The following is a 57,671-nucleotide window of genomic DNA, read 5'->3' on the forward strand; positions in this document are numbered from 1 at the left end:
GTCCCCGGCAAGAGGGACCGAGACGACGCGCTCGATGGAACCTGCGGCACGATCATCCGGGTGCTCCGTGAGAGCCAGATGACCACCGACTACGCGTTCCTAACAAGCATCTGGGATCGTGTGAAGTTATCCATGGACGGGGTGATCGAGCATTGGGATCCTGATGAGGACGGAATCCTTGAGGGTGCCCAGCACAACACGCTCGACGAACCGTGGCACGGCAAGGTGCATTGGCTGATCAATGTATATCATGCCTCACTCAAAGCCGCCGCCACCATGGCGCGGCAGATGAAGCAAGACTCGGTGGCCGAACGCTACGAGCGCATCGTTGCGAAGGGGGCACCGGTGATGGTGAAGGAATTGTGGAACGAGGACTTCGGTTACTACGTCCACATCCCGCCCGATGACGAGGAGCGCATGCACGGTTCGACCAACGGTTGTCACATCGATCAGGTGCTGGGCGACAGCTGGCTTTATGAAGTCGGCCTCGATCCGATCTTGCCGCGCGACAAGACCCGCAAGGCGCTCCAGGCGCTGTGGAAATATAACTTCACGCCAGACGTCGGAGCGTTTCGGAAGGTGATGACCAATGGTCGCTGGTATGCGGGGCCGGGGGACGCCGGCCTGGTGATGACCAGCTTTCCGCACGGCAAGATCGAGCCCAAGAGCGGCAACAAGAACTACGCCGGCTATCTCAACGAGTGCATGACCGGCTTCGAATGGCAGGTCGCCGCTCATATGATCCGCGAAGGCATGGTCGAGGAGGGACTCGCGATTGGTAGAGCAATCTATGATCGCTACTCGGCGGACCGACGCAATCCCTACAATGAGGTCGAGTGCTCCGACCACTATTCGCGGGCGATGGCGAGCTTCGGCACCTATCTGGCAGCGCTCGGTTATCGCTACGATGGTCCGGAGGGGAAATTGGGCTTTGGTCCGAAGTTGAGCCCGGAGGATTTCCGTGCCGCTTTCACCACGGCTGAAGGATGGGGCTGCTTCACACAGAAAATAGGTAAGGGTCTACAGTCCGCCGGGCTTGAGTTGCACTATGGTCAATTGCAGTTGAAGGAGTTCACACTGGATAGGGTGGCCGGACTTGCTGCGACAGCCGCCATTGTGGAGTTGGACGGAGGATTGGTCGAGACGTCCTTGAGTGTAGAAGCAGAGCGTTATGTTCTGAAGTTCAATAACGGTGTCACCATCAACAAGGGACAACGTTTGGCCGTCTCCTTGGGCTGAGGCAAACCAACATGAGTCAATTACCTCAAATCGCGCACGGGGTGCTGGCATGGATGCTGGCGCTCGTTCTATCTGTTGCGGCGAAGCTCGCGGACAAGCCGAATTTCGTCATCATCTTCACCGATGACCAGGGCTACGCGGATCTCGGATGTTTTGGCGGTGATCACGTGAGGACGCCACGCATCGACAAGATGGCGAAGGAGGGCGCGAAGCTGACCAGCTTCTACGTCGCCGGTAATGTTTGCACCCCGTCGCGTGCGGCGCTGATGACCGGGAGCTATCCGAAACGCGTCGGCCTGGCCGGCGGCGTCTTCCTTTCCGGCGACAAGAACGGCCTGAATCCCGACGAGATCACCATCGCCGAGGTGTTGAAGCCGGCGGGCTACGCGACCGGGATGTTCGGCAAGTGGCACCTCGGCGACCAGCCGGAATTCCTGCCGACGCGTCAGGGCTTTGATGAGTTTTTCGGGCTGCCCTACAGCCACGACATCCACCCGTTTCACGGCAACAAGGGGCATCTCTTCCCGCCGCTCCCGCTGATGGAGATGGAGAAGGTGATCGAGGAAGAACCTGACGCCGACTATCTCACGAAACGGATCACCGAGCGTGCCGTCGATTTCATCGAGCGCCACAAGGACGAGCCATTCTTTCTCTACGTGCCTCATCCGATTCCGCATCGCCCGATCCACATCTCACCGCCCTTCATGGAAGAGGTGCCGGATGCCATTAAGGCGAAGCTGAAGGATGAGAAGGGGATCGACTACCCTACCCGCGACAAAATCTACAATCAGGCCATCAGCGAGATCGACTGGTCGGTTGGCGAGATCCTCGATGCGCTGAAGGCGAATGGCATCGATGAGAAGACGCTGGTGATCTTCACCTCCGACAACGGGCCCTCAGTCGGGAAGACGGGGCCGCTCTCCGGAGGCAAAGGAAGCACCTTCGAAGGCGGGCAGCGGGTGCCTGCCGTGGTCCGCTGGCCGGGCACGATTCCCGCGGGCCAGACGATCGATGAGCTGGTGACGGCGATGGACCTGCTGCCGACCTTCGCCAAGTTGGCCGGGGCCGAGCTGCCGTCCGATCGCGTGATCGACGGCAAGGACATCCTGCCCACGCTCGTGGATGGCGCCGCGAGTCCGACCGAGGCGTTCTTCTATTTCAAAGCCAACGCGCTCAAGGCGGTGCGCTCCGGCAAATGGAAGCTGCACATCGGCAGGGTGAACGGCAGCGACAAGTCCCGCCGCGGCAAGGGATCCAGCTCGCCCGTGATGGCTTTGTACAATTTGGATGAGGACATGGCCGAGAAAAACAATCTTCTCAAAGAGCAGCCCGAAATCGCCGAAAAACTGCGATCCGCGGCGAAGGATTTCGAAGCGGAACTCAGTAAGAACAGCCGCCCCGCCGGTCAGGTGGATAAGGCGGAAACCTTGGTCCCGCGCAAATGATGGTTCTGAAACGCCTGCTATCGATGAAACGACTGATGATTGCAACGGCTCTGATGGCTGCGGCCTTGATGTCGACTGGACTTGCCGCCGAGCCGGCATCGAAGCCGAACATCATCCTCATCTTCGCCGATGACCTCGGCTATGGGGATCTTGGTTGTTACGGCTCGCCGGTGAAGACGCCGAAGATCGACGCGCTGGCCAAGGAGGGCTTTCGCTCGACCGATTGCCTGGTCGCGGCAAATGTCTGCGGGCCGTCGCGGGCGGCGCTCCTGACCGGACGCTATCCGATGCGGATGGGGCATCCGATCTCGAGGCATCCTCTGCCGAAGTACGAGAAGTATGGTATTTCGCCGGAGGAACTGACCATCGCGGAGCTCCTGAAGTCGGGTGGCTACCACACTAGGATGGTCGGCAAGTGGCATCTTGGCTTTTATGTCGAGGGATCCCACCCGCTCGATGCCGGATTCGACGAGTATTTCGGACTTCACGGCAACTACATCACGGAGAAGAGCCGGGTCGATGAGCGTACGATCTATCGCAACCGCGAGGTGTTCCAGAAGGATGTGGATTTCACGGAGGTGACCAAGCTCTACACCAACGAGGTGGTGGACTTCATCAAGGGCGAGCACGACAAACCCTTCTTCATCTACTTCGCCCATCACATCGCCCACACGCCGATCGAGCCCAGCGCGAGCTTCAAGGGGGCCTCGGGTGTCAAGGGCCGTGCTGGGGTCTACAGTGACTTCGTGCTGGAACTCGATGACAGCGTGGGGAGTGTACACGCCGCGGTCGAGGAGGCCGGGATCGCCGACAACACCCTAATCGTGTTCCTTTCCGACAACGGCCCGGCGCGGGACGGTTCCGCCAAGCCGCTGAGTGGTGGCAAGTATGTGACCATGGAAGGCGGCCACCGTGTGCCGGGGATCTTTTGCTGGCCGGAGACGATTCCCGCCGGGCAGGTCTCGGAGGCGATGATCACCAGCATGGACCTGCTGCCGACCTTCTGTCATCTGGCGGGCGTCGAGCTGCCGTCTGATCGGAAGATCGATGGCAAGGACATCAGCGGGCTGCTCACCGGGAAAACTCAGGCAAGCCCGCACGAGTTCTTCTTCTACTACAACGGCCTGAACCTGCAGGCGGTGCGCAACGAGAGGTGGAAACTGCATTTTCCGAGGACCGCGAAGGATCAGCCTTACTGGGCGAAGCAGGACAGCGGCAAGCGGGTGCACACGACTTTGAAGAAGCCCTTGCTGTTTGATTTGGATGCGGACGCGGGCGAGAAGAAAAACGTGATCGCTCAGCATCCTGAAGTGGTTGGCGAACTGAAGAAGCAGGCGGATCGCGCGCGCAAAGAGATCGGGGACATCGATGTCGTCGGCTCCGACCAGCGTCCGCACGGCCTGATTGACCCGCAGGAGAAACAGTGAGCGAGACGCTCTGGAGATCGAGAAGAATATGAAAAGAGCCACACTACTAACAGCGGTGATGATGCTGAGCACTCTGGTGGTCTCCCGGGCTGCGGCTCCGCCCAATTTCCTGATTCTGCTGGCGGACGACATCAGCGCCACCAGCCTGGGCTGTTACGGCTCGGACAATCCGCACACCACGCCGAACATCGACACGCTCGCCGACGAGGGCATTCGCTTCACCAACATGTTCGTGAGCGAGGCGATCTGCGGCCCGGCGCGGGCGGAACTCTACACGGGTTTGCAGCCGTATCGGAACGGCTGCATGCAGAACCACCAGGCGACGAAGAAGGGCACCTTGAGCGTGGTGCAGCGCCTCGAAAAACTCGGCTACCGGGTGGGTCTAACCGGCAAGACCCACATCAAGCCGAAGTCGGTTTACCCCTTCGAAATGGTGAAAGGCTTCCCGACGAACTGCAACGCGAGGGAAACGCCGGGCGAGAATTGGGGCGGGGTCGAAGGCTTCATGACTCGCGATTCCGAGCAGCCGTTCTGTCTCTTCATCTGCTCGATCCACGCCCACGCGCCCTGGGACTCGGGCGATTCCTCGCGATGGGAACTCGACGAGCTGAAGCTGCCACCTCATTTCGCCGACACCCCGGAGAGCCGCCACTTTTTCCGCGAGTATCTGGCAGAAATCCGGCTCTTCGATGACCAGGTCGGCAGGGCGGGGGCGCTTCTGAAAAAGCACGGCCTCGACGAGAACACCGTCCTGATCGTGCTCGACGAGAATGGTGCCGGGATGCCGGGTGGCAAGTGGACGAATTTCGACTGGGGCGTGCGTTCGGCCTGCCTGATCAAGTGGCCCGGTGTGAAGGGATTCGTCACGGATGCCGTGGCTCAGTACTGTGATATCCTGCCGACGCTGATCGATGCGGCGGGCGGCAAAGTTCCAACCGATCTGGATGGACGCAGCCTGTTGCCGTTGATCAAGAGTGAGACGGAAGCTCACCGGGACATGGCCTTCTTCACCTACAACAGCGGACCGGAGGGGCCGCCGTTTGTGTCGCGCGCGGTGACCGACGGCCGCTTCAAGCTGATGTGGAACCTGACGCCCGACAACTTGTTCGCCGTGAGAACGATCAACGGCTTCGACTACGGCTATGAGGATACCAAGATGCCGGATCGTCACGTGCGGCAACTCTATCAATCATGGTTGAAGCTGGCGCAAACCGACGCTGCCGCGGAGTCGGCGGTTCGGCGTTTTCGCAAGCAGCCGGAGTTCCAGCTTTACGATCTGTCGAAGGATCCATGGGAGAGGGAGAATCTGGCGAGCAACCCCGAGTATGCCGCAACGCGCGATCAGTTGAAAAACTCGATTTCCACCTGGATGAGGCAACAGGGTGACGACGGATTGCCCGCTCCTGCGGGAAGGCAAAAGAAGAATTGATGCCCGAAACGATTACCCATTCCCCGTGACAAAATATGTATCACTAGTTCCCGGTCTAATTCTCGCGCTCGTTTTGTGTGGTAACCTTTCTGCAGCTACGAGTCGTCCCAATGTGGTTCTGATTCTCGCAGACGACCTCGGCTATGAAGCTCTTGGAGTGAATGGAGCCGAGCAAGTCCGGACGCCCCATCTGGACCGGTTGGCCAGGGAAGGCGTCCGGTTTACGAACTGTTTCGCCAACCCGCTTTGCACGCCCTCGCGCGTGGCGATCATGACGGGACAATACAATGTCCGAAACTACACGAAGTTCGAGGAGCTTGATCGCAGTCAGATAACCTTTGCTCGTCTGGCGCAAGAGGCTGGCTATGCGACTTGCATCGCTGGCAAATGGCAGCTGGGGATGGAAAAGGATTCGCCTCAGCATTTCGGCTTTGAGGAATCGCTGCTCTGGAATCACACGCGAAGGAATCAGAAGAAGGTGAAGGGTCGGCGGGTGGACACGCGCTTCGTGAATCCGCAACTTGATCGCAATGGCGAGCCTGTCGATTACCACAAGGGAGAATACGGACCCCAAGTTTGCGCGGACTTTGTCTGCGACTTCATGGAGTCGAAGAAGGACCAGCCGTTTCTCGTCTACTATCCGATGATTCTGACGCATTGCCCGTTTGATCCGACTCCAGATTCGTCCGACTGGGACCCGACCCGTCCGGGGTCGACCACTTACAAAGGAGATCAAGGGCGACCCCAGAAGCACTTCAAGGACATGGCGTCGTACATGGACAAGATCGTCGGCCAATTGGAAGCCAAGTTGGTGGCGCTGGGCATTCGCGACAACACCTTGATTTTGTTCACCGGCGACAACGGAACGGACACGCCGATTGTCACTCGCTGGGAGGGAAAAGCCATCGCCGGAGACAAGGGCAACATGAGCGACGCCGGCACCCGCGTGCCCTTGATTGCCAGCTGGCCGGGTAAGATCAAGTCGGGTCTGGTGACGGATGAATTGGTCGACTTCGCCGATTTCCTGCCAAGCCTGTGTGAGGTCATGAAGATCCCGCTGCCCACGGATTATCCCGGCGACGGAGTCAGCATTTGGCCCACACTCCATGGAGCCGAACGCCATAAACCACACGCTTACCTGTGGTTTGCCGGGCATGGGAAGTTCCCCGCAAAGGTCTATGCGCGGACCAAGGAGTATCGCTACCTCTGCAATCTGGATTTGTCGAAACCGGTCTTTGCGGATGTTTCCAAGCCTTATGCGCCGATCAACCTAGACCTTACCCGTCTGAACGCCGAACAAGAGAAGATCATGAATGAGTTGAAGAAGAAGGTGGGCGACATGGCCAAGGTGCCGACGATCCGGAAACCCAACAAGCGCGCAAAGTAGCACTGGGTGCCATCCTTTCTTTGTTAAGAATTCATTTTATTATAACCATGCAGCGCAAACCATCTTTCCTGCTGATCGGAGTATTGGCAATCTTGTCACTGGCTGCTTCCGCCTTCGCTGAGGCACAAAAAGCACCTCGTCCCAACGTGATCTTCATCCTGATGGATGACATGGGCTACAGCGACGTCAGTTGCTACGGCGCGACCAAGGTCAAGACGCCGAACATCGATCGGATGGCGGCGGAGGGAATGAAGTTCACCGACTTCCACACCGCGGCCTCGATCTGTTCGCCCTCGCGCGCGGCTTTCCTAACAGGCGCCTACCCGCAGCGGGCCGGACTTTACATGGGGATCAACCAGAACCGGGAAGCGCACTGGTTTCTGGGCCTGAATCCCGACGAAGTCACCCTTGCCGAGCAGTTCAAGAAGAAGGGCTACACCACCGCGATGGTCGGGAAGTGGCACCTGGGCAAGGAGGAGAAGTTTTCCTATTACCATCAGGGCTTCGATCACTACTACGGCGCGCCGGACAACATGGGCCACAACTCCGCGTTCTACGACGAGAAGGAAGTGATCTTCAAAAGCACGCCGCTGGAAAAGCTGAACGCCCTCTACACCGAGCGGATGGTCAAGCACATCGAGGACTTCAAGGACGAACCTTTCTTCATCTACTACGCGCACAACTACCCCCACACACCCTACAAGGCGGGTCCGAAGTTCAAGGGCTCGTCCAAGGACGGCGTGCGCGGCGATATCATCCAGGAGGCGGACTGGGGCATCGGCGAGATTCTCAAGGCCTTGGAGAAAAACGGCATCCTCGAGAACACGCTGGTGATCTTCAGCTCCGACAACGGAGCCACCTCGGCGAAGTATTCCAAACCCTACAGCGGCACGAAATACGTCTCGCTTGAGGGCGGCCACCGGGTGCCCTTCATCCTCTACTGGAAGGGGCAGATCCAGTCAGCGGTGTCGGAGGTGCCGGTGGTCGCGATGGACCTTTTTCCGACCTTGAGTGAGTTGATCAGCGAGCCTTTGCCGAAGAACCGAATCTACGACGGGGTCAGTCTAACACCTCTGTTCAATGGCGGTGAGATCGCTCGCTCGGAAGACGAACCATTTTACTACTACAACTGCGAGAACCTGCAGTGCGTCCGTGTCGGCGACTGGAAGCTCCACCTGCCGCGCGAGACGCGTCAGATCCCTTGGTGGGCGCAGAAGAAGCAGAAACCGCTCGAGAAGCCCCAGCTCTACAATCTCGAAACGGATGCAGCGGAGCAACAGAACCTCGCGGCCCAGCACCCGGAGCGGGTGAAGGAGATGATGGCGCTGGCCGAAGCAACCCGCGAGAAGCTCGGCGAGTTCATGCAGCGTGGTTCCGAGCAGCGTCCGACCGGGACGCTTTTCCCCGAAGTTCCGATTCTGAGCAACGAGCAGCAAGACTGGGTGAAGCTGTCCGACGAGGAGAAGGGCCGCGGCAAGTCCGAGTTCAAACCGGCGGCCAAGCCACGGCGAAAGAAATAGCCGACTTCCCTGCAGTCAGCGTGGAAGATATGATTATGATAAGAAAATGGATTCGTCGTTGGTGTTTCATCCCCGCGGTCGCTGTCGGTTCAACCGGCTTGCTCACCACTCCGATGGATGCGGAATCGCTCCCGAACGTGGTTCTGATTTTTGCCGACGACCTCGGCTACGGGGATCTGAGTTGCTATGGAGCAACGAAGGTTCAAACACCCAACATCGACAAGCTGGCGGCGGAAGGCAGGCGCTTTACGGATGCTCACTCGGCTTCGGCGGTTTGCACGCCGTCGCGCTATGGACTGTTGACCGGAGAGTATCCGTTTCGGGCGAATGGAGGCGAAGGCATCTGGGGCCCTTGCGGTCACTTTCAGTCCCTGCTGATTCCTACCGAAAAGCTGACTCTTGGCCAGTTGTTCAAGAACAAGGGCTATGCCACGGCGGCGATCGGAAAATGGCATCTGGGATTCGGAATGGGCAAGACCGATTGGAACAAGCCACTGCGTCCGGGACCACTGGAGCTCGGATTCGATTACTACTTCGGAGTGCCCAAGGTGAACAGCGGCTACCCGTACGTCTACGTCGAGAATGATTCCATCCTCGGCTATGATCCGAGTGACCCGATCACCTTCGAGAAACCGTTTTCAGAAACCACGACCTATCCAGAGGCAGCCGGAAAGAAGAGCGCCAACGGGGCGGGTGGTGCCAAGAAGGCACACGCCATCTACGATGATGAGAAGACCGGCATGCTGCTTACCGAGAAGGCCGTCGATTGGATTGAGGAGAATAACGAGAAGCCCTTCTTCCTCTATTTTCCAACGACCAACATCCACCACCCCTTCACGCCCGCCCCGCAGTTCAAAGGCACGAGTCAGGCGGGGCTCTACGGCGATTTCATTCACGAGTTCGACTGGATGGTCGGTGAGTTGGTGAAGTGCCTCGAGAAAAACGGACTGGCCGATAGCACCCTGATCATCGTGACCAGCGACAACGGTGGCATGTTCAATCGCGGGGGGCAGGATGCCTTCAAGGCCGGTCATCGGATCAATGGCGATCTCCTCGGATTCAAGTTCGGCGTCTGGGAAGGCGGGCAACGCGTGCCCTTTGTCGCCAAGTGGCCCGGGAAGATCGAGCCGGGAACGGTATCCGATCAATTGATCAGCGGCGTGGACATGCTGGCGACCTTTGCCGCCGTGACAGATCAGAAGCTCGACGAGGATCAGATGGCGGACAGCATCAACGTGCTGCCAGCCCTGACGGGCGATCCCGAAGGTGCCGTGAGGGAGAGCCTGGTACTGGCGCCTCGTCAGGCCAGCCATGTTTCCCTCCGCAAGGGCAAATGGATGTACATTCCCACACGGGGTGCTGGCGGTTTCAATGGCAAGCCGGGCAGCCATGGTGCCGGTGGCCCTGCCTGCGTCTCGCATGTCGGCAGTGAGAACAGCGACATTGAAAATGGGAAAATCAAGAAGGACGCCCCACCCGCCCAGCTCTACGATCTCGAAGCCGACGTCAGCCAAACGGAAAATCTCTACCATCAATATCCTGAAGTGGTGAAGGAAATGAAAGCCCTGCTCGCAGAGTCGAGGCCAGCCACTTCCTCGGGAAAGAAAGCCAAGAACAAGCAATGAAACTGAACTACATCCTCCTGAGCGCGTTGCTTCCAGCGTGCCTCATCAGCGCCCAAGCTGACGAAAAGCCCTACGGCACCGCCACCCTAACCCACTCGGCCCTGACGGGAATTGGTCCCGAAAAGGACGTTTCTCGTCGTGATCCCAGCGACATCATCAAGGTCGGAGATCTCTACTACGTCTGGTATTCGAGGGGGCCGGTCAAGACGGGCTACAACGCCACGGTGTGGTATGCGACATCACCTGACGGAGTGAACTGGACCGAGAAAGGTGAGGCCGTTGGCAAGAACCCGAAAGCCGGCACCTGGGACGAAGCGAGCGTCTTCACACCGAACATCCTCGTCGCCGAAGGGAAATACTGGTTGTTCTACACGGGGATCTCGAAGCACATGAAGGTGAGGCCCGACTCGAAGATCGGCCTTGCCGTGTCGGACTCGCCGGATGGTCCCTGGACCCGTTCGCCGGACAATCCGGTGCTCAAGAACAGCGACAACGAATCCGACTTCGACAGTCATCTGGTTGACGATTCCTGTCTGCTGGTTCGCGACGGAAAATACTGGTTCTACTATAAAGGCCGTCAATTGGGGAAAAGCGCAAGTCAGACCCAGATGGGCCTGGCCATCGCCGAGAAGCCGGGTGGCCCCTATGTCAAACACGAGGACAATCCGGTCATCCCCGGAAATCACGAGGTGGTCGTCTGGCCCCAGGGAACGGGCGTCGCTGCCATGATCGGCAAGGTCGGCCCCAAGGACCTCGTCCGCACCATTCAGTATGCCGAGGACGGCGTGAACTTCAGCAAGACGTATGACCTTTCCGAGGAGGCTTTCGCCGGAGGCACCTACCGTCCCGAGGCATTCACCGACAGCAACAAAGGCGAAGCGCCGACATGGGGAGTCGAGATCGGCAATGCCGGAAAGCTCCTCTGCATCCAGCGTTTTGACATCAAATGGAAGGATGCCCGTGAGAGTAAATAAGTCCTTCATTGCGGTGCTGGTTCTGGCTGGCTTTGCCGCCACTAATCCGGCGCGCGCCGAAGGGCCGAGCTTCGGCAGCGCCGTGACGTCCCGAAGGGCTCTAACAGGCATCGGACTGGAGGAAGGCGTCATGCGCAGGGATCCCAGCGACGTCATCAAGGTCGGCGATCTCTACTACCTCTGGTATTCCAAGGGCCGCCTCAAGACCGGGTATGATGCCACAGTCTGGTTCGCCACATCCCCGGATGGATTGAACTGGACGGAAAAGGGAATGGCGCTCGCCAAGGGGCCGGCGGGAAGTTGGGACGCGGGCAGTGTCTACACGCCGAACATCCTCGTGGCGGAGGGGCGTTACTGGCTTTTCTACACGGGCACCACGAAGTCGTATGGAAAAGGCTTCACGCCGGATTCCAAAATCGGGATCGCCGTTTCGGATTCACCCGACGGTCCGTGGAAGCGCTTGCCGAACAACCCGGCGCTCAAGAACAGCGATGATCCGCAGGACTTTGACAGCATGCTCGTCGACGATGCCTGCCTGATGACGCGCGACGGAAAATACTGGTTCTACTATAAAGGCCGTCAGCAGGGGAAAAGCCCCGCAGAAACCCAGATGGGTCTGGCGATTGCGGCGAAGCCGGAGGGCCCGTACCGCAAGCATGAGGCCAATCCGGTCATTCCCGGCAATCACGCGGTGCTCGCCTGGCCTCAGGGCAAGGGTGTCGCCGCCATGATCGGCGTCAGCGGGCCGGCGGAGATCATCAATTCCGTGATGTATGCGGAGGATGGGATTCACTTTTCAAAGACCCACCACGCGCTGGATGGCCCGCGCGCCGCAGGCTCCTATCGTCCGGAGGCCTTTACCGAAAGCGGCACGGGGAAACCGATTCAGTGGGGTGTGGAGATCGGCAAGCACACCGGGAAAGAGCTACCTTATCTCCATCGTGTCGAGATCGAGTGGTCGGAATAGAGAAGGGACATCTCGATGCGTTTCCGACGAAGAGCGATCTTCGTAGGGATTCACTGCCCTTGAGAGTTGTAACGTTTGCGGGTCCTTTCGAGAAGTTTCTGGGCGATCTCGCGCTGGGAAGGGTCGAGATTTGGTTCGAGCTTGTTGTGGAAGTTTTCGACTTCGGCGAGTCGCTCGGGCGAGAGTGGGGGTAAGCTCATGACTTTCTGAGCGGTTTCATGAAAAAGCTGTCGAGTGGCGCGGCGTTGCTCGGAGCTCAGATTGAGGGCGTGCGAATAGCGGCGGAGGACTTCATCTGCCGCCTTGCTGGGCGATCGGTCCTGGCTCTCACCCGTGAACACCATCTTGGAGGTCGGGTCTGAGGCGGTCATACGTCCTGTCCAGACGCCACAGGTAAAGATCGCGGCGGCGAGCAGAGCCGTGAGAAGACGGGTTTGGAGCGAGCTCATTGTTGTGAAGCGGACGATGGATCCCTGGGTTTCGTATCCTGCAATTCCAACCAGGAGTCGGCTGGGTTGGTGGATTCGGTTTTGAAGACCGTAGCGGTGATGGCGATGATTAGGGCGGCGAGCGTGCCGAGGAAGGCAGTCTGCAGTTGGGCGCGGGAGGTGGAGTCACGATAGTGTTCCTGGCGGGCGCGAAGGGTCCGTGCGGCAAAACCGAGTGGGGCGCTTTGATCGGCGGCGGCCTTGGGCTTGAAGCGACTGGCTTCGGCGAGGAGCTCGTTGAGAGGAGGCTTCGGTTTCATGGGTTCCAGCGGTCGTAGGTTTGGCGCAATTTGCGGCGAGCGCGCATCAGACGAAGTCGGGCCGCTCCGGACGTCCAGCCCATTTCTTGGGCAACCTGCGAAATCGGCTTTTCCCGTAATTCAACCTCGCGCAATAGCCAGGCTTGTTCGGCGGGCATGCGGGAAAACAGCGTGGCGATGATTCGAGGGGCGTCGAAGTCGGTTTGGGAAGCGGGGGTGGCAGAGACTTCGAAATTGCGATCGGGGTCGATCTCCGAGAATGACCATTCGGGACGGACACGCTGTTTGCGCAAGGCATCGTAGCAGACGCGACGAGTAATGACCGAGACCCATGCGGGGAAGGAACCACCACGGAAGCGGTCGAGGTGCTCAAAGACGCGCAGAAAGACTTCTTGGGCGAGATCCTCAACTTCACTGCGCCGGGGCAGCAGGGGGGTGATGATCGCCGCGACCCGCGGGTAGAGACGGTCGACCAGTAGGCGAGCGGATTCGTCGTCTCCTGTGCGCACCTGGGCAAGCAACTCGTTCCAGGGATTGTCGGATGATTCGTGGGCGGCATGCAACTCCTTCACGACCACGCCAGTGAAGCATCTGGGCGTCAGGGGGGAAGCGAATAGGCTGGTGGGCACGGCTATTGAGCAGGTTCAGGGTGTCGGGGTCTTCTTGCAGCTGGAGGTGTCGCCGGCTGGACCGCCCCCGGCATTCGCGGCCTCGAGGGCGGCAGCGATGCCGCGGAAACACTCATCGATCTGTTTGCCGACTTTCTTGCCAAACTTGATGGCCCGCTTTGCGACCTTCTCGGTGAAGGTGCTGTAGCTCACGGCTGCGACATTGCCACTAGGGTCGACGTAGTTGTAGGGGTCGTTGTCGGTGTAGGCGTAGAGATTGGTGGTGCCGCTTTCGAATCCAAGCGGGTCTTCGGATAGGAAACGTCCGAGGGCAGGGTCATAGAAACGCGCACGGTTGTAGGAGAATCCGGTAAGCGGGTCGTGCCAGCGGCCGGCGTAGCGGATGTTGCCGGCGTCGCCCGGAGTGGTTTCGGTGAGCGACTGAATGTCTCCAAAGGCACCGTAGCTGATGCTTGCCACGGTATTGCCGGCTTCGTCGATGACGCTGCGGACCGATCCCAGGTGGTCGCTGTGGAACCAGCGCAAGCCGCGACCCGCGCGCCACTCGCCGACGAAGCGGTCGGGTCCATCGGGTTCGTAGTAGTAAACCGTTTCCGGGTCGGCTTCGTTGTCGCGATACTCCATCACCGGCATGGCATTGTAATCGTAGATGAACCACAGGGTGGAGCCGTCTTCAACACGGCCGATCATCAGGTCGCGGAAGTCGTAGAGATACTCAACCGTCGCGGTGGGATCGGCACCGGTACTGGGGCGGATCTCGATGCGGGTGAGGCGGTTGCGGTAGTCCCAGCTGAGATCCATGATCTCTCCGTTTGAGGTGTCTCGACGTTGGATGAGATTGCCTTCCGCGTCCCAGTCGAACTCGAAGTCTCCACGAGCCTCCAGTCGGTTTCCGGGACTTAGGATGTCTCCGACCTGATTGCCACCGTCGTCGAATGCAAAGGTTTCGTCGGGAGCGCCGGGGTGGTCGACCGCGCTGAGGCGCCCTTTGGAATCGTAGCTGATAGTCGTGGTGCCGGAACCATCGACGAGGGTTTCAATCCGGCCGCCAGGCTCGCGGGTGAAGGTCAGCGATTCGCCGGGATGAGTGATGGTCGAGATGCGTCCATTGGCGTCGTAACTGTAGCTGGAGGTGCCGATGAGGGTGTCGCCGGCAGTGATGGGGGAGACGTCGTTGTGGCGGATGATTTCCTGCGGCAGACGTCCGGCATTGCGGAGGATTTCGGCACGGCCGGTGACGGAGCTGTCTGGTGTGCGGATTTCCACCATCGCAGTCTCGGTGGTGGAGTTGCGATTAAATTCGTGCGATGCCGGTCCGGGGAGTTCGGTCTTTATCAAGAGATCACTATCGGCGAAGGAATAGCGCAGGGTGAGCGCGTCACGGCCGGGAAAGGTGACATCCATCTGGGTCGGATTCACGCTGGCGAGGTGGCCGAAGTCGTAGTTCAGGTCGCCGTCCGTGACGGTGTTGATATTTCCGGCATTGTCGTAGGTGAAGAGGATTTCCCGGATCACTGAATCGTCATCCGACGAGTGCCAGCGCTCGGCGGTCATGGCGCCGTTGGCATTGTAGTCGAAGCTGCGTTTGCGGCCGAGTCGGTCGATGGTCTCGACGCGGTTTCCTGCCAGGTCGTATTGGTGGGTGGTGGTCTTTCCGGCGGCGTCGGTGGCGGTGAGGACCCGTCCGGCATGGTCGTAGGTGAAGCTGCTGGTGTTTCCAAGCGGGTCGGTGACGGCGCTGCGGTTGCCGTCGGCATCATAGGCGTAGGTGGTGGTGGCGCCGTCGGTCGTTTCACTCGTGAGCTGACCATCCGAATCGTAGACATAGCTGGTAGTGATGCCGTCTTCCGAGGTGATGGTGGCGGGGTGCTCGCCGAGGTAGGTGACGGTGACACGGTCGCCGAGCGGGTCGGTGACACTGAGCATTCGCCCGGCGTCATCGTATTCGTAGCTGTCCGCGCCAAACGGGGTGCTGGCCGTGGCCGGAAGTCCGTTCTCGAAGTAGGTGGCGGTGGCAGTGGCGCCGGATTCGTTCTCGATGTGGTCGAGCTGGCCGAAGGTGCCACCGTAGCCGAAGAATCGCAGGTTGCCGAGCGAGTCGGTGACCGTGGCGACGCGACCGTCGGAGGTATAGGTGTAGCTCCGGTGGTTTCCCCATTGGGAGAGTAAGCCGGCTTCGTTGTAAGTGAAGGTTTCACTGATCAAACCGGGTCGGGTGCGCGAGATGAGCTTGTTGTCCTCGTCGAAAGTTTGGCGGAGGGAAGAGCCGCTTGGTGGCGTTGTCAGCGTGACGTTGCCATTGTCGTCATAGCGGTAGCTGGTGGTGTTGCCGAGCGGATCGGTGACGGTGGTTTCGAGATCCGGGTGGTCGGCGTCGGTGTAGGCGTAGGTGATCACTCCGCCGTCCGGGTTTTCCTGTCGGGTGATGTTGCCACGGTCATCATAGTAGATGGTGGTGATGTTGCCTCGGAAGTCGGAGATGGTTCCGGAGAAGCCTTCGAGGTCATAGCTCTGTTCGCTGCGGTTTCCGTCCTCGTCGATGATGGCGGCGAGCCGTCCGTCGGCGTCGTATTCGTAGCGGGTGCCGGTTCGGCCATGCGGGTCGGTGATCGAGTCCAGGTAGTGTTTCGGTTCGTCGAAGTAGTCGAAGGTGGTGGTGTTGCCGGCGGGGTCGGTGGTGGATTCCAGGTCACCGTTGGAATCGTAGCTGTAGCTGCGCGTGCTGCCATCGGGTGCGGTGACGGCGGTGATGCGGCCGGCCTCATCCCGGGTCAGCACGACTTCGGCTCCCGAGCTGTGGCGGATCGATTGGTCGGTGAAAACGAGCGAGTTGCCGGTTTTGTCGAGCACGTCGAGCAGGCCGTCGCTTTCGTGGTAGGTGTAGGCGGTGCCGTCCTTGGTGGTCAGGATGAAGATGTCTGGATTGTAGGGGAGGGCGATGAAGGCGAGGGTCACCGAGCCGTCGGAGGCCTGGCTGAGGAAACCGGTATCGCCCTCGGGCACGGCGAGCGTCTCGTAGACTCCGGGATCCGGCGTGAAGACCGGGCGGAAATAGGTGCCGAGAAAGCCGCTGGTGGCCTCTTCGATGCCGAAGGTGAAGCCGATGCGTCTGCCGTCGGGCGCGTTGAGATAGATTCGGGTGCCGACCTTCCAGGCGTTGGTTGCCAGAAAAGCACCTCCATCAGGGTCGGTGTCGCGGATGTCGGGATCGGCGAAGCCGAGCGACCAGCCATGACCAAAGTCGCCGCTCTCGCTGCTACTAAAACTATCGTAGATGCGGCGGACCTGCAGCGGGATGCCGGCGAGGTCGAGTTCGAGGTCGGTGAATTCGAGCCGCAGGCGTCCGGGTTTGAACTCGCCGGAGACCTCGACTTCGAGCGGTTCGGTCCAGCCGAGACCGAGGTCGTTCCACGCCGTGACTTTGATCAGGTAGCTGTCGTTGACGAGGGTGGTCGGGTCAAACACAGCGAGGATGTCCTCGGTCTCCACGGCTTCGGTGCCTTCCGCGATGCGGGTGAATTGAGCGCTAGTGCTGTTGGCAAAATCGCTTTGGGTAAGATTTCCAAGTGGCGCGACGTCGACATACCATTCACGGATGTTGGAATCGGAGGTGATGGTGCCGAGAACCTCGGTGAGGTTGGTGATGGCGCTTCCGGGCTGGGGAGATATGATGCTGATCGCGGGATAGAGGTCGGAGGGGTCGACGCCTTTGGCCACGACATGGGCGGAGTAGGCGGTGGTCGCGGAGCCGTCGGTGGCGCTGATTCGCAACAGGTAGATCCCGTCGTCCAGCGTCGACACGGGCAGGGTGGCGAGTGGGGAGTTGATGACACTGCCGCTGCCGCTGGCGAGCGTGATGTAGTCGGGATCCGGAGTGCTCAGGTTGTAGGGGTCGACCAGATCGATGGAGGCGTAGGTGAGTTCCCAGGTGGTGATTTCCTGATCATCGCTGAGGGTGGCGAGCACGGGGACGTCGCTTGTTAGAATGGCGCCGGGGCCGGGGCTGTGGACGGTGATTTCCGGAGCGCCCTCGGTCGTCTCAAGACGACCGGGGACGTCCGGGTTTTCCGGGAGGGATCCGTCGTGGTTTCTAACCAAAAGTGTCAGTGTGGTGGCGGCGGTCTGCCCTGCCATGTCAGTGGCGGTGGCGGTCAGGACGAGGTCGCCGGGATACTCCGCGCGGACCAAGGCGAAGCCCTCGCTGTCGAGAGAGGCTGGCGTGCCATTGACGCTGAGCGTCGTCGTGGGGTTTCCGAAGTCGTCGGACGCGCTGACGTGCACCCTGAATTCATCACCCGCATGGATGATGCTGGTTTCATTCGACAGAAATACACGAGGGGGCAGGTCGCGGGCTGTGCGACCGAAGTCGATGTCGCCGATGGTCTCGTTTTCCGACAGGTGGACGAGGTGCCCGTCGAGTCCTGTTGGCAAGTAGTGAATTGCCTGAAACCCGACGAGGTCGTAGCCGGGGTAACTGCCGCCGTTGTTCAGGCTGGTGACGCGAATGTGGCGGATGGGGAAGGTGATGCCCGCACGTCCGAGGTCGAGGCCGATCGCTCCCCGGCCTTCGCCGATGGTGGCGAGGTAACGCATGTCATCGAGTTCTGCCCCGACATGGATCTCGGCGGTCTCCCCGGCGTCCTGCCCGTCGGGCGTGACGACTTGGAAATCAAAGCCAGGTCCATCGATAATCAGTTCGTCTTCGAAGGTGACGGTCGCGGAGCTGCCCTCGGTGAGGCTCACCAGTTCGGTTGTGTTTTGGAATCCCAGGGCAAAGGTGCGGAGGCGATCACCGATCGGTTTGAGCAGTAGCTCCGGGTCGACGGGAGAGGATTCGGGGGCGGGAAAGATGGGAAAGATGGTGCCGATGTCGGGCTGGGCGGTGGTGCCGTGGGGGACGTCGTGTTCTCCAAAGGGGACGTGGACGAAGTCGAGGGAGTCGGGCAGGCCATCGGGAGCTCCCGGTGGGTTTCCCGGAAAAGTCTGAATGCTGCCAGCCGGGATGGGCTGGACGAGTCGATAGGTGCCGGGGGCGAGATTATCGAACTGATAGTGCCCCGAGGCATCGGTGACCTGCGTCGGTTCTTCGGGGTCGGGTTTTTCATCGTGATCGAGATCGATGAAGACGGTCGCGCCGGATAGCGGAGTGCCGTCGCCAAGATCACCGTCCTCATCGAGATAGACGGTGCCTGAAATGCTACCACCCGTGAGGTTGGGCGTGAGAGGATCCGTGTCGAGATAGAGCACTTCGTCACCATCGCTGAAACCATCGAAGTCGGTGTCGGCGCGGTCGGTCCGGGTTCCGAGCAGGGCGGCCTCCTCGATATCGCTGAGGCCATCGAAGTCGGAGTCGACAGGGGCTGCGGCGTGGAGGCGGAAAAATAGACGGTCTGGGGCGTCATCGTCGAGGTCGACGACTGCCGCGAAAGGATCGCCATCTCCGACGACCATGCCGTAGGGGTTCCAAGTGCTGAGGTCTTCCGAGTCTTCCACCGTGTAGCGGACGCCGGGACGACTATCGAAGTCGAAGATCGCCTGATCCGGCTCGATGGTGATCGAGTAGCTGGGCTGCGAATCGGGGTCGAGTGGATCGGTGGCAAAGGCGTATTCCTCGCGGGTGGTCCAGCCGTCACCATCGAGATCGAGATCCCAGTCGGCGCTGCTGAGACCGAAGTTCGTCAGCCAGTAAGGTTTGGCGGCTGCGGCCGCGTTGGATTCGATCGTTTCGGCGGTGGAGAAGAGGAAGGAAAGGGCGTCGGGGAGGCGCTCCCGGAATGCTTCGGGGGTATCCTCGGCGGCCGGAAGGTATTGGTAGGAAAGGTCGCCTTCGACGACGAAACGTTTGGGGATCTTCCTGAGGAGGGAGCTGCGGAAATCGCGAACCTGAGACCGGTCGGAATCGAGATAGAGTCGAACCGGGCGCTTGGAGTCGAGTGAGATCACTTCGAAGAGGCCGGGATAATTCTCGAGTTCGATGAGTGCGGCCTTGCCGAAAATCTGAGGGGCGTCCCAGGCGCAGAAGAGGGCCATGGCGGCTCCGTGCTGAAAGCCGAGCACGGCGGTGTGCTCCGCGCCGTCTAAAGTACGGTAGTTCTCGTCGATGTGAGGTTTGAGCTCGAAACGGAGGAAGTCGAGCCATGCCTGCGAGGGACCCGGGGTGCCGTCTCCGGCGGCGTAGGGGTCGCCCGTCTTGAGCCTTTCAAGCAGGCTGAGGGTATCGATTCCGACGAAGATGGCTTCGTGAGCCTGGCCGGATGCGATGGCCTTGGAGAGTGTCGTTCCATCGGGGTCGAGGGCGGATTGGGGATTGCTGGCATTTCCCAGCACCGTGGTGTCCTCCTCGAAAAGCGCTTGGCCATCGAAGCAATAGACGACCGGATAGTAGCGGTCGCTGTGCTCGTCGTAGCCACGAGGGAGGAAGACTCGATAGGGGCGGGGATTCTCGATGAATTCGGATTCGAGAGTCGAGAGGGCGGCTGGGTCGTAGTCCCGGCGCGGTGGGCTGACAAATGGGGCGGGCTGGTAGGCGAAGAGTTGGCCCTGTTGGACATGGATGGCGTCCATTTCGGTGCCGAAGACCGGGTCGCCTTCGGGCGGTCCGCCGAGTGCGGCGGGCTCGCGTCCGCCGCCACTTCCGGTGAGGAAGAATTCGAGCGGGCGGTTGGCTTCACCGAAGGTGGAGGCGCTGAAAGTGCCGCTGCCGTTGTCCGTTAGAGGGAGCGTGGCGAAATCCACCGTCTGGTCCTGCCGCCAGTGGAGCACGGGTCCGACGAGTGGGCCGGTATAGTTCAGGGACTTGGTCGCAGGATCGAGGACGACGCTTGAAGTAGATGCGATTTGCAGATCCCCGAGGGGGGTGCCGTGAGTGGGGTCTGGCGTTTGGGAGGAATTGACGAAACGGTCGTAGAACTGGAATTCGTAGTTGCGATTGACCGGCAGCGAGACATCGAGTTCCCAGCTGCCGTCGGGAAGTTGGATGAGCTCGTGGGATCGACTGAGGTCGGAGTTGCCGAGCTCCGGAAGGTTTCCCGAAATGAAGATTGCACCTCGGGGCGCGGCACCATCGTAACGGAAGGTGACGGTTTCCCGAGTTTGGGCGCTGAGCGTGGCGGCTAGCAGCGGAATGAGGAAAAATTGGGGAGAATAGCGCATGGTCTTTCCCGAAAGACGCAGGAGAGATGCGAGCGTTTCATCGAAATGATGGGTGAGATTTCATTTCTCGCCATGTGAGATCGGGTGGTCGATTTGCGTAAGGGAAGCATCGATATTTACGGCAATCCGTTCTAAAGAAGATCACCAGCATGAGAACCGAACGAGACGAGATCAAACGCAACCACGACTACCTCATTCCTGCTCTACCCGGTGTGACCCGGCGGCGCTTCTTGGTGGCAGCTGGCAGCTTTGCCGCGGCACTGGCTTCATCCGGGCCCTTGATGGCCGCAGGTAGCAGGGCGTCCTATGCCGCGCTGCTGAAATCGGAGCCGACGCTTCGTGGGTATTGGCGCTTCGATGGGGATCTCGTCGATGTCCTGGGCAAATCGCAAGCCAAGGCGAGTGGTCCGACATCCTTTGTCGATGGGGCCATCGGAGGCAAGGCCATCAGCCTCGAACCCAAGGCTCCGGTTCTGGTTCCCGGTGCCGACAAACTCAAAGGCCGCTCAACCACGCTGGAACTCTTCTTCAAAATCGATGCCAAGCCACAGGTCGAGGGCAACCCCGTGATCATCGCGCAGAGCAACGGCAAGCAGGCGCTGTTCGTGATCGGCGTGAAGAACGACCTGTCCTCGCTTCTCTATCAGAACGTCAACGGCATGGTCGTGACCGAGATCAATCTTCCGACCGACGAACCGATCGAAGTGGGGCGTTGGTATCACTTTGCACTCACCAGCTTCGATCTCGATGTGCGTGCCTATGTCGATGGCTATGAGTGCAGCCTGGTCGGCGGCGCGTATGAATACACCCGCCGGGGACCGAAGAAGACGACGATGATGCTGGGCGACACGACGGTTCCCAACGGCTGGGGATCGACCAGGCTGACGGTCGACGAAGTCGCCTGCTTCGCCCGTGGCCTGACCCAGGCCGAGATCCAAGCTCACATCAAGGCGGCCGGATGGGAGCAGAAGCTCGAGGAAACGGGAACGCTCGTCGCCAAGGTGAAAGCCGAGCGAGACGCGGTGCGCGAACGCAAGGCGCAGGCGATCCTGAATGATCCGGGATTGACCGCGCACGGCAGCACCACGGTCTATGAAGGCGAACGGCTCGAGGCGATCGACTTCATCGTCGGCGGGATCGGTGCCGGCGGGATCCAGTTCAATGGCAAGGCGGAGCCCGCGATCTGGCAGATTGCCTGCAACTACGAGGAACATCGGGTGGAGGACAGTTTTCTTGCGATCCGCGCCCAGGCGGAGGGTGGCAAGCCGGTGCTGCGTGCCTTGCAGACGACCGCTGCCGGGGCCTTCGCGCCGATGGCGTCGCTGAGATTCGAAGGCGAGTATCCCTTTGCCAAATACCTCTTCGAGGAGCCGGCGCTTCCGGTGGAAGTGGAGCTTGAGGTCTTCAACCCCTTCATCCCGATGGACCTGAAGGACTGTGCGATTCCCTGCGCGATCTACACGGTCACCGTGAAGAACACGTCGAGTTCGAAGGTCAAGGTCGACCTGTTAGCCGCACAAAAGAACGCGCTCGGATTCAACGAGGGCAAAGGCAAGGGGAACTTCAAGTTCGGGAAAAACCAGAACGAGATCCTGAAGAAGGGCGATGCCACCTGCCTGCACATGACCCGCGCCGGCAACGACAGCGCCGACATGGTGCTGATGACGAGCGCCGCGGGAGCCACCGGCACGGCCGAGTGGGCGGACTCGAAAGTGTTTCAGGGTGAAGTCGATTCGGAAGGCTCCCTGCAGGGGCCGGCGAAGTCGAAGGTTTCTCCAGCCGGCCAGTCGGTGAACGGAGCACTTTCCGCGCCGCTCGAACTCGCTCCCGGTGAGTCGAAGTCCGTGAGCTTTGTTCTCACCTGGTATTTCAAGGCGGGCCGTCACGGCTCGGGAAAGGCCATCCCGATGGAGGGCGAAGGCATGTCTAACAGCGTCGCTTGGACCGGCACGGGACAGAACTACACCAACTGGTGGCCGAGTGCGATGGGGGTCGCGGAGTATCTTCAGAAGAACCTCGCCGAACTCACCCGGCGCACCCGTCTTTTCCACGACACCCTCTACGCCTCCTCGCTGCCGGTTTGGCTGCTCGATCGGATGAGCTCGCAGCTTGCGGTCCTGCGCAGTCAGACTTTCTGGTGGTCGGACAACGGCTACCTCGGCATGTGGGAAGGCTGCAACGAAGACGCGGGCTGCTGCGGTGGCAACTGCACCCACGTCTATCACTATGCCCAGGCGCATGCGCGCTTGCTGCCGGAGATGGGTCGTCTGTTGCGCGACCAGGACTACGACCGCCAAACGCCCAACGGTCTGACGCCGTACCGCCACACCAACAAGGTCGGCGCCGCCGATGGATTCTACGGCACGATCCTCAACACCTATCGCGAGCACCTTTGTTCGAAGGACAACAGCTGGTTGGAGTCGCAGTGGCCGGAGGTCAAGAAGGGCATGGACTGGAGCATCGGCCACTGGAATCCCAGCCGCGATGGCTTCATGGAAACCACCCAGCACAACACGCTGGATGGCGACTTCATGGGTTGTTCCTCGTGGATCGGCAGCATGTATCTGGCGGCGCTCGAAGCCGCCGCACGGATGGCGGACATCGTCGGCGACAGCCGCTCCGCCGCCGAATACCGGAAGATTCGCGAGTCGGGGATGAAGTTGCAGAACGAGCGTCTCTGGAACGGCGAATACTACATTCAGACGCAGGGCAAGAAGCGCAGTCAGGACTACCTCGACGGCTGCCACATCGACCAGATCCTCGGGGAATGGTGGGCGGACCAACTCGACATCGACCGCTGCTACCCCGAGGAGCGCTCCCGCAAGGCGATGGAGTCGCTGTTGAAATACAACTTCCTCACCGATTTCCAAGGCCACTCGCTCAAGCCGCGTCAGTACTGCGAAGTGACGGATGGCGGGATGAAGATGATCACTTGGCCGAATGACCCGCAGCCGATTCCCGGCATGAAGTACGGCGACGAGGTGATGACCGGTTTCGAGTATGGGGCCGCAGTGACGATGATCCAGAACGGCATGCTCAGGGAGGGGCTGATGGTCATCAAGATCATCTCCGATCGCTACAACGGCCGCCTGCGCACCGAGGGGGTCTCCAATGTTAAAAACGGCCCCTGGGGCTACTCCGGCAATCCTTTCGGCGACGACGAATGCGGCAAGTTCTATGGACGTTCACTGAGTGTCTGGTCGGCGCTCCTCGCCCTGCAGGGCTTCATCTACGATGGCCCGAAAGGCCGCATCGGCTTCCGTCCGGTGCTGCATCCTGAAGATCACAAGAGCTTCTTCACCGTGGCCGAGGGCTACGGGCTCTACTCGCAAAAGCTGAGTCCAAGTCAGCTTGATGCTTCGATCAAGTTGGAGGAAGGCGAACTCAGCCTGAATCAGGTGGTTCTCAGAACAGGCGAAGGCACACAAGCTCAGTCCGTGCAGGTGACATTGGGCAAGCAATCCCTTCCAGCCAAAGTTGAATCCGAGGGGCGCAACCTTCGTGTCATTTTACAAGGTCGGATGACACTCAAGGCAGGCGAGCAACTGGTCGTTCGAGTAACAGCTGCCTAGACGCGCAACCTGTTAGGATATCACCATGAAACGACGTTCTCGCTATAGATTGGGCATTTTCACTCTTTTGATGGTCGGGATGAGCCCAGCCGAAGATGAGAAGGCACCCGAAACCCTCGAGTCCAGGCAACTGTGGGCGGATCGCCTCGAGTATGTGGGGATTGCCGTCGAGGAGCCCGACTACCACGTCTGGGGATCCTCTCCGGTCATCGGCCCTGAGGGGAAGACCCACTTGTTTGTGGCGCGTTGGCCGATTGCCTCGGGCTTCGGCGGCTGGCTCACGCACTGCGAGATTGCCCGCTACCTTGGTGAAAGCCCGGAGGGGCCCTTCGAGTTCAAGGAGGTGGTGGCTCAAGGGACTGGCAAGAAGACATGGGATCATCAGTCACCGCACAATCCGAACGTGCAGAGGATCGGTGACCGGTATGTGCTGAGTTTCATCGCCAATGCCGGTGGAAGCAGGAAAGAGCTGGCGGCGTCACAACGCATCGGGATGATGGTAGCGGATCATCCGGCAGGACCGTGGAAGAAGCTTGGCGAGGATGGCTTGATCCTGTCGCCACCCGAGGATCCGGAAGTCTGGAGTTATCGGTCGACGGTTGGCGTGAACAATCCGGCCCTCTTTGCCCATCCCGACGGTCGGTTCTTTCTGTACTACAAGGCGATGAAGAAGGGCGACGTGCGACGCATGGGTGTGGCGATTGCGGACACGATCGAGGGTCCTTATGTGTTCCACAAAGAGCCGCTCACCAGCAATCAAACCGAGATTGAGGATGGCTACGCTTTCTTTGAGAATGATCGGGTCTTTCTTCTAACCACGCACAACAGCGCCGGAACCGGATATCTCTGGGAATCAGAGAACGGAATTGATTTTGGTGATCCGATACTCGGCTACGACAGGATGGCGAGCTATCTGGGTAGTGATGTCGTCGACGCTGCCAAAATACTTCGTGGAAAGAAATTTGAGCGTCCCCAGCTGTTGCTCCAGAAGGGTCATCCTAGCCATCTTTATGTTGCTTCCGGTGCGAACTGGAAGGGCGGCAAGGGGTCCTACTCGTGCGTGTTTCGTGTTCGTGAGCCCTGAAGTTCATGTTGTCACGAGCTTGAGGACGCGGACTGATTCGACGCTTTGTGGTGAAGTGGTCGAATTAGGAAAGAACTGAGCCTGACGACCGTTAATTAGGGGATCAAATGAAAGCTCATCGTGATGAAACCCAGGAAATCAGATACGGGCGGATGCAGGAGGGAAGTGCGCCGCTCGGCCGACGGGATTTCATCCGCTTGGGGGGGCTGAGCTCGGCGATGCTATTCGCCGGGCGCATGCCGGTTATGGCGGGACCCTTCACGGCAGGCGATCTAACAGCTCACTTGGTTCCGGCCGACAAGAAGCTGACTGCTGAGTGGATCGCTTCGCTGACCCGGAGGGGGGAGGGAGAGGTTTTCAGGGGCAAGGAGCTGAAATACATCGGTATGCCGATCGGTGGGATCGGTTGTGGGCAGCTTTACCTCGCCGGCGACGGACGTCTCTGGCTCTGGGATATTTTCAAGTCAAACTATGCGCGGGAGAAGCACGAGATGCGCATGGATGCCATGACGATGGGTGGGCACTACCCGAAGCCGGTCGCCATCGGTGAGGAATACTGCGAGCAGAACGGCGCCGAGGTCGATCAGGGCTTTGCGATCCGGGTGAAAAAGGGCGAGGAAAGCCAACAACGGACCCTCGACATCGAAGGGTTTCCCGAGCTGAGCTTTCGTGGGGAGTATCCGGTCGGCCGGGTCCGCTACGAGGACGCCGGATTCCCGGTCGAGGTGCAGCTGGAGGCCTTCAGCCCCTTCGTTCCGCTGAGTGCGAAAGACTCGGCCCTGCCGGTGACGGTGATGCGATTCAGCCTGAGCAACCCGGGCGACGAGCCCGTGGAGGTGGAGCTCGGTGGCTGGCTTCAGAATGCCGTGTGCCCCTACGCCGAGGACCCGACCTTGGGGAAACGGGCCAATGCGCTTGTGCGGGACGAAGGATTGAGCTCGATCCTCAGCACGATCGAAGGCTCCGGCGCGATCACCAGGGAGCACGGCTACGGATCCAGCGCGCTGACGGTCATCGACGAGGAGGGCGTGCGTGTTCGGGGAGTGAGCTCACTGAACAAGATTCGAGACGCGGAGACCTTCTTTTCCGAGATCGACGGCGGCTCGGATGAACCGGCCGCCAAGCCACTGGACGAGACCTTGCTGGGTGGACTATCTGCTTCGACCGAGCTCGCTGCGGGGAAGACAAAGGTGATTACCTTTCTGATTTCCTGGTATTTCCCTCATCACCAGAAGACGGATCCCGGCGTGGCCAGGCTGTTCACCGCTCGGCACTACCGTTCCTGGTTCAAGTCGGCGGTCGAGGTCGCCGCGCATGTGGCGAAGCATCGCGAAAAGCTGATCGACGGCACCTTGCTTTGGAATCGGGCCTGGTATGACAGCACTCTGCCGCACTGGTTGCTCGACCGCGCAATGATCCCGCTGGATTGCACTGCGACGCAGACCTTCCACTGGTTTGACGGCGGCCGGCCATGGGCTTGGGAGGGCGTCGACTGCTGCCAAGGGACCTGCACGCATGTCTTCCACTACGCGCAGGCGCTCGCACGGGTCTTCCCCGAACTGGAGCGGACCCTCCGCGAAGAGGTCGACTACGGCGTCGCCTTCGATCCGGAGAACGGAGGCATCGGGTATCGGGGCGAACGAAAGCAGTTGGTCGCCGACGACGGCCAGGCCGGCACGATCCTGCGCGTCTACCGCGAGCACCAGATGTCGCCCGACGATGCGTTTCTGAAGCGGCTGTGGCCGCGGGTAAAGCAGTCGATCGAGTATTTGATGGCGAAGGATCCGGACGGGGATGGCCTTCTAACAGGCCCTCAGCCGCACACTCTGGATGCCGAGTGGACCGGTAAGATTTCGTGGCTCAGCAGCCTCTATCTCGCCGCCCTCGCCGCCGGTGAGTCGATGGCTCTTGAGCTCGGCGACGATGCCTTCGCTGCGAAGTGCGGCAGGATCATCGATCGCGGATCCCGGGAGATTGTCGCCGAGTTGTTCGATGGCGAGTATTTCATCCACAAGCCGAACAAAGAGCTGGGCAAGCACCTGAATACCAATGTCGGGTGCCACATCGATCAGGTGCTGGGTCAGGCATGGTCGCAGCAGGTGGGTCTGCGTCGGGTCCTGCCGAAGAAGGAGACGGTCGCAGCCTTGGAGAGCCTCTGGAAATACAACTTCGCACCGGATGCCGGGGGCTACGCGATCAAGCATCGCGAGATCGAGCAGGCTTTCCGCTGGTATGCGATGGAGGGTGAGGCAGGACTCCTGATGACGACCTTTCCCAAAGGCGGTGCCAAGGACGCGATCCCGGGCGACAAGCTCCGCAGCGAGAAGAACCCCGAGCTCTGGACGGGGCCGGGCGGCTACTTCAACGAATGCATGAATGGCTTCGAGTATCAGGTGGCCGCGCACATGGTTTTCGAAGGGGAACCTGAATCCGATCTTGTCGAAAGAGGTCTCGCTATCGCCAAGGCCGTGCACGAGCGCTACGGCGCGGCGAAACGCAATCCCTACAACGAGATCGAGTGCAGTGACCACTATGCGCGCTCGATGGCAAGCTACGGGGTGTTTCTGGCAGCTTGTGGTTTCGAATACCACGGACCCAGGGGGCAGCTGGGATTTGCCCCGAAAATCAGACCGGACCATTTCAAGGCGCCGTTCATTTCGGCCGAAGGCTGGGGCAGTTATTCGCAGCGAATTCAGGAGGGAGAGATGGAGGTCCGGATCGAACTCAGGAAAGGCAAGCTTGCGCTGAGATCTTTGAAAGTGGAGCCACAAGGTTTGGTTCCTCGCCAGCTTGTCGTTAACCATCTCGGAAAGCCGGTCGCCGCCGGTCTGAAGATTGAGGACGGTAGGGCGCTCATCGAATTCAGCGAGGCCCTCGAAGTGCAGGCTGGGGCTGATCTAAGGATTCACCTCTCCTAGTCCGCAGCGTCTCTAACACGAGAATTCCGATGCCGCCGACCACACGATTGTTCATGGGACGTGGGATTTTCTCGCAGGTCACGTGGGCGGAAGACTGGCGTGAACCGGGTGACCGGAATTTGGTTGGAAACGATCGACCAGTGAACCTTTATTCAGGTAGCCTGACTCCGCCCCATGGGCCGAGGAAGCGCGGCAAAGCTCATTCAAACCTGTAAGTCCTTTTCCAAAACACGAGTTCAGATCATGAAAAATCGCATTACCCTCCTTGTGGCTCTGCTGCTCACGCCCGTGGCGGGGCTGGTCGCAGGCGCCGATCAGGAAAAGCCCAACATCATCTATATCCTCGCCGATGACCTCGGTTACGGCGACGTGCATGCTCTCAACCCGGAGCGTGGAAAGATCGCGACCCCCCACATGGACCGACTGCGCGCCGAGGGGATGACCTTCACCGACTGCCATACAAATTCGTCGGTCTGTACGCCCACCCGTTACGGCATCATGACCGGTCGGTACGCCTGGCGCACGAAGCTCCAACGCGGTGTGCTGAACGGAATGAGCCCGCCGATGATCGAGTCGGAGCGGCTGACGGTAGGCGAATTGCTCCAGCAGCACGGCTACACCACTGCGATCATCGGGAAGTGGCACATGGGCATGAACTTCGACACGGACGACTATACAAAGCCGATTACCGACGGCCCGCTGCAGCATGGCTTCGACTATTATTTCGGCATTTCCGCGTCACTTGATATGCCTCCGTATGTTTATATCGAGAACGACTATTTCACGGCGGTTCCCAGCGAGCAGAAGAAGTTCCCCTCATTCATTTATGGGAAGGTGGCTCGGACCGGCCCGGTGCGTGAGGGACCGGCTGCTGCTGACTTCGAGGCGGTCAAGGTGTTGCCGGAATTGGCGCGCAGGACGGTCGACTACATTGGCAAGCACGCGCAAGGCACCAAGCCGTTCTTCCTCTATCTGGCGCTGCCATCGCCGCACACTCCGGTGGTTCCCTCCCAGGAATGGAAGGGGAAGAGCGAATTGGGGCCGTATGGCGATTTCGTCATGCAGACCGATGGGCTGGTAGGCGAGGTGCTCAAGGCGGTGGACGAGAACGGATTGGAGAAAAACACGATCGTGGTGATGACCAGCGACAATGGCTGCGCGGCTTACATCGGAGTTGGACAGCTCGAGGAGCTCGGGCATTTCCCAAGCGCGCAGTTTCGCGGATATAAGACCCAACTTTGGGAAGGGGGACACCGGGTGCCGTTTCTCGTGCGCTGGCCGGCCAAGGTGAAGGCTGGGAGCGAAAGTGATGAACTCATCTGCGTGACCGACCTGCTGGCTACCTGCGCTCAGCTTGTTGGAGCGAAGCTTCCCGACGATGCGGGGGAAGACAGTGTCAGTTTCCTGCCTGCGCTGTTAGGCGATGAGATGGAGAGTCAGAGGGATGCGCTGGTGCATCATTCCTATCACGGGGAATTTGCAATCCGGCAGGACAAATGGAAACTCCTGCTTTGCCAGGGCAGTGGTGGGGCGACTACTGGAGAGACCGACGAAAAGTCGGCGATCCAGCTCTATGACTTGAGCAGGGACATCTCGGAAACCACCAATCTCGCTGAAGCCCATCCGGAAGTGGTCGCAGCGTTGAGGAAGCAACTCGATAAGATCGTGAATCATGGCCGCAGCACGCCCGGTGCAAAGCAGGAAAACGAAGTGCCGGTTCAAATCGTCAAGCCGGAGGACAAAAAGAGAAAGTGACAGGAATGATGGGATTCTATCGCTTCGGAATCAGACGTCGCGTGCGTCTTGCGGTCTGCGTTGGGATGGCACTGTCGCTCTGCGCCTTTGGTGCTCCGCCCAACTTCATTGTGATTCTAACCGATGATCAGGGCTACGGGGATCTGGGTTGTTTCGGTGGCGACCATGTCCTGACCCCGAACATCGACCGCATGGCGGAGGAAGGCGCGCTGCTGACGAGCTTCTACGTGGCGGCGCCGCTCTGCACGCCGTCTCGCGCGGCGTTGATGACCGGTTGCTATCCGGCGCGCATTGACATGGACATTCCATCTTCGATCACGGTGGAGAAAGTGAGTCAAAAACCGTTTCCTGTTTGCCTGGCTGGCGACGGGCGAGGTTTGAATCCAAACGAGTTGACGATTGCGGAGGTCGCGCAATCCGCCGGCTACCAGACGGGCATCGTTGGCAAATGGCATCTCGGTGACCAGCCTGAGTTTCTGCCGACCCGCCAGGGCTTCGAGGAATTCTTCGGTCTTCCCTACAGTCACGATATTTTCCCGGGGCATCCGCGGAACCAGGTTTTCAGATTTCCGCCCTTGCCACTACTGGAAGGCGAGGAGGTCATCGAAATGAACCCTGATGCGGACCTGTTGACCCGCCGCTTCACCGAGCGGGCAGTGGATTTCATCAAACGCCACAAGGACAGCCCCTTCTTCCTTTATGTGGCTCATGCCTTGCCGCACGGGCCATTGGCGGCGTCGCCTGAAATCAAGAAGGAGTATGCGGAGCAACTCAGCAAGAAGGCGGGTGGCAAGCCGGGGATCTATCCCACTGCGATTTTCGAGATCGATTGGTCGGTCGGCGAAATCCTAAAGACGCTGAAGGATCAGGGGATCGATGAGAATACCATCGTGCTCTTCGCCAGTGACAACGGCGGCACGGGCAAGGGGTCTAACAAACCTCTGAGCGGAGGGAAGGGGAAGACGCTGGAAGGTGGTCAACGGGTGTCTGCGGTGATTCGCTGGCCCAAGGAGATTCCGCCGGGCAGCAAAAGTGACAAACTTCTGACGGCAATGGACGTGCTGCCGACCTTCGCGAAACTGAGCGGTGCGAAACTTCCGAATGATCTGGTGATTGACGGCAAGGACATGATGCCAACGCTGGTGGATGGCGCCGAGAGCCCGCATGAGTACTTTTTTTATGCCCATTGGGGTGTGCTCGAAGGCGTGCGCTGGAAGTCGTGGAAACTGCGCGTCGTCGAGGGTAAGGAGGCGCTCTACAATCTGGACGATGATCTATCCGAGAAGAAGAACGTGGCGGCCACACACCCCGAGATCGTCCAGCGGCTGAAGTCCGCCATGCAGGGATTCAGAGAGGAGATGGAAGCCGGGCTGCGGCCCGCTGGGCAGGTGGAGAACCCGGTGCCGCTGACCCTCAAGAAATAGCTTTGATTTAGGACATCGAGCGTGCGTCCACCGAGGCACTGCGATGTTCGGAAGGACGTCGGCCGATCCATTTTTTGAAGGTCGTGGAGAAGGTGAATGGATTGCGGTATCCGACTTCGCGGGCGATGGTCTCGATTTTTTCGTCGCTGGTGGCGAGGAGGTGGCTGGCCTTTTGCATGCGCAGGAAGATGACGTGTTGAAGAGGCGAACGGCCAATCTCGCGGGTGGCGATTCTGCGAAGGTGTTCCCGGCTCATGGCAGCGATCTCAGCCATTTCCGGGATCGTCCACGAGCGGGCGAGGTCGGACTCGATGACTTGCCAAAGTCGCCAGAGCCGTTCGTCTCCCTGGCTCGGTTGGGCGAAGGACAGGACGTAGTTGTGGATGAGCTTCAACCAGAGTTGCAGTTGCGCGGGCGCCGCTTGGCGGCGGCAGGCTTCCGCATGCAGTCCCTGAACGGCCCGGACCAGGACCTCGGCCTCGAAGGGACCTTTTACCGGGGACTTGGAGGAAATGATCGGGAAATGCTCGGGAGACTCGAGATAGCGCACCCACGCGTAGGTCCATGGATCGGGGCGGCCATGGACACCCTGGCTGCGGACCGCACGGATGGCGTTCTCGACGAAAGGAGGCAATAGACAGGCCTCGCCAGCGCGGATCGAGGTCCAGCGTCCGTCGATGAGCACTTCGCCCTCTCCACCCGAGCAGGCGAACATGAAGGTGCCTGATTGGTAACTGCGGACGACCTTGAAGGGTGGCACCGCTTCCATCACGCCGACATGCGCGATGTTCATCTGATTGAGCTGGGTGCAGACGGGAGCCTCGGCCAGCCAGGCGCGCCGTTCCTCGGGGCTGGCCTTTACGGCGATCACTTTGCTGGTTCCCAGGACGTGGGTTTCCTCCATGGCCGCGATCATAGGATGAAAAATGGGCGTTTTCGATAGTTAATGGTGCTTTCCTGCTAATGAAATGAGGTTGCAGGTCAGCGGGATGGGCTTTTAATCGAGGAATGCCAAATCCATGGACCGGAGTCGGAAACCCTTACACCCGCGAAGAAGTCATTGAGCGGCTTCGGGACACCTTGTCGAAAGGTGAGGCCATCATCGCCGCCGGCGCCGGCACCGGGATCAGTGCCAAGTTCATTGAGAAGGGCGGTGCGGACCTGATCATCATCTACAACTCAGGCCGCTACCGGATGATGGGGCACGGCTCGATCGCCGGCATGATGGGCTACGGCGATGCCAACGCGACCGCGATGGAGATCGGCGAATTCGAGGTGCTTCCGGTGGTAAAGGAAATCCCGGTGATCTGCGGGGTCCATTGCACCGACCCGCGTCGACGCATGTGGCACTGGCTCCAGCAGGTGAAGGCGATGGGTTTTTCCGGCATGAACAATTTCCCAACGCACTCGATCATCGACGGCGACTTCCGCCAGCAGCTTGAGGAAACCGGGATGGGCGTGCACAAGGAAGTCGAAGCCGTGGCGTTGGCCCGCAAGATGGACATCTTCTCGATCGTCTACGTGGCATCTCCCCAGGAAGCTAAGGATATGGCGGAGGCCGGCGCGGACGTGATCATCGCCCACGTGGGATGCACGGTCGGCGGCTCCATCGGGGTCACCGACGCTGCGATATCACTTGAAGGAGCGGCGAGCGCGACGCAGGCGATCATCGACGCCGGCAAGTCGGTGCGCGACGACGTCATTTACCTCTCCCACGGCGGACCGATCGCGACTCCGGCAGATGCGGCTTTCATCAATGAGCGCACCGATGCCGTGGGCTTTGTCGGTGCTTCGAGCCTCGAACGGATGGCGGTGGAAGAATCCCTCACCGACCTGACCCGACAGTTCAAGGCAATCCCGCTGAAGCGCGTCGGGCAAAGCGTGGCGTCAGGTTGACCCCGAACCCTTATCCCAGAAACCCCAAGTCAAAACCCATGGCTACCATCGCAGTAATCGGAACGCTCGATTCCAAAGGGCACGAGCATGGCTACGTCGCCGAGCAGATTTGCCGACGCGGGCATAAGACACTGTTGATCGATGTCGGCACGCTCGGCGCTCCTCAGGTCGAGCCCGACCGGACGCGTGACGAGGTGCTGGCGGCGGCAGGGCTTGAGTTTTCCGATCGTGAGGACCGTGGCGAACGGGTGGGCGTGATGGCGCAAGCACTCCCGATCTTTCTCACCCGACTCGTGGAAAGCGGAGTCATCGACGGGGTGATTTCGCTTGGGGGTGGTGGTGGCACGGCAGTTGCCACGGCGGGGATGCGCGCACTACCGGTGGGATTTCCCAAGCTGATGGTCTCAACTCTGGCGAGCGGCAATACCGCGCACTACGTCGGCACCAAGGACATCGTGATGATGCCGAGCATTGTCGACGTGGCGGGCCTCAACCGCATTTCACGGATGGTCTTTGCCAGGGCGGCAGGCGCGATCTGCGGGATGGTGGAAGCGGAGATCGACGCGGGCGGGGCGAAGCCATTGATCGTGGCCAGCATGTTCGGCAACACGACGGATCTGGTGAACATGGCGAAGGCTCATCTTGAAGAAGCGGGTTACGAAGTTCTCGTGTTTCACGCCACCGGCACCGGCGGGAGGACGATGGAGGGTCTCATCGAAAGCGGCATGGTGGCCGGGGTGCTCGACGTGACGACCACCGAGTGGGCGGACGAATTGGTCGGCGCGACCTTGACGGCCGGGCCGGAGAGGATGGACGCCATGAGCAAGGTCAGGGTGCCCGCCGTGGTGGCACCCGGTTGTCTCGATATGGCGAACTACGGAGAACGTCGTACTATTCCGGATGAGCTTGAGGGACGGAATTTCTACATCCACAACCCGCAGGTGACGCTGATGCGCACCAATGCTGAAGAGTGCGCGGAGTTGGGCAGAATTCTGGCGGAAAAAGCGAATGCGAACCGGGCGCCGGTCTCGATCCTGGTGCCAAGGAAGGCAATCAGCGTGATCAGCGCGGCAGGACAGCCTTTTCATGATCCCGATGCCGACGAGGCGCTTTTTTGTGCGATCCGTGAACACGCCAACGTAGAGGTTTGCGAGTTCGATGAGGAGATCAACAGCGCGGCATTTGCAAAGGCCTGCGCGGAAAAGCTGCTGGAGCTGATGAAGGTGGCCCAGGGCGGAGAGAACAATCAAAACTAATACTACAATGGTCAGACACTACGGCATGTTCCAATTCAACGACGACGTCACCGAAGAACAGGTGGCGGAGTGCTTCCGTGAGATGATGGCGATGGTCGGGAAGATTCCCGGTTTGCTGGAAATGGAGCACGGACCCTACAAGAGCGACGAGGGATTGAATGAGGATTTCACTCACGGATTCATCATGAGCTTCGACACACCTGAGAGTCGCGATGCGTATCTTCCCCATCCCGAGCACGAGCGCGTCAAGGAGATCGTGGTGCCACGATTGAAGCGGGTGGTGGTGTTCGATTTTGAGGTTTGATCCGAAAACATCATGAAGCGACTTTCGTTCATTCTCCCGGTTCTGGCGGGCTTGTTTTTCTTCGTCGAAATGGCGCAGGGATCGGGCAAGCATGTGCTGTTTCTCGCTGGCAAGGACTCGCACGGCTGGGGGGCGCACCTGCATGTCGCTGGCAGCAATTTGCTTTCCGAACTGCTGCCTGAAGGGGCTCCGGCGCTTACCTCACAGGTCGTGCGCGAGTGGCCGTCTGCGGAGCTGCTCGACAAGGCGGACGCCCTGGTGATTTACGCGGATGGCTGGCATCTCCATCCGGCCAATGGCCATCTGGAGGAGCTGAAGGCCTTCATGAATGCGGGCAAAGGGCTGGTGGTGTTTCACTGGGCTACAGGGATCGGCCCGAAGGCCGGGAAGGGGCAGCAGGAGGACCCGAGTCGCGTCGAGTGGCGCCAGTTGGTCGGAGCCGACTTCGAACCATTTCACTCGATCAGTAATTTCTTCACGGCGGATTTCGAGAGGCCGTCGAAGCACCCGGTCATGAACGGCGTGCCGCCATTCAAGCTCCATGACGAGTGCTATTTCCATCTGCGGGAGTGCGTAGATGAGCACGGAGAGATCGAGCGGGTGCTGCCAGTCCATCCACCGGCGGAAACGATTCAGAAGGGTGTCAGTGCGTTCCGAGGAAATAACGCGGCACGCGCTGCCATCCAGGAGAAGAAGGAGCAATTCTGTGGGTGGACCTTCGAGCGTCCGGATGGCGGCAGGGCCTTCGGATTTACCGGAGGGCATTTTCACTGGAATTGGGCGCGCGATGAGGTGCGCAAGATGGCCTTGAATGGGATTGTCTGGGCTGCTGGTGGGCGTGTGCCGGAAAAGGGTGTTGAGACGTCCCGTCCGACGGCGGCACGGATGCTCGAGGACATGAGTTCTGAGAATCCGGGATGGACGGAAGTCGCCCTGCAACAGGCTCTCGATCTGGCACAGTCGGGAACCCCGGTGGAGTGGGGGAAATTTTCCAAAGGCGCCTTACCGGTCGTCGCTGAAGGGAAAGGAGTCTCGCTTTTCGACGGTAAGACCCTGGATGGCTGGGTGAGCACGGAAGGAGTTTGGCGGGTCGAGGACGGTGCGATCACGGGGGGATCCCATGAAAGGAAATTTCCGCGCAACGAGTTCATCAGTACCGGGAAGAGCTACGCGAATTTTGATCTGAGCTTGAAGATCAAGTGCAGCGGTGACCCTGCGACCGGCCTGATCAACAGTGGCATTCAGATTCGCAGCGCTCGGCTTCCGAACGGTCGCCTTGCCGGTTATCAGATCGACTGCGGGGACGAGTGGTTCGGCAAGATCTACGATGAACACCGTAGAGCACTCATCTACCCTGAGCCGATCGATGAACCGAAGCTTCTGGCAGGCATCGATACCTTCGGTTGGAACGATTACCGGATCCTAGCCGAGGGACCCCGGATCCAGGTCTGGATCAACGGGATCCAGGCAAGTGATTATACCGAGACCAACCCACTCATCCCGCTGGACGGGGTGATTGCCCCACAGGTCCACTCGGGCGGGAAAGTCATGGTGCAGTTCAAGGATGTGTTCATTCGTGAACTGCCCCCGACTCCGGGAGCGCCGACCTGGGAGTCCCTCGGGGGAACCGAGGCTGCGCTCAAGAAGGTGAAGCAGCCTCGCAAAGCGAATTCGCGTCGACCCAATCCGCCGAAAAAGGAAGCCCCTGCGAAGAAGACTGACACCACGACGGGTGCCAAGAAGGCGGGTGGTCACAACGATGTCGAAGGCGATCCGCGGACTGCCGCCGAGCAGGCGAAGCTCTTCCATCTTCCCGAAGGCTACGAGATTGAACTGGTGGTTCAGGAAAGTGAAGGCATCGGGAAATTTGTCTCGGTCTATTTCGACCAACGCGGCCGCCTATGGACGCAAACTGCGCTCGAATATCCGGTCGATGGCAACCAGAACGCCGCCGCAGCCGAGGCCCTCTACAAGACGAAGGCCAAGGACAAGGTGCTTGTTTATCCACGTGAGGCGCTTGCCGAGATTCCTGAGGGCGGACTGAGTGATCCGACGGTGTTCGCCGACGGGCTGGCGATCCCGCTGGGAATTCTTCCCTGGGGGAATGGTGACTCTGCCTATGTGCTGAATGGTCCCGACCTTTTTCTGCTCACCGATCGCGATGGCGACGGGAAGGCCGACGAACGCGAGGTCATTCTTACCGGCTTCGGCGTTCAGGACAGCCATCTCTTACCTCATCAGTTCACCCGGGTGCCCGGCGACTGGATTTGGATGGCCCAGGGGCTTTTCAACAACAGCGCCGTGAAACAACCCGGGAGCGATGATGTCATCGATTGGCCGAAGTGCTCGATGGCGCGCATGCGGCCCGACGGTGGTGAGTTCGAGATTACCAGCACGGGCCCTAACAATATCTGGGGGCTGGCGTTTACGGGCGAAGGCGAGACCTTCATTCAGGAAGCGAACGACTACGGCTACCCGGCCATGGCATTTCACGACTATGCCTACTACCCGGGAGGAATGAAGGGGCTCAAGAAGTCCTATCAACCTTCGTTTCCTCCGGCCGCAGAGTTCCGGATGGGTGGCACGGGTTTGAGTGGGCTCGCCCTTTTGGAGAACGGACCGCTGCGCGATGACGAGGCCGATCTCAGCATGCTCGTCGCCAATCCCATCATTTCGAAGGTCCAAACCCTCGCCATCAAGCGTGATGGATCCTACTGGGATCTCGAGCGACTTGGAGACCTCGTCACCTGCGACGACCCCTATTTTCGTCCGGTTGGTCTGACTCAGGGGCCCGACGGATTCCTCTACATCGTCGATTGGTACAACAAGATCATTTCCCACAACGAAGTCCCTCGGAATCACCCTGAACGCGACAAGACTCGCGGTCGAATCTGGAGGATCAAGCCGGCATCGGCCGACAAATCGGTGGAGATCCCCGATTTCACCCAGCTCTCTAACAGCGAATTGGTCGCGATGCTCGGGATGGAGCCCACCGCGCGAGCGCACATCGCCTGGCAGACACTTGCCGACAGGAATGATCCGGAAGTCGTGAAGACGCTCCAAGAGGATCTGGTGACGGGAAGCCTATCGGGAGCGACCGCCATTCAGGCGTTGTGGGTGCTTGGCGACGCGGCGGTGTCAGTGGGAGAGAAGTTGCTATCATCGGAGAACCGAAACTTGCGCCGCGAGCTCGCCAGCTACCCGGCACTGGCCGCCGAACTTCTCGATGATCCCGATGCCAACGTGCGTTTTGCTGCCCTGACCACGCTTGGCCGTCAGTTGCCGGCGGGCGTGGATGAGATCCTCCCGCTCATGCTCGCCTCGGTGAAACCCAGACTTGTTGGTCCGACCGAGGTGGATTCCCGGACGAAGGAGATCATCCCATCAAAAGAAGCGTACGATCGGGAATTCGAACGTTTTCTGGTGCGCTTCTTCCTTGAAGGCATTCCCAGGGAAGTCGCCGCTTTGCTCAATTCGGATGCCGCCCGGGAGTTGTCACTGGAAGGCCGCATTCTCGCGGCTCTTGCCTTGCCGCCCAAGACTGGAGCGCCACTCATCGCGGCGCTCCTTCCCGATCTCGACCGGGCACCGGACGCTGAGGAGTTGTTCCGTCTCGCCGAATTTCCAGATGTTCCTGACTGTGGTGAGGCCCTTGCCGCACTGCTTGCCAAAGAAGATTCGCGGGCGGAAGTCGCAGCGCAACTACTGAGCCAGAAGACCCGTCTTGATCCGAAGAAAATCGCGCCGCTCCTCACTCAAGCCTCGAGGGCGTTGCTCGCCGGTGGCGGGGAGGCCGCCACGATCGGATTGGAACTCGCCGGAGCCTATTCTCTCAACGACCTGGAACCCGAGATCCTCGCCTTCATTGGAGACAGCTCCCAACCGCAGGCTGATCGTCTAACAGCGCTGACCGCGCTCCGCCAGATGCGCAGCAGGCAAACGGATCTGCTGGTCTCTCTGGCAGCCTCTTCGGAGGAGGATTCAGTCATTCGTGAAGGCGCTCTCGCGGCGCTCGCTGCTTCCGCGGCTCCGGATGCCCCTGCAAAGGTGATCGGGCTCTATCCCGATCTCGATCCTGGCCAGCGCCGGCTGGTCCTGGCCGCCCTATCGTCGACGAAACTGGGCGCGCGTGCTCTGGTCACGGCGTTCGAGAACGAAGAGATTCCCGAGGGCGATCTGGACAGCAGCACTGCGGAGCGGCTGGCGACCGTCCTGGAGGGAGACCCGGCGCTGGCGGTGCTCATGGATTCCCTTGATCAGGTCTTTGGAAAAGTTCTCAAGCTGGCGGGCAAACCCAGCTCTTTCGCCGCGACGAACCTTGAGCTCGATGGGCCTTTCACGATCGAGTCCTGGGTGCGTCTCGACCCGAATATCGGGAGCGAAGACAGCCTGCTGGGTGCCAAGAATGTTAGGAACGCTCTCGATCTGAATTTCCATCAGTCCAGACTTCATGTCTGGGTCGGTCAGGGCGTCGGCAATGCGGTGGTTTCCACCAAGCCGATGGCTCCCGATCTGTGGACTCATCTCGCGATTACCCGCAACGCGCAGGGAGTCATCCGGATCTACACCGATGGAGAGCTTGATGCCGAGAGTGAGAGCAAGGTCGTCGGCAAATTCTCCAACCTCAATGTGGGTTTCTCCACACCACCGAGAAAGGGAACCTCCGGGAGCCTGGCGGAGTTCCGGGTCTGGAGTCGCGAACGCAGCGCTCAGGAGATCCGGCAATACTTCGATCGCAGTTTCTCCGGCTCCAGCCGTCCGAACGATCTTGTCTTCTACAATTCCGGAGGGGAACCGAGCTGGGGTGAGCTCGGGACAGGGGCTTCTGTCAGCCAGACGACTGACCTTCCTCCCTTGCTGACCCTCGATCAGGCAGAAGCTCTCGACGCGAAGTTTGCAAAGTACATGGCGCTCGGTCGGAAGGGTGGCAATCCTGAGAATGGCAAGCTCCTCTCCGCGCTCTGCACCTCCTGTCATGTCATTGACGGACAAGGCGGTCAGATCGGCCCCGAACTCAGCGGCGCGGCGGAAATGGGACTGGAAGGTGTCCTCCGGAACATCCTCACTCCGAATGCGGCCATGGAATCCGGCTATCGGATCTATCGAGTCGAGCTGAAGAGCGGCGAGATCATCGATGCCTTCTTTGTTAGCGAAGACAAGAGCGCGGTCGTCATCCGGCAGATCGGTCTCTCAGACCGACGAATCCCGAAGAGTGAGATCGCGTCGACCCGTTTCATCCGTCGAAGCCTGATGCCCGAAGGTCTTCTCGATGCCTTGAACGATGAGCAAGTCGCCGATCTTCTCGCCTACTTGATGAAAAAGGAGGCACCTTGAGCGCGTTTCTATGTTCCGCGCCGCACGGCGCGTGCTTCTCAATCCGATGAATCCATTGAATCGTTCGCTTCTTCTTTTCCTGTTCCTGCTGCCTTCCTTGCTGATGGCACAGGGGAAGAAGCCGAACTTCATTATCATCTTCACCGACGATCAGGGCTATCAGGATCTCGGCTGTTATGGTTCGCCGGATATCAAGACACCGCGCATCGATGGGATGGCGAAGGATGGGCTGCGCTTCACGAGCTTCTACGCTCAGACCGTCTGCGGACCTTCGCGGGCAGCGCTGATGACGGGGTGCTACCCACTCCGGGTGGCTCGCCAAGCCGATCCGAACTCGATTCATCCGGAACTTCACACGGATGAGATCACCATCGCCGAAGTTCTCAAGGCCGAGGGGTATGCCACGGGGGCTTTCGGAAAATGGGATCTCGCAGGTCACCATCCCGGATCCTACAAGCAGGAGTTGTTGCCGAAGCATCAGGGTTTTGACCGCTACTTCGGCACTCCAAGCAGCAACGACAAGGAGGTTTCCCTCATCCGTGGTACGGAAACGATCGAGAAGAAGGCAAACATGGGAACCCTCACCCGGCGCTACACCGATGAGGCGCTGAGCTTCATTCAGGAGAACAAGGATCGGCCGTTCTTCGTCTATCTGCCGCACACCATGCCGCATACCAAGCTGGCGGCGTCGAAGGATTTCAAGGGCAAGTCGAAGGGCGGTCTGTATGGCGATGTGATCGAAGAGCTCGATTTCAATGTCGGCCGCGTCATCGACAAGGTTGAGGAACTCGGTTTGGCGGAACGGACCTACATCATCTTCACCAGTGACAATGGTCCCTGGTGGATCAGGAAAGAGCATGGCGGCCATGCCGAGCCGCTCCGCGGTGCGAAGACCAGTTGTTGGGAGGGAGGCCTGCGGGTGCCCTGCATCATGTGGGCTCCGGGCAGGATCCCGGCGGGTTCCGAGACCGATGCGGTGGCGGCAACGATTGACCTGATGCCGACATTGGCCAGTCTGGCCGGGACTACCGCGCCTTCGGACCGGGTCATTGATGGCATCGATATCTCGGATCTGATGCACGGCAAAACCAACACCGTCGAGCGAGCTTACTTCTACTACCAGCACGACTGCCTCCGCGCCGTCCGTTCCGGAAAGTGGAAGTTGATGTTGCCGCATACCGAAGCGGTGGAGGGCAGCATCGCGACGAAGTGGAGGAACCATGTCAAGCGAAGCGATGCCATCCGGATTCAAGAACCCCAGCTCTATGACTTGGAAAATGACATCGGAGAAAGCCGGGATGTCTCCGCGAAGTACCCTGAAGTCGTCGAGGAACTGACAAAGCTCGCCCAGACGGCACGCCGCGACATCGGTGATCATGATGTGTGGGGAGAGAATGCCCGCTCGTTCGGTGCTGAAATGCGCACCTTGTCGAAGGAAGCAGGGACCTCCGGCGAAGCGCAGCGTCACAAATGAAATGGGCGCGGCGAAGTTCCGAGACGCGGACTCCAGGCGGCGTTTTGCCGGCTTTTGGTCCAGGTCTGAAAGTTCAGTCGCTTATGAATGAAGGGCTCGGGGAACCGGCCCGATGTCACGGTAAATCAAGAATCACGTTAACGAAACCCCGGAAAACATCATGAAGAAGGTAACAATGAAGACTCTAATGGCATTGCTCGTTGCAGGCGCTGTCAGTGCCAAGCAACCCAACGTGGTCCTGATTTTCGCTGATGATCTCGGCTATGGCGATCTGGGATGCTATGGGGCGACGAAGCTGAAGACTCCGAATATCGACAAACTTGCGTCTGAGGGCCGGAGATTCACCGACGCCCATTCGTCATCGGCGGTTTGCACGCCATCGCGCTACGGTCTGCTCTCGGGGGAATATCCGTTTCGCGCCAATCAGGGCAAGGGAATCTGGGGGCCGGCGCCGATCGAGTCGCCCTTGCTGATTGATCCTGAGACCTTCACGCTCGCCGATGTCTTCAAAAGTAGGGGTTACGACACCGCTGTTTTTGGGAAATGGCACCTAGGCTTTGGCGAGGGAAAGAACGACTGGCAGGAGCCGCTGCGGCCCGGACCTCTGGATCTCGGATTCGACTACTATTTCGGAATGCCTGTCGTGAACAGCGCGCCGCCTTACGTCTATGTTGAGAATGACCGGATTGTTGGAAGTGATCCCTCGGATCCACTGATCCCACTCAGAAAAGGCTCCAAGGTGAAGCCGACACCGATCACGCCAATTCCTCCAGAGGCTGCCCAACGCACCTCAAACCGCTTCAGTGGAGCGGTCAAAGCTCACGAATTGTTCAACGATTTCGAAGTCGGCACCACGCTGACCAGGAAGGCGACCGAGTGGATCGAATCGCGTGGTGGAAAGCCGTTCTTCCTGTACTTCGCCACAACCAACGTGCATCACCCCTTCACCCCGGCGAAGCAGTTCCAGGGGAAAAGCGAATGTGGGCCCTACGGTGACTTCGCTCAGGAACTCGACTGGATCGTGGGAGAGGTAAGGAAGAGCTTGGAGAAGACAGGCGTTGCCGACAACACCCTGATTGTCTTCACCAGCGATAATGGAGGAATGTTCAATCACGGTGGTCGCGCCGCGGCCGCCAAGGGACACAAGATCAACGGCGAGTTGTTAGGTTCCAAGTTTGGTATCTGGGAAGGTGGTCACCGCGTGCCCTTTATCGCCTGGTGGCCAGGTAAGATCGAGGCCGGCAGCGTTTCCGATCAGATGTTTCTCAATGTCGACCTCAAGGCGACCTTTGCCGATGTGATTGGGAGGGATCTGAGTGCGGAGGAGAAGAAGGACAGCATCAGCATGCTGCCTGCCCTGACCGGCAACCCGGCCGAGCCGCTGCGCACGGAGATGGTGATCACGCCTCACAAAGCCTCCCACATGGCCGTCCGCAAAGGAAAGTGGATGTTCATCCCGGCGCGCAGTGATGGAGGCTTCAACGGTTCGAAGCCGAGCCAGCACGCCTGGGGTGGAGCGGCAGTCACCACTCTCGTCGGCACACCTAACAGCGATATCGAGAACGGCAAAATCAAGAAAGACTCCCCACTTGGGCAACTCTATGATCTTGAGGCCGACGTCAACCAGACCAAGAACCTGTTCAACGAAAACCCCGAAGTGGTGGAGCAGATGAAAGCACTTTTGAGTGAGTATAAAAAGGGCGGAAAGTGAACGCCTTGGGATCGATCAAGATAATGAACATGATGATAAGACTGAAGCCGCTCGCCTTGGTGTCTGGCGCGCTCGTCCTGACTACTTCCTTGAAAGCGGAGGGAGACGACCATGGGACTGCCGTAGTGACGCACCAGGCTCTGACGGGAATCGGTCAGGAGAAGAACGTGATGCGCCGCGATCCCAGCGATGTGATCAAAGTCGGTGAACGGTATTATGTCTGGTATTCCAAAGGAAAGATCTCGCCCGGGTACGATGCGACCGTCTGGTATGCCACGTCGGAGGATGGCATGGAGTGGACAGAGAAAGGGATGGCTCTGGACAAGGGCAAACCGGGAAGCTGGGAAGGGGCGAGCGTTTTTACCCCCAACATCCTCGTCGCCGAGGGCCGCTACTGGCTCTTTTATACTGGAACCTCCAGACCGTTTGCAAAGAAGCCGTTCAATCCGGATTCAAAGATCGGAATCGCCGTTTCCGACTCACCGGATGGACCGTGGGAACGACTGTCTAACAATCCCGCCCTGACGAACAGCAAGGACTCGGAGCAATTTGACAGTCACCTGATAGACGACGCCTGCCTCATCGTGCGCGACGGAAAATACTGGCTCTACTACAAGGGACGTCAGCAGGGGAAGAGTCCGGGGCAGACCCAGATGGGAGTCGCGATCGCGGATAAGCCGGGAGGTCCTTATGTCAAGTCCGAGCACAATCCCGTGATTCCCGGCAATCACGAAGTGCTGGTCTGGTCGCAGGGCACGGGAGTGGCGGCGATGATCGGCACCACCGGGCCAAAGGAGATCACCAACTCGGTCATGTATTCCGACGACGGATTCAATTTTGCCAAGTCTCACCATGTCAAAAACAGCCCTTGGGCTGGAGGCGCGTATCGTCCGGATGCGTTTACCGACAGTGGCAAAGGCGAAGCGATTCGTTGGGGTGTGGAAATTGGCAGAGCGAAAGGCGCGCTGCCCTTCATTCAGCGCTTTGAAGTCGAATGGTCGAAGTGATTTCCGTGCTCGACTCAAATCGATGGCAACCCGCAAGAAGAATGACTCGTAGACCCCGGAAATCTGGCCTTGTTCGCTCGGCAGCCATCATCTGCCTGCTGGTCGGGCTGGGGCCGGTGACGGGTGTGGCAGAGGTCAGCGTGGCGTCTCCGTTCACGGACAACGCGGTGCTGCAGCGCGATATGCCTCTGCCGGTGTGGGGCAAGGCCGACCCCGGCGAGAAGGTGACCGTCGAGTTCGCCGGTCAGACGAAGTCCTGCGCTGCGGATTCTTCGGGTCGATGGGAGCTCCGTCTGGACGCGATGCGCGCTTCGGCAGAACCACGTGTCCTTCAGGTTTCCGGACAAGATTCCAAGCGATCGTTTGCCAACGTGGTCGTCGGTGAAGTCTGGATCTGTTCGGGTCAATCGAACATGCAGTTCGCGGCGAAGTCGGTTCCTGAAATCAGGGTGCTGGAGCGGAAGGCGAAAGGAATACGCAGTTTCGAGGTCGGGAAGACGGTCGCTTTCACAGAGCAGGATCGCTTGGACGGGCAGTGGGTGGATGGGCCTCCCAGCAGCGCCGTCGCCCTTGCATTTGCCTATTTCCTCGAAGAAGCGGCGGATGTGCCTGTCGGAATAATTCTCACGTGCTGGGGGAGCTCCTCGCTGGAGGCCTGGATGCCGCGCGATATGACGGAAAGCGTTCCCCATTTCAAGACGATGGTGGAGGAGTTCGATGCCGATGCGAGAACCCGAGACAGGATCGCTGCGATTCTCAAAGGACCAAAACCATGGAGCCAAGCGGATGATGTCTTTCTTCGTCGTCAGACGAATATCCTCTACAACGCCATGATGCATCCGCTGGCCCCTTACGCCTGCCGCGGCCTGGTCTGGTATCAGGGTGAACGGAATACTCAATCGATGTTCGGGATGCCGAAAGAACCCTGGTTCTCTCGTAATTCGGGGATGTTGAAGTACGGCGAGACGCTCGGTCAGTGGATTCAACGCTACCGAACGGAATGGCAGAACGATCAGATGCATTTCCTGATCACCATGCTTCCGGGTTATTACCAAGAAATGCCAACGGGTCCCAAAATGGGTCCGGAGCATCCTGCCAGCCATTCATGGGCGTGGATGCGGGAATCGCAACTGAAAGCAGGGGAGTTGGGGAATGTCTCCGTAGCCAACACGGTCGATCTGGGTGATGTGAAGAACGTCCATCCAAAGGACAAACTGCCGGTCGGTCAGCGTCTGGCACTGCTGGCGGTTCGCGATACTCTGGATGAAGACGTCGTGGCTGAAGGGCCGGTGATGAAGCGGGTCGAGCGTCAAGGTGACCATTTGGTAGTGCACTTCGATCACGCCGACGGATTGACAACCCGTGACGGCGAGGCTCCTTCGGGATTCTGGCTGGCGGACGATTCCGAAAAATGGGTGGAAGCCCGCGCTGAGTTGAAAGGTCGCACGGTCGTGCTGCGTTCTGCAGATCTGGCCAAGCCACTCTACGTCCGTTATGCCTTTGTCGGGAAGCCGAAGGTCAACCTGGTCAATGAGGCCGGCCTGCCAGCCTATCCGTTCCGTTCGGATTCTTTTGCTCCTTGAGCCGGGAAGGTCGGATGAAATCACCAGGGAATCCCCATCAATCATGAGAAAACGAATGCTCTCCCATCTGGCACCATCCTTGATGCTGCTTCTCTGTGTGCCGAGTCCGGCCTTGGCGGAGCAAGCAACGAAGCCGAACATCATCTTCATCATGGCCGATGACCTCGGTCCGGGATGGGTCGACTTCGACGGCTCGAATGCGGAGGTCAACACTCCCAACCTGGAACGCTTGGCCAAGAGCGGCATGGTTTTTACCCAGGCATATGCGGCCGCCAGTGTGTGTTCGCCGACGCGCGCGGCCTGCATCACGGGCATGTCGCCGGCACAGATCGGTCTGACGACCCATATTCCAGGAATCGCAGGCAATGAGCGTCCGGCCCCGAAAGGCGGACCACGGGATGCGGAGTCGCTGACGCACCTTCCGCTGGAGATGCCCAGCTACGCCCGGGAGTTGAAGAAGCAAGGCTACACGACGGCCTTCATCGGCAAGTGGCATCTGGCGGGCGAGGGATCGACGAAGTCGAAGGACGGCATCGTGGACAGCCGCTATCATCCGGAGCATTTCGGATTCGACAGCAACATCGGTGGCTGCGCCTACGGACAGCCGAGGTCGTGGTTCGATCCGTATCGGAATGCCACCATCAAAAACCGGAAAAAGGGCGAATACCTGACCGACCGACTGGGCGACGAAGCGGTGGCATTCATCGAGAAGAACAGGGATGCCCCTTTTCACCTCTCGCTCTGGCTCTATCAGGTGCACACCCCGATCAAGGCCCCGAAAGAGCTGGTGAAGAAGAACGGGGGGAACGCTTTTCTGGCGATGTTAGAAAGCATGGACGGCGCCATCGGAAAGGTGCTGGATGCCCTGGACGCGACCGGGACCCTCGAAAACACGATGATCGTTTTCTATTCAGACAATGGAGGCGACAAACCGACGAAATGGCTGGCGGATAAGAAAGGCTCACTGCTTGAAGGTGGAATCAGGGTACCCATGGCGGTCAGCTGGCCTGGCGTCATTGAGGAGGGGACCCACTGCGACACGGCGGTGAACTCGATGGACTTTTTCCCGACCTTCGTCCATGCCGCGGGGGGATCAACCAGGGAAATCCCCCAGCTGGAGGGCCTGGACCTCAGGCCGCTCTTCGAAGGTGGCGACAGCTTGGATCGCGATGCGCTTTTCTGGCACTATCCGCACAATCGACCTGACGTCAGATACTTCATGGGTGGCGCGGTGCTCGAAGGCGATTGGAAGTTGTATGAAGGCTACGGAACGATTCCGGACGCACTCTTCAATCTCAAGAAGGATCCGATGGAGAAGATGAACCTTCTGAAGGAAAACCCCGAGCGAGCCGATCAATTGCGTCGCAAACTCCACGATTGGCGCCGCAGGGTCACCGCCAGGATGCCTCCATCCAAATCCGAACTCAAATCCTCCCATCCAAAGGGCAACTCTCAATGAACAAATCCACTACTTTTACCTTCTCGCTCTGCGTCGCCTCACTCGTTCCATGCGTGAGCGAAGCGGCTTCGGAGATCCAGTCTCCGGACAAGCGAATCGTGCTTCAGACTCAGGCGGAAGATGGGCAGGTCACCTATTCTGTCGAATTCAATGGCAAAGCGATCATCGGAAAATCTCGGCTGGGGGTGGAACTCCAGTCGGGTGCCTTTGCGGGAGGCATCGAGGTCTCAGGATCCCACCTCAGCTCGAAGGATGAGACCTGGAAGACGGTGTGGGGGCAGTTCAGCGAGTATCGCGACCACTACAATGAGCTCACCTTGGATCTCAAGGAAGCCGAGGCCCCGGGGAGAACGATGCAGGTGGTTCTTCGGGCATATGATGACGGCATCGCGTTCCGCTATGTCTTCCCGGACCAGAAGGACCTCAAGGAGGTGAACTTCAAGAAGGAATTCTCCTCGGTCTCGGTGGTCTCGGACGCCCCCGTGGCCTGGTACGCCAAGTCGTCGACGAATCTTTTCAACGATGTGCCCTTTGATGAACTCGGGAAATCCTCCCGGACACCCTTCACCGTCAAGCTGGCTGACGATCGCTTTATTTCGCTGCACGAGGCTGCCGTGGTGAATTCGTCGGATGCGATGCTTTCGATCGGTAAGGACAAACGTACTCTAACCTATTCCTCCTCATGCAAACAGAAGGCAGGCAGTGTGAGTGCCTGGCGAAGCATCCTGATCGCAGATTCGTCCGCTGATATGGCAGAGTCATCGATGATTCTCAACCTGAATGAACCGAACAAGTTGGCTGATACCAGCTGGATCAAGCCGGGCGTCAGCATGTGGGACTGGCGGAACCACGGAGGCAAGGCAGACGACGGATTTGTCTATGGTATCAACACCGAGAGCTACATCCGCTACATCGACTTCGCCCACGAGCAGGGGCTGGATTATGTGCTGATTGATGCGGAGTGGTATGGTCCCGAGCGGGATCCCAAGTCCGATCCCATCACTTATGAACACGAAGTCGATATCCCGAAAATCACCTCCTATGCGAAGGAAAAGGGTGTGGGTATCTGGCTCTACCTCAATGATATTGCCCTCAAGCAGTACGATATGGATCGGACCTTTTCCCAGTTCCAGAAATGGGGCATTAAAGGGATCAAGCATGGCTTCCTGGGAGGCGGAAATCAGGTCAAGAACGCCTTCAGCGTGAAGGTGCTCGAGAAGTGCGCGGAGTATCAGATCATGTACGTTTTGCATGAACCCAACAAACCAACCGGGCTTTCCCGGACCTACCCGCACTACATGTCGAGCGAGTATGTGAACAGCATGTTGGATGCCGCCACCCGTCCCGCGGCCACTCCCACCGACCTCTGCGTCTTTCCGGTGGTGCACAACCTCGCGGGACCGGTGGACCGCAGCTGCGGCATGTTCGATCTGGATCAGTCGATCGCCCGCGACAAGGTTCATAAACAGCTTCCGAGTACGGTCGTATCCCAGGTCGCTCAATGTCTGATCTTTCCAAGTGGAATCCTGACGCTTCCGGACATGCCGGATTCCTACAAGCGCAAGCTCGACCTTTTTGAATTCATCACGAAGTTGACGATGAATTACGATGAAACGAGAGTGCTTGAGATGAAGATCGGCCAATCCATCAGCATGGCGCGCCGCACGGGCGATACCTGGCTGGTGGCATCTCTAGCTGATGAGTCCGGTCGCAAACTCGATCTGAAATTGGACTTTCTCGACCCTGAGGATACCTACGAGGTGACGCTTTATGAGGATCAGGAAGAGAGTCACTACCAGTTTCCCGGCAGTTGGAACCGCAAGGAGGCAGCGAAGAACAAGGTCCCCTTCCAACCGGTCGCGACAAAACGTGAACTCTATAAGATTCGAAAAATGACGGTGAAGAAAGGTGATCTCATTTCTGCGCGTATTGCGCCTGGCGGAGGACATTGCATGTGGATCCGTCCAAAAGACTGAGTTCCAAACCCATAACAATATGATTAAGTTGCCGGTTGATAGAGGGATGTTTCTGGCCGCATGCCTGCTGGGCTGCCTCAGCGGAGGAGCCGTGGCGTCCGAGGGGATGCCGGAGTTCAGCTGGAATACGATCCCGCGCTACATGCATGTCAGAAAGATGACCGCCTTCACGCCCGAGGAGGTCAACTACCTGGCGAAGTTTCCCCTGATCACCTTGGAAAAGACCACGGGGATGCGTGATTCCGGCAGCGTCGAAGCGGGGAGCCTGAAGGCGGCCGAGGCCGTTAAGGCGGTGAATCCAGATGCCAAGATCCTCTACTACCGGAATATCATCGTTCACTACGGCGGTTACGCGGCAGACAAGAAGCTGAAGGAGATCAAGAGTCCCTTCCTTGCCGATCGGTCGGGAAATACGAAGCTCATCAGGAACAAGGTGCCAGCCTACGACCTCTCAAACAATGCGCTGCAGAAGTGGTGGCTTGAGAATGCGCGGGAAGTCTGCGCTTCGAAGGCCATCGATGGACTATTCATCGACGGGAACATTAAAGCACTGGAGAAAGGATACCTGCGGAGCCAGATCGGAGCGGAGAAGCGGGATGAGGTGACCGAGGGGTACCACTTCATGATGAAGCAGCTTCCGAGCGTGATGGAAGAAAACGATTTGCTGGTCGCAAATGTTATTCGCGCCCGCTTCAATGATTCGGGTCTTGAGTATCTTGACTACTTTGACGGATCATACATCGAGGGCTTTGAGCATGCCGTAGGCCAGATGTCCCGGGAAGACTATGTGGCCAAGGGTATCGAAGCGGTCCAGAAAGCGGCACGCTCCGGAAAGATCATCGCCTTCACTTTCGGCACCGGAGCCTATGCGGATACGGACATGGATGAGGGTGGACCGAAGTCGAAGGGCAAGCGGGCATCACTTCAAGATCGTCTCACCTACACGATGGCGATCTTCCTGGTGTGCGCGGAGAAACACAGCTACTTCATGCTCTCCGACGGCTACGGCGTCGATAAAACCGAGGGAAGATTGTGGATGAACGATGCGCCCGAGTATTCTCGCCCCCTGGGTCCCCCGAAGGGTCCGGCGAAGCGGAACGCTTATGTGTATGAGCGCTCTTTTGAACATGCGGATGTCCGGGTCGATATCGAAAAGGAAACCGCTGAGATCACCTGGAAGCCCGCCTCCTAGCCCCTGGTCGGGCATGATTCCAGCGCCTCCCATTGCTTCAGGAGCACGAAAGTCAGGGCGCAAGGGAGATCGTGCACCTGACTTTCATCTCATCGTTCGAAGGCAAATGCGCGAGGATAGGGACGGCTTCGCAGCCGGGCACCATGTTGAAAACGCGGTCCTTCTTTGACTTCCTGATGCTCAAAGGGACCGTCGACTCCACAATCAGTGTGCCCTCCGGCTTGCTGATTTCAATCCGGGTTGCCGAAACCTGACGGACCTTCTCTCCGGTGGGCGAAATAACGGGAAGTACTAGGGTTGTCGTGGAGCCGGCGATCGCCCCGTCCGAACTCTTCGCCGTGATTGTCACTTTCTCATCCTCGAAGGAATAGCGGAGGTCGAACCTTGAGACTTCGCCTTGAGGGACGTTCCGGTCTTCGTCCCGTAAGCTGGTCGCGACGTCGAAGGTGATGGTGCCGGCCTCCTCGCGGTGGCTCACATCGGCCTTCAGGTCATAGAGATTCGTGAACCACTTGTCCTTGATCCTCGTTTCAATCCTCGGCGTCAGGGCGAAATCCTCGTCCGGATTCGGCTGCTGATTGAGCGGTTCGACCTCGATGTACTTCGCCATGCTTGCGGCGAAGATCATGCCGAGCTTGTTGTGAAAGAGAACGGCGAGCGATCCACCGGTGGCTTGCTGGATGTAGTCGGGATCGCCTTTTGTCCGGTAAATCGAATCGTATGCGGAAATGGTGCCTCTCCACGGACCTTGCGCGGCCAGCCAAACGGCGATTTCCGGGAAGTGCTTCACCCCTTTGGCCAACTCACGCGGAAGCGAAGCGGCGGTGTCGATGGGTGGCAGCGACTTCAGGTTGTCCTGGACGAAGGCAAGGACCTTGGCGTGGGCGAAGGTGTGATGAATGCAGGGCTTGATGCCGTGGGAGACATAGTGGGGGCCACCGTGGATCAGGCCGTTGGCCGTGCAGCGTGCGAGCAGTTCGGTATTCCTGAATGCGGCGCTGCCAAAGGCCGGGTTGCGCCCGGCCATCATGGAAAATCCCGGCTGACATCCATCGGAAGTGCGGCTCCCCCAACAGGTCCATTTGAACTGACGTGTTCCCCAACTGTTGTCCCAGGTGCCGTCGGCGAGCATGAATTCCAGATGACCCTCCAATGAACTCTGAAGGAGCTTCAGAAGTTCTTCATCCTTGTGGTGGAGGGCGTAGAGAACGACGCCGTTCAATGACTCTTCGACGTTGTAGCCGAGGTCGACAGGAAGAAGCCCTCGATCGCTTCGGTTGTTGTAGGGCTTGCCTTCACCGAAGAGCAGCTTGTTGGGCTCGGTGAAGTAGTCTTTGACTCCTTTCGCAAGTTCACGGCTGCGATCGATGTATTTCTGTTCACCCAGTACCCGTCCTAACAGGTCGAAGCCGTAGACGGCGGTAAATCCATAGTTCACGTTTGTGAAATTCAGGGAGACGAAGTCTTTCCAAAGGTAGCCGCCAGCCGCCTGATCGAGTCGCTTTTTCCAGGCGATAAGCTGCTCGTCGCTTAGGAGGTCGCCGTGGTAATGGATGGCTTCCGCCAGGGCGATGGCGCCGAAAATGGAGGTCCCGTGCCAGGATTTCGGGTTCAAGTCGTTGGTCCAACGACCATCGGCACCGGAGACATTCTTTGACCAATCGAAAAGCTTGATGCCGGCGTCGAGATACTTCTTGTCTCCGCTCACCTTGGCGAGATGGAGGAACGGGTAGACGGCTTCCCAGCAGCGACCGTGGATGAAGTCGCAGGACGGGCAGGTGAGGCCGCCATGGCGGATCGAATCATCGGGGTCATCGATCTGCTGAGCGAGCATGCCATCACACCAATCGGTGAGCAGCTTCCTCGTCAAGGTTGCGAAGTCACTCGCGCCGGTATCCGCTGCGCTGCTCCGCGAGCTGCCGAAGTAGCCGGCGCCAGCGAGTGCCAGACCCGCGTAGCCGGACGAGAGGGTTCCTAGAAATTTCCGACGGTCCTGCATGATGATCATTGGGGAGATTCTTCAGCATATCAGTCGGTCATGAGGGCAGGAGTGTCCTTCAGCCATTCGTCGATGAGCTTGGATAGCCTGGCAACTTTCTCAGGATTTTTTGCGGCGATGTTCCTGCGGTCGTCCGGGTCGGTCTTGAGATCGTAGAGTTCGTTGCCGGACAGGGTGGCGGTGAGTTTGTCCCAGCTATCGATGACGACATGAGCGACGAGTCCGTCCTTCAGATCGTCAAGCTTGTCGAGATCGCTGTCGTGTTCGTAGACGTCAACGAATACGCGATCCCGCTTTTTAAGCGCTGCCGTCTCACGTAGATCGAGGCCGCTCATGGCCTTCGGTGGTTCAATGCCGCAGGCCTTGAGTATGGTTGGGGCGATGTCGATGTTGCTTGCGAGCGTTTCCGAGTCGCGAAGGGGTTTGATCGTGCCTTCCTGGGTAATGAAGATCGGGGTCCGGATGCCGGCCTCGACCGGTTCACGCTTCGAGCGGATGGAAGCATTGAGCTTGTTAGGGTTCTGAACCCATCCATTGTCACAAGTGTAGATGAAGATGGTATTCTCGTAGAGACCTTCCTTCTTTAGGTAGTCGACGATCTGCCCGCAGCCTTCATCGAGCCATTCGACGTTGGCCCAATAACGGGCGGTGGGTTCGTTTGGCGCGATGTCCTTGTATTTGTTGAACAGGCGATCGGGCGCGTTGTGGGGTGAGTGGGGAAGAAAGACGCCATACCAGATCAAGAAGGGTTTTTCGTCAGCTTTTGATTGATCGATGAAGTCGTAGATCGGCTCCATCGTTTTGCGTCCGATATCGAGTCCCTTGTCGCCGTGTCGACCGCCCTTGCTGGGATCGCCATGGGTCATGGCATCGGTGAAACCGTGATCCAGCGGGTCGCCCTCCCACCACTTTCCGGTTTGAAGGGTGGCGTAGCCGCCTTCCTTGAGGCTCTTGATGAACGAAGGCATGCTTGCCATTGGGCTGGTCATGTGAGCTCGCATTTCGATCTGTTTCTCTTTGCTCGATTCCTTGTATCCGACAGGGTCATTCCCTCGGATGCCCGTTTGGTGAGGATAGAGTCCCGTGGCCATGCTCGCAAGGGAAGGTCGGCACAGAGGAGCCGTCACGTATCCTCGCTCGTAGACCACTCCTGCTGCGGCCAGACGATCAATGTTCGGGGTCTTGATATGGGGGTGACCCATGAATCCGTAATCGCCGTAGCTTTGGTCATCGCTCAGGAGGAAGACGATGTTGGGACGTTCGGCATGGGCGGATTGGACGGCGAACGCCAAAATCGCGACGGTGATCCACATTCTGTGAAAGGGCTTGTTGAACTTCATTTGGGTGGGAAGATGATCTTGGAAAAGAGGGAAAAGAACTGTCTTGTTAGAGATCGGGAGGACGATGCATTCGTGGAGCCCGAACCTGTTGCGCTAGTGAAAAGCGAGGCACTCCGTCCTGATGGTGGGATGAATATGAGGCGCAAGAATGAACCGCTCCACACAATAGTGTTGGAGCGGTTCAAGGAGGATTGCAATTTCCTTAGTTCGGGATGACCTGGAGTCGAGTGAACCATTTTCCCTCACCAGTCGGCAGGGTATAGCTCAACGTGCTGTCGTCATTGCTTGTCAGGTCCTCCTCCGCCACAGGCGACCAGTCGACGAGATCTTGCGAGGTTTGCACCACGAACTCGGTGCCATAGGCGCTGGCCGGGATGTTGCCGCCGTTGGTCCAGGTGATCGCTCCATCTACGATGCCGGGAAGGGTGATCACTCCGGTGTCGTTCATGAAGTAGGCGATACCGTTTTCCACACCGTCGTGGTTGAAGTCCTCGTCCGCTGTCTGGCCACCGAAGTTGGCGGCGGCCCAGGCGTCATAGCCGGCGGCTGCACTGTTGCTATCGACCGTGAGGATCCCCGTGCCTGAGAAGCGGCTGTCGTCGATGATGTCCGGAACCGGGTCCGAAGAGGAACTTCCGTAAGTCCCATCCAGCTGGGCTTCAGTTCCGAAGAATAGCGCCGAGACGACTTCATCTCCGGTCAGATCGACGATTCCGCCGTCGATGATGAGTGTGCTCGTGTCAGCGATCGAGCTTCCTGTTAGAGCGAGGACGCCTTCCTCAATGGTGGTATCACCCGTATACGTGTTGCTTCCCGAGATCATCAGGGTTCCTACTCCTGTCTTGGTAATGCCGTGGGAGCCGCCGTCCTCGGTGATGTCAGCGTTCAGGACGAGGTTGCCGCTTCCATTGTGGGTGACGAGGAGGTCGTCTGCCAGAATCATGATGCCTCTGCCGGCTTCGGTAGTTACGGTGTAGCCCAGGGTGGCCACACCGGTGAACGCAGCATCGACGGTGATTCTCGCAGGATCTTCGCTTGAGTCGGTGTCGAAGGTCAGGTTGGCCGGATCGGCATTTCCTGGCAGGACCAGGCTGATCGAAAGGTTGGCCGTGGATGTCGTGTCAAAGGTGATCGAGCGCACGACCTGGTCATCGGCAATGTAAGGAGATCCCCTTCCGTTGATGGGTGCGGAGAAGAACAAGTCAGTGGTGCTATCGAAGCTGGGGAGGATGTTACTGGTCCAGTTGCCTGCGGTTTCCCAGCTCCCATTGGCGCCGGCTCCCGTCCATCGGTGGACCAGTTCTTCGACGGAAATAAGGCCCGAAACGGCGTCAGGCAGGTCGCTTGAAGTCGCACGGATGGTGACGCTCCCCAGATCGTAAGCGGTGAAGGTGGCGCTGCCGTCTTCGTTGTCGGTGAGGTCGCTGGGATCAAGGTTTCCCGTAATGTTTTCCAGGGACCATGATTCGGCATCGTTGGCGATGAAGTTATCCACGTCGTCGCGCGAAATCGCGTAGACCGTGAGAGTGTCCGAAACGAAGAGCGTGAGGTCTTCCACCGGAACACCCGATCCATCGGGCTCGGTTTCAATCGTCAGCTTGGTCGCGGGGCCGGCGAGGATGTCGATGGATTCACTCGCTTGGCTGGAAACGAGTGGTTCGCCACTGGTTTGGAGGGCGGTAAGGGTGATGGATTCGGCCTTGGTGTATTGGACCGAGTTCAGGGTCGCCGTGCTTTGGCCGGTTCCGATGGTTATGGTATTGCCGCTAATGGTGCCAGCACCCGAAGCCGACAGACTGATCTCGGTTGGCTGGGTCACGGCGTAGGGCGCGTCGCTACCGTCCCGCACTTCGACCGTGACGGAGAAGTCACTTCCTGCCGTGGCGTCCGCAGGCACAGAGGAAATGACCAGTTTGTTGTCGGTGGCGGGTTCGGCGATCACCGCGACGTTGTCGATCATGGTGTTGTTTCCGCCAGCGACGGCTCCGGTTCCACCAGTGAAGGCCAGTTCGAAAATGACCGTCTGACCTGCTTCCAATCTCCTGTCCGCGAGCCCGGTGAGGGGGATGTCGACGTTGTCGCGGTCGAGGAAGGGGCTGCTGCCGTCGGTGAGGATGGTTCCGCTCAAGACGACACCTTCCGTCACGGCACTACCTTCCAAGACACTCAAGGTCCAGGCGTCGGGAGCAGAGGTCCGAATACGGACACCATCGAAGTGGAAGCCAGTCAGGTCGACGGCGGCTTCGCTGGTATTGGTGATCGTGAAAGTCATTTCGCCACTTGGAGTCCTGTTCAGCAAGCCTACGGCCGCGGTGGCTGCTGAGACATCGGTGCTTGGTGGACTGGTGGTGATGCTTCCCCAGGAACCATCGTCGCTTGCTCCGTTGTTGTGAGCAGAGGCACTCCAGCTAGCCCAGCCCGGGTAGGTGTCGTCGACGGTATCCGCCGTGCCGACTGCTTGTCCGCTTGCTCCGTTAGTGACGGTGGCGTTGTAGGTTTTCCCACCTTCATCGGACCAGGCATCCCAACCGGCGATCACCTCAGCCGAGGCAATCGGCGAGGAGATCAACCCGAGAGCCAGAACCATGGCACTGGTTCCGGGGATAACGGAGTTGGTGGAAGAGAGGATGTGGTGGAACCACGCACGGGGATTTCTTGAATTTCCTAAGTTTAGATTCATGGATTTTTGGGGTTATTGATGGGTTTCAGACGGGTTTGGGGTGATGGGTTCAATCAGAACATCCGAAGATGGATCTACCAGAACACGGGGAGATTGAGCACATCCATGACACGCGTCATGTCACGGAAACTGGCTACAAGCAGAGTGCGAGGACGCGTGGGTCTCGATCAAGGTAAGGTTTCGGCAGGATTTCGTGACCGATGATCTGGCTTAAGGAGGATTCCGCCATGTGGCTTGGATACGTGACATGCATTCGGTCGAAAACTCACGCAAACTGCATTCCATGATGATGAAACCTTCGAGAAATTGCTTTATCGCACAGGCTTGTGCGCTGACCGTGTTGGGCCTGGTGACGAGCGGTGCCGGGACGATCGATTCAAATCAGAAGGATTGGTATGAGCGCTACAAGTCCCAGGAGAATGTGCCCAAACCGGGGGAAATGCAGCTGAATGAAACCGCTGAGCCTGAGCTGAATGACGGCTTCGTCAAACTCTTCAACGGGAAGGATCTAACCGGTTGGTCGACTAGGGGCGGCAAGTCGCTTTTCGAAGTGAAGGATGGCGTCATTGTTGGGAGTGTCGTGCCTGATACGCCGAGCACCTATCTTTGCACCGACCGAGCCGATTTTACGGATTTCGTTTTCACTTGTGAGTTGAAGTGGACGGTTGATTTGAATTCCGGTGTCATGTTCAGGGCGGCGGTGAGAGAGAAGGGAAAGCAGGAGGAGGTTTTCGGGCCCCAGGCTGAGATGGAAGGGGTTTCAGGAGATCGCAAGTGGTCCGGCGGAGTCTATGGCCAGTCCTGCGGCGGCTATTTTTACCCGCTCTGGCTGAAGGAGCACGAAGCCGCACGTTCCGCGCTGAAGCCCGACGGCTGGAATCGGATTACGGTCGAGGCAAAAGGGAAGGTGGTGAAAACCTGGGTCAACGGGGTTCCCGCCGCCCATTGGGTGGATGATGGGACCTACGCGACCGGCTTCTTCGGGCTTCAAGTGCACAAGGCGAAAAAGGGGCAGGTGCTGTTCCGTGATATCCGTGTGAAGGAGTTGAAGAATTAGCGGATTGAAAGACGGAGGCATTCTACAAGGGCAGGGTGTCAGGACCTTGGGTCGAACGGATCAGGGAGGTCCGCCGGTTTCAGAACTGAAAGCCGGCTTCAGCAGTGT

34 protein-coding genes (1 of these 34 cut by a window edge) are annotated in these 57,671 nt (G+C 59.0%); 26 read left to right on the forward strand and 8 right to left on the reverse strand.

The annotated features are described in order from the left end of the window. The 9 genes from ACFQY0_RS16265 to ACFQY0_RS16305 form a co-directional block, all read left to right on the forward strand. A protein-coding gene (locus ACFQY0_RS16265) for a GH116 family glycosyl-hydrolase (RefSeq protein WP_379714510.1) crosses the window boundary here: on the forward strand, positions 1 to 1,239 show its final stretch. 1,314 nt of this gene lie to the left of the window's left edge; only the last 1,239 of its 2,553 coding nucleotides appear in the window; the start codon falls outside the window, past its left edge; it ends in the stop codon at positions 1,237 to 1,239. Between the two features lie 11 nt (positions 1,240 to 1,250). Further along, a complete protein-coding gene (locus ACFQY0_RS16270; protein WP_379714512.1) occupies positions 1,251 to 2,684 on the forward strand; it encodes a sulfatase family protein in 1,434 nt (477 codons plus the stop codon). A 23-nt stretch (positions 2,685 to 2,707) separates the two neighbouring features. Then, the gene (locus ACFQY0_RS16275) at positions 2,708 to 4,111 is read left to right on the forward strand and encodes a sulfatase family protein (protein WP_379714514.1); all 1,404 of its coding nucleotides are present in this window, start codon (positions 2,708 to 2,710) and stop codon (positions 4,109 to 4,111) included. 28 nt (positions 4,112 to 4,139) lie between these two features. Then, complete coding sequence (locus ACFQY0_RS16280; protein WP_379714516.1) at positions 4,140 to 5,540, forward strand: sulfatase family protein; 1,401 nt, start codon at positions 4,140 to 4,142, stop codon at positions 5,538 to 5,540. A gap of 112 nt (positions 5,541 to 5,652) precedes the next feature. Continuing rightward, positions 5,653 to 6,927: a sulfatase-like hydrolase/transferase gene (locus ACFQY0_RS16285; protein ID WP_379714518.1), complete on the forward strand. Its 1,275-nt coding sequence runs from the start codon at positions 5,653 to 5,655 to the stop codon at positions 6,925 to 6,927. Between the two features lie 47 nt (positions 6,928 to 6,974). Next, a complete protein-coding gene (locus ACFQY0_RS16290; RefSeq protein ID WP_379714520.1) occupies positions 6,975 to 8,447 on the forward strand; it encodes a sulfatase family protein in 1,473 nt (490 codons plus the stop codon). A gap of 113 nt (positions 8,448 to 8,560) precedes the next feature. Beyond that, positions 8,561 to 10,072 carry a sulfatase family protein gene (locus ACFQY0_RS16295; RefSeq protein WP_379714623.1) on the forward strand — a complete coding sequence of 504 codons (1,512 nt, stop codon included), beginning with the start codon at positions 8,561 to 8,563 and terminating at the stop codon, positions 10,070 to 10,072. Beyond that, positions 10,069 to 11,046, forward strand: coding sequence for a family 43 glycosylhydrolase (locus ACFQY0_RS16300; protein ID WP_379714523.1), 978 nt, complete (start codon positions 10,069 to 10,071; stop codon positions 11,044 to 11,046). The genes ACFQY0_RS16295 and ACFQY0_RS16300 overlap by 4 nt, the downstream gene beginning before the upstream one ends. Continuing rightward, the gene (locus ACFQY0_RS16305; protein ID WP_379714526.1) at positions 11,027 to 12,013 is read left to right on the forward strand and encodes a family 43 glycosylhydrolase; all 987 of its coding nucleotides are present in this window, start codon (positions 11,027 to 11,029) and stop codon (positions 12,011 to 12,013) included. Before ACFQY0_RS16300 ends, ACFQY0_RS16305 begins: the two co-directional genes overlap by 20 nt. A gap of 50 nt (positions 12,014 to 12,063) precedes the next feature. Here ACFQY0_RS16305 and ACFQY0_RS16310 read toward each other — a convergent pair whose 3' ends face one another. From ACFQY0_RS16310 to ACFQY0_RS16325, 4 genes are read right to left on the reverse strand one after another with little or no spacing between them, the layout of a single operon-like run. After that, the gene (locus ACFQY0_RS16310; RefSeq protein WP_379714528.1) at positions 12,064 to 12,462 is read right to left on the reverse strand and encodes a hypothetical protein; all 399 of its coding nucleotides are present in this window, start codon (positions 12,460 to 12,462) and stop codon (positions 12,064 to 12,066) included. After that, positions 12,459 to 12,761, reverse strand: coding sequence for a hypothetical protein (locus ACFQY0_RS16315; protein WP_379714531.1), 303 nt, complete (start codon positions 12,759 to 12,761; stop codon positions 12,459 to 12,461). The genes ACFQY0_RS16310 and ACFQY0_RS16315 overlap by 4 nt, the downstream gene beginning before the upstream one ends. Further along, positions 12,758 to 13,390: an RNA polymerase sigma factor gene (locus tag ACFQY0_RS16320; RefSeq protein ID WP_379714533.1), complete on the reverse strand. Its 633-nt coding sequence runs from the start codon at positions 13,388 to 13,390 to the stop codon at positions 12,758 to 12,760. Before ACFQY0_RS16320 ends, ACFQY0_RS16315 begins: the two co-directional genes overlap by 4 nt. A gap of 15 nt (positions 13,391 to 13,405) precedes the next feature. Then, positions 13,406 to 20,542 carry an RHS repeat-associated core domain-containing protein gene (locus ACFQY0_RS16325; RefSeq protein ID WP_379714535.1) on the reverse strand — a complete coding sequence of 2,379 codons (7,137 nt, stop codon included), beginning with the start codon at positions 20,540 to 20,542 and terminating at the stop codon, positions 13,406 to 13,408. A 149-nt stretch (positions 20,543 to 20,691) separates the two neighbouring features. Between ACFQY0_RS16325 and ACFQY0_RS16330 the strand changes: the two genes are divergently transcribed. From ACFQY0_RS16330 to ACFQY0_RS16350, 5 genes are all read left to right on the forward strand, one after another. Further along, positions 20,692 to 24,114 carry a GH116 family glycosyl hydrolase gene (locus ACFQY0_RS16330; RefSeq protein WP_379714539.1) on the forward strand — a complete coding sequence of 1,141 codons (3,423 nt, stop codon included), beginning with the start codon at positions 20,692 to 20,694 and terminating at the stop codon, positions 24,112 to 24,114. A 25-nt stretch (positions 24,115 to 24,139) separates the two neighbouring features. Continuing rightward, complete coding sequence (locus ACFQY0_RS16335; protein ID WP_379714542.1) at positions 24,140 to 25,198, forward strand: glycoside hydrolase family protein; 1,059 nt, start codon at positions 24,140 to 24,142, stop codon at positions 25,196 to 25,198. A gap of 107 nt (positions 25,199 to 25,305) precedes the next feature. After that, positions 25,306 to 28,116 carry a GH116 family glycosyl-hydrolase gene (locus ACFQY0_RS16340; RefSeq protein WP_379714544.1) on the forward strand — a complete coding sequence of 937 codons (2,811 nt, stop codon included), beginning with the start codon at positions 25,306 to 25,308 and terminating at the stop codon, positions 28,114 to 28,116. Between the two features lie 243 nt (positions 28,117 to 28,359). Continuing rightward, positions 28,360 to 29,871, forward strand: coding sequence for a sulfatase family protein (locus ACFQY0_RS16345; protein WP_379714547.1), 1,512 nt, complete (start codon positions 28,360 to 28,362; stop codon positions 29,869 to 29,871). 5 nt (positions 29,872 to 29,876) lie between these two features. Further along, on the forward strand, positions 29,877 to 31,295 hold the full coding sequence (locus ACFQY0_RS16350; RefSeq protein ID WP_379714550.1) for a sulfatase family protein: 1,419 nt from the start codon (positions 29,877 to 29,879) through the stop codon (positions 31,293 to 31,295). Between the two features lie 7 nt (positions 31,296 to 31,302). Here ACFQY0_RS16350 and ACFQY0_RS16355 read toward each other — a convergent pair whose 3' ends face one another. Continuing rightward, positions 31,303 to 32,199, reverse strand: a complete 897-nt coding sequence (locus ACFQY0_RS16355; RefSeq protein WP_379714553.1) for an AraC family transcriptional regulator — start codon at positions 32,197 to 32,199, stop codon at positions 31,303 to 31,305. 104 nt (positions 32,200 to 32,303) lie between these two features. On the opposite strand from ACFQY0_RS16355, the gene ACFQY0_RS16360 reads away from it, so the two are divergent. The 11 genes from ACFQY0_RS16360 to ACFQY0_RS16410 all read left to right on the forward strand — a co-directional run bounded on the left by ACFQY0_RS16360 (position 32,304) and on the right by ACFQY0_RS16410 (position 50,487). Then, positions 32,304 to 33,191 (forward strand): phosphoenolpyruvate hydrolase family protein, encoded by an 888-nt coding sequence (locus ACFQY0_RS16360; protein ID WP_379714556.1) that lies wholly within the window; start codon positions 32,304 to 32,306, stop codon positions 33,189 to 33,191. Between the two features lie 38 nt (positions 33,192 to 33,229). Further along, complete coding sequence (locus ACFQY0_RS16365; RefSeq protein ID WP_379714558.1) at positions 33,230 to 34,447, forward strand: Tm-1-like ATP-binding domain-containing protein; 1,218 nt, start codon at positions 33,230 to 33,232, stop codon at positions 34,445 to 34,447. A 7-nt stretch (positions 34,448 to 34,454) separates the two neighbouring features. Continuing rightward, entirely contained in the window at positions 34,455 to 34,751 is a 297-nt protein-coding gene (locus ACFQY0_RS16370; RefSeq protein WP_379714560.1) for a Dabb family protein, read from the forward strand. Between the two features lie 12 nt (positions 34,752 to 34,763). After that, positions 34,764 to 40,085 (forward strand): PVC-type heme-binding CxxCH protein, encoded by a 5,322-nt coding sequence (locus tag ACFQY0_RS16375; RefSeq protein WP_379714563.1) that lies wholly within the window; start codon positions 34,764 to 34,766, stop codon positions 40,083 to 40,085. Positions 40,086 to 40,131: 46 nt separating this feature from the next. After that, entirely contained in the window at positions 40,132 to 41,559 is a 1,428-nt protein-coding gene (locus tag ACFQY0_RS16380) for a sulfatase family protein (protein ID WP_379714566.1), read from the forward strand. A 160-nt stretch (positions 41,560 to 41,719) separates the two neighbouring features. After that, positions 41,720 to 43,270 carry a sulfatase family protein gene (locus ACFQY0_RS16385; RefSeq protein ID WP_379714569.1) on the forward strand — a complete coding sequence of 517 codons (1,551 nt, stop codon included), beginning with the start codon at positions 41,720 to 41,722 and terminating at the stop codon, positions 43,268 to 43,270. A gap of 29 nt (positions 43,271 to 43,299) precedes the next feature. After that, on the forward strand, positions 43,300 to 44,277 hold the full coding sequence (locus tag ACFQY0_RS16390) for a family 43 glycosylhydrolase (RefSeq protein ID WP_379714571.1): 978 nt from the start codon (positions 43,300 to 43,302) through the stop codon (positions 44,275 to 44,277). Between the two features lie 41 nt (positions 44,278 to 44,318). Next, the gene (locus ACFQY0_RS16395; protein ID WP_379714575.1) at positions 44,319 to 45,860 is read left to right on the forward strand and encodes a sialate O-acetylesterase; all 1,542 of its coding nucleotides are present in this window, start codon (positions 44,319 to 44,321) and stop codon (positions 45,858 to 45,860) included. A gap of 43 nt (positions 45,861 to 45,903) precedes the next feature. Further along, positions 45,904 to 47,319 carry a sulfatase gene (locus ACFQY0_RS16400; protein WP_379714579.1) on the forward strand — a complete coding sequence of 472 codons (1,416 nt, stop codon included), beginning with the start codon at positions 45,904 to 45,906 and terminating at the stop codon, positions 47,317 to 47,319. Next, the gene (locus ACFQY0_RS16405) at positions 47,316 to 49,295 is read left to right on the forward strand and encodes a glycoside hydrolase family 97 protein (RefSeq protein WP_379714582.1); all 1,980 of its coding nucleotides are present in this window, start codon (positions 47,316 to 47,318) and stop codon (positions 49,293 to 49,295) included. The genes ACFQY0_RS16400 and ACFQY0_RS16405 overlap by 4 nt, the downstream gene beginning before the upstream one ends. 19 nt (positions 49,296 to 49,314) lie before the next feature. Next, positions 49,315 to 50,487: a putative glycoside hydrolase gene (locus ACFQY0_RS16410; protein ID WP_379714585.1), complete on the forward strand. Its 1,173-nt coding sequence runs from the start codon at positions 49,315 to 49,317 to the stop codon at positions 50,485 to 50,487. 52 nt (positions 50,488 to 50,539) lie between these two features. Here ACFQY0_RS16410 and ACFQY0_RS16415 read toward each other — a convergent pair whose 3' ends face one another. From ACFQY0_RS16415 to ACFQY0_RS16425, 3 genes are all read right to left on the reverse strand, one after another. Further along, positions 50,540 to 52,495, reverse strand: coding sequence for a glycoside hydrolase family protein (locus ACFQY0_RS16415; protein WP_379714588.1), 1,956 nt, complete (start codon positions 52,493 to 52,495; stop codon positions 50,540 to 50,542). A 20-nt stretch (positions 52,496 to 52,515) separates the two neighbouring features. Beyond that, positions 52,516 to 53,799: a sulfatase family protein gene (locus ACFQY0_RS16420; protein WP_379714625.1), complete on the reverse strand. Its 1,284-nt coding sequence runs from the start codon at positions 53,797 to 53,799 to the stop codon at positions 52,516 to 52,518. A 229-nt stretch (positions 53,800 to 54,028) separates the two neighbouring features. Then, positions 54,029 to 56,506 (reverse strand): autotransporter-associated beta strand repeat-containing protein, encoded by a 2,478-nt coding sequence (locus ACFQY0_RS16425; protein ID WP_379714591.1) that lies wholly within the window; start codon positions 56,504 to 56,506, stop codon positions 54,029 to 54,031. 283 nt (positions 56,507 to 56,789) lie between these two features. Here ACFQY0_RS16425 and ACFQY0_RS16430 point away from each other — a divergent pair, with 283 nt between their 5' ends. Further along, complete coding sequence (locus ACFQY0_RS16430; RefSeq protein ID WP_379714594.1) at positions 56,790 to 57,563, forward strand: 3-keto-disaccharide hydrolase; 774 nt, start codon at positions 56,790 to 56,792, stop codon at positions 57,561 to 57,563. The last annotated feature ends 108 nt before the right edge of the window (positions 57,564 to 57,671 follow it).

Source organism: Haloferula chungangensis (assembly GCF_042664875.1).
Classification (GTDB): Bacteria; Verrucomicrobiota; Verrucomicrobiia; order Verrucomicrobiales; family Akkermansiaceae; genus Haloferula; species Haloferula chungangensis.

Coding starts and splice junctions, on each gene's coding strand:
- ACFQY0_RS16270 (WP_379714512.1), top strand. CDS start 1,251: ATGAGTCAATTACCTCAAATCGCGCACGGGGTGCTGGCATGGATGCTG.
- ACFQY0_RS16275 (WP_379714514.1), top strand. CDS start 2,708: ATGAAACGACTGATGATTGCAACGGCTCTGATGGCTGCGGCCTTGATG.
- ACFQY0_RS16280 (WP_379714516.1), top strand. CDS start 4,140: ATGAAAAGAGCCACACTACTAACAGCGGTGATGATGCTGAGCACTCTG.
- ACFQY0_RS16290 (WP_379714520.1), top strand. CDS start 6,975: ATGCAGCGCAAACCATCTTTCCTGCTGATCGGAGTATTGGCAATCTTG.
- ACFQY0_RS16295 (WP_379714623.1), top strand. CDS start 8,561: ATGGATGCGGAATCGCTCCCGAACGTGGTTCTGATTTTTGCCGACGAC.
- ACFQY0_RS16300 (WP_379714523.1), top strand. CDS start 10,069: ATGAAACTGAACTACATCCTCCTGAGCGCGTTGCTTCCAGCGTGCCTC.
- ACFQY0_RS16305 (WP_379714526.1), top strand. CDS start 11,027: ATGCCCGTGAGAGTAAATAAGTCCTTCATTGCGGTGCTGGTTCTGGCT.
- ACFQY0_RS16310 (WP_379714528.1), bottom strand. CDS start 12,462: ATGAGCTCGCTCCAAACCCGTCTTCTCACGGCTCTGCTCGCCGCCGCG.
- ACFQY0_RS16315 (WP_379714531.1), bottom strand. CDS start 12,761: ATGAAACCGAAGCCTCCTCTCAACGAGCTCCTCGCCGAAGCCAGTCGC.
- ACFQY0_RS16325 (WP_379714535.1), bottom strand. CDS start 20,542: ATGCGCTATTCTCCCCAATTTTTCCTCATTCCGCTGCTAGCCGCCACG.
- ACFQY0_RS16330 (WP_379714539.1), top strand. CDS start 20,692: ATGAGAACCGAACGAGACGAGATCAAACGCAACCACGACTACCTCATT.
- ACFQY0_RS16335 (WP_379714542.1), top strand. CDS start 24,140: ATGAAACGACGTTCTCGCTATAGATTGGGCATTTTCACTCTTTTGATG.
- ACFQY0_RS16340 (WP_379714544.1), top strand. CDS start 25,306: ATGAAAGCTCATCGTGATGAAACCCAGGAAATCAGATACGGGCGGATG.
- ACFQY0_RS16345 (WP_379714547.1), top strand. CDS start 28,360: ATGAAAAATCGCATTACCCTCCTTGTGGCTCTGCTGCTCACGCCCGTG.
- ACFQY0_RS16350 (WP_379714550.1), top strand. CDS start 29,877: ATGATGGGATTCTATCGCTTCGGAATCAGACGTCGCGTGCGTCTTGCG.
- ACFQY0_RS16355 (WP_379714553.1), bottom strand. CDS start 32,199: ATGGAGGAAACCCACGTCCTGGGAACCAGCAAAGTGATCGCCGTAAAG.
- ACFQY0_RS16360 (WP_379714556.1), top strand. CDS start 32,304: ATGCCAAATCCATGGACCGGAGTCGGAAACCCTTACACCCGCGAAGAA.
- ACFQY0_RS16365 (WP_379714558.1), top strand. CDS start 33,230: ATGGCTACCATCGCAGTAATCGGAACGCTCGATTCCAAAGGGCACGAG.
- ACFQY0_RS16370 (WP_379714560.1), top strand. CDS start 34,455: ATGGTCAGACACTACGGCATGTTCCAATTCAACGACGACGTCACCGAA.
- ACFQY0_RS16375 (WP_379714563.1), top strand. CDS start 34,764: ATGAAGCGACTTTCGTTCATTCTCCCGGTTCTGGCGGGCTTGTTTTTC.
- ACFQY0_RS16380 (WP_379714566.1), top strand. CDS start 40,132: ATGAATCCATTGAATCGTTCGCTTCTTCTTTTCCTGTTCCTGCTGCCT.
- ACFQY0_RS16385 (WP_379714569.1), top strand. CDS start 41,720: ATGAAGAAGGTAACAATGAAGACTCTAATGGCATTGCTCGTTGCAGGC.
- ACFQY0_RS16390 (WP_379714571.1), top strand. CDS start 43,300: ATGATGATAAGACTGAAGCCGCTCGCCTTGGTGTCTGGCGCGCTCGTC.
- ACFQY0_RS16395 (WP_379714575.1), top strand. CDS start 44,319: ATGACTCGTAGACCCCGGAAATCTGGCCTTGTTCGCTCGGCAGCCATC.
- ACFQY0_RS16400 (WP_379714579.1), top strand. CDS start 45,904: ATGAGAAAACGAATGCTCTCCCATCTGGCACCATCCTTGATGCTGCTT.
- ACFQY0_RS16405 (WP_379714582.1), top strand. CDS start 47,316: ATGAACAAATCCACTACTTTTACCTTCTCGCTCTGCGTCGCCTCACTC.
- ACFQY0_RS16410 (WP_379714585.1), top strand. CDS start 49,315: ATGATTAAGTTGCCGGTTGATAGAGGGATGTTTCTGGCCGCATGCCTG.
- ACFQY0_RS16415 (WP_379714588.1), bottom strand. CDS start 52,495: ATGATCATCATGCAGGACCGTCGGAAATTTCTAGGAACCCTCTCGTCC.
- ACFQY0_RS16420 (WP_379714625.1), bottom strand. CDS start 53,799: ATGTGGATCACCGTCGCGATTTTGGCGTTCGCCGTCCAATCCGCCCAT.
- ACFQY0_RS16425 (WP_379714591.1), bottom strand. CDS start 56,506: ATGAATCTAAACTTAGGAAATTCAAGAAATCCCCGTGCGTGGTTCCAC.
- ACFQY0_RS16430 (WP_379714594.1), top strand. CDS start 56,790: ATGATGATGAAACCTTCGAGAAATTGCTTTATCGCACAGGCTTGTGCG.